Origin of the sequence: Streptomyces sp. D2-8 (assembly GCF_023184515.1) — a bacterium.
Taxonomy (GTDB): domain Bacteria; phylum Actinomycetota; class Actinomycetes; order Streptomycetales; family Streptomycetaceae; genus Streptomyces.
Map to the genome: position 1 here is coordinate 57,672 of NZ_JAAHBP010000007.1, position 55,441 is coordinate 113,112.

The following is a 55,441-nucleotide window of genomic DNA, read 5'->3' on the forward strand; positions in this document are numbered from 1 at the left end:
GGAGGTGTACGCGACGCCGATCGCCGAGGGCTCGCCGTTCGTGGTCACGGACTTCCCGACCTCGGAGCTGGTGAAGACCTCCGCGAACTCCTTCCTCGCCACGAAGATCTCCTTCATCAACGCGATGGCGGAGGTGTGCGAGGCCGCGGGCGGGGACGTCGCCAAGCTGGCGGAGGCCATCGGGTACGACGACCGGATCGGCAAGAAGTTCCTGCGGGCCGGGATCGGCTTCGGCGGCGGCTGTCTGCCGAAGGACATCCGGGCGTTCATGGCGCGCGCCGGTGAGCTGGGCGCGGACCAGGCGCTGACGTTCCTGCGGGAGATCGACTCGATCAACATGCGCCAGCGCGGACAGATGGTGGAGCTGACCCGGCAGGCGCTGGGCGGCGGGCCGTTCCTGGGCAAGCGGGTGGCGGTGCTGGGCGCGACCTTCAAGCCCGACTCGGACGACGTACGGGACTCGCCCGCGCTCAACGTGGCCGGGCAGATCCATCTCCAGGGCGGCCAGGTCACGGTGTACGACCCGAAGGGCATGGACAACGCCCGCGGTGTGTTCCCGACCCTCGGCTACGCCGACTCGGCGCTGGATGCCGTGCGCGGCGCCGACATCGTGCTGCACCTGACGGAGTGGCGGGAGTTCCGCGAGCTGGACGCGGAGGCGCTCGGCGAGGTCGCGGCGGCGCGGGTCATCCTGGACGGCCGCAACGCCCTGGACCCGGAGCGCTGGCGCAAGGCCGGCTGGACGTACCGGGCGATGGGGCGTCCGAAGGCCTGAGCGCGACAAGCGCCCCACAGGTGACGCCGGTTCGGCCGAGGCTCAGTCGGCCGAATCGGCGTCTCCTGCATTCTGCACCACCGGGCCGGAGCGCGTGGTGCCCTGTGCGTCCTTGGCCCGGTACCGGCGCATCTTCGCCCGGGCACCGCAGACCTGCATCGAGCACCAGCGGCCGCGGCCTGCCGGGCTGCGGTCGTAGTAGGCCCAGTGGCAGTCGGCGGCCTCGCAGGCCTTGAGGCGGGTCCAGGTGCCGGCGACCAGGGACTCGGCGACGGCGGCGGCCACGCGCGCGTGGAGGGAACCGGCGTCGGCGGGCGCGAGGGCGGCCGAGCCGTCCGCCGGGTCGACCGTGACGACCAGGGGGGCCGAGGTCAGGAGGTCGCCGAGCGGGGGCACCGCGCGGTGCGGCGGGTGGCCGGCGTGAGCGAGCAGGACCGCGCGCAGGGACTCGCGCAGGGCCCGGGCCTGCTCGGCCTCGTCGTCCCCGGTGATCGCGAACCGCGTCCGGCCCTCCGCCGTGTCCAGCGCGTCCGCGCCCGATTCGATGTCCAGCGTGTTCACCAGGGCCTCGACCAGGGCCAGGCCGCCGGGCGCGGGCGATCTCTCCGTCATGGCTGGACCGTACCTCTCGGATTTCCTCTTGCGAGGTTACCGCCCATGCGGGAGCATGCAGTAACGGTTACTGGTTACTCGCCTTTGCAGGTAACGGTGAAGGCAACCGCGACTTCGAGGAGAAGGTCATGGCTCTCGCAAAACTGGGTGTCGTCGTCCTGGACTGTCCCGACCCGCACGCACTGGCCGCCTTCTACGCCGAGGTGCTCGGCGGCACGCCGACGGTGGAGACCGACGGGGAGGACGTGTGGGTCGATCTGAAGGTGCCGGGCGGCACACCTCTGGCCTTCCAGGCCGCTCCCGGATACGTACCGCCGCAGTGGCCGTCCACCGACCACTCGCAGCAGTTCCACCTCGATCTCGTGGTGGACGACCTGGACGCGGCCGAGAAGGGCGTGCTGGCGCTCGGGGCCAAGCCGCTGGACGCCGAGGACCGGGAACGGACCTTCCGGGTTTACGCCGACCCGGCCGGGCACCCGTTCTGCCTCTGCGCCTGCTGACACCGGGATGCCCCGTGTCCGCCGTGGCACGTTTCCGTTCCGTGGTCGTCGACTGCCCCGACCCCCGCGAGCCGGCCCGCTTCTACGCGCGGGTCGGCGGCGGTACGCCGGAGGACGACGATCCCGACTGGGTGGTGCTGCGCATCCCCGGCGGGCCCCGGCTCGCCTTCCAGCGCTCCCCCGGCCACACCCCGCCGGAGTGGCCGCGGGCCGACCGCAATGCCCAGCAGTTCCACCTGGACTTCGACGCCGGGTCCACCTGGGACGAGATCGACGCGGCCGAGGAACGGGTGCCGGCGCTGGGCGCGCGGGTGCTGGACAAGGAGGACGACGAGAGGAAGGGCTTCCGCGTCTACGCCGACCCGGCGGGACACCCGTTCTGCCTGTGCCGGATCGAACACGCCTGATCCGGTCCGGTCCACGCCGGATCCGGTCCGGTCCACGCCGGATCCGGTCCGGTCCACGCCGGATCCGGTCCGGTCCACGCCGGCTCCAGTCCGGTCCACGCCTGATCCGGTCCGGTCCACGCCGGATCCGGTCCGGTCCACGCCGGATCCGGTCCGGTCCACGCCGGCTCCGGTCCGGTCCACGCCGGCTCCAGTCCGGTCCACGCCGGCTCCAGTCCGGTGCACGCCGGCTCCAGTCCGGTGCACGCCGGCTCCAGTCCGGTGCACGCCGGATCCGGCCGGGTGCTGCCTGATCCGGACCGGCCGGCAGGCCCGCTACCCGTCCAGCTCCGAGATCGTCGCCGTCGACGGCTCGCGGCGTTGCTGGGCGGCGCGGGCCGTGAAGTCGGCGCCGCGCAGGACGCGCTGGACGTTGGCCCAGGTCAGCAGCGCCACATCGGCCTCCTCCCAGCCGCGCCGCAGCAGCTCGGCGATCAGCCGCGGATAGCAGGACGTGTCGCCGAGCTCCTGCGGGTGGGCGGCCCCGGAGTCGTAGGTGCCGGACAGCCCGACGCAGTGCGCTCCGGCCACGGCACGGATGTGGTCGAGGTGGTCGGCGACATCGCGGACGGTCGGGCCGGTCTGCTCGGCGGTCAGCGGCACCAGACACAGCCCCTTGGCCGCGCCCAGCTCCGCCAGCAGGTCGTCGGGGATGTTGGCCGGGTGGGGGCGCAGGCTCCGGGCCGCGGAGCGGCTGCACAGCACCGGTGCCCGGGAGAGGCTCAGGACGCGACGCAGGGTCTGGGTGGAGGCGCCGGAGAGGTCCGCGATCACGCCGAGGCGGTTCATCTCGCGCACGACCTCCTCACCGAACCGGGTCAGCCCCGCCTCGCTCGCCCAGGACACCCCGGTCAGCGTGAGGACGCGCAGGCCGAGCAGGTGCAGCTGACGCAGGATGCCGATCGAGTCGCCCAGGGCCGGGGCGCCGGCGGGGCCGAGGAGCACGGCGACACGGCCGCAGTTGCGGGCGTCCGCGACCTGCCCGGCCGTGCAGGCCGGCCGCAGGCCCTGCTCACAGGTCCGGACGACCGCCTTCGCCAGGTCCAGCTGCTCCAGGGTGGCGCCGACGGCCCGGTCGCCGTCGAGGCCCTCGGGCAGGTGCAACGACCAGAACAGGGCGCCCACATGGCCGCTGCGCAGCCGGGGCACATCCGTGTCGACGGTGCTCTCGCCGTCCTCCAGGTCGTACCAGGACAGGCGCTTGAGCGCCCAGGGCAGTCCGTTGTAGCCGTCGGCGACGGGGTGCGCGGCGAGGATGGCGCGGGCCCGGGTCATGGGCGCGTCGTCCGGGTCGGAGACGGGCTCGTAGGCCTCCGCCGTGACGACGCCCTCGTCGGGGTACGGCTCGGCCAGCTCGTCGAACTCGCCGGCGGCCGCGGCGGTGGTGCGCAGGTCGTCCTGGAGGTCTGCCATGGCGGCTCCGTACGGTCGTTCGTGAGGTACGGTCACCGTCGCACGGAGCGGGGAGCGGTTCCTGATGGGCGGGGCGTTCGGAGTAGGGCGCCGGCCACGCACACAGGTGTCCTCAGGGCAGCCGGGCCGCCCCGATCACCTCGTCCAGGGTGTCCCGGGAGCGGACCAGGTCGGCGGCTGCGGCTCGGGGCGCCCCTGAACGAGATGCGCGACCGGTACTTCATGTATGTGGGCGGGGCGACCGGCTACACCGACTACCCCGCCCTCGGCGATCAGCCGGCGGACGCGTCCAGCGACCCGATCGTGGCGTTGGACGGCGACCGCGTCGCCTGAAGCCCGCGGGCCACGTCCTCCGCCGCGTCCAGGACCCGGACCGCGTTCTTCCAGGTCAGCTTGGTCAGGTCGGCCTTGGACCAGCCGCGCTCCAGTAGTTCCGCGAGGAGGTTCGGGTAGCCGGAGACGTCGGCGAGGCCGTCGGGGGTGAAGGCCGTGCCGTCGTAGTCGCCACCGATGCCGAGGTGGTCGATGCCGGCCGCCTCGCGCATGTGGTCCAGGTGGTCGGCGACCGTCGACACCGTCGCGACCGGGCGCGGGTGCCGCTCCTCGAAGGCGCGGTGGACCTTCATGGCCTCCGCGGTGGTGTCGAGGTGGTGGAAGCCGTGGGCGCGCATGTTCTCGTCGGCCTCCGCCGTCCAGTCCACGGCCGCCTGGAGCACGAACTTCGGCACGAACGTCACCATCGCCATGCCGCCGTTGGCCGGAAGCCGTTCCAGGACGTCGTCGGGGACGTTGCGCGGGTGGTCGCACACGGCCCGTGCGGAGGAGTGGGAGAACATGACCGGGGCCGAGCTCGCGTCGAGCGCGTCCCGCATGGTCGTCGCCGCCACGTGGGAGAGGTCGACGAGCATGCCGAGCCGGTTCATCTCCCGGACGACCTCACGGCCGAACGCGGTCAGGCCACCGGCCTTCGGCTCGTCGGTCGCGGAGTCCGCCCAGTCCACGTTGTCGTTGTGGGTGAGGGTCATGTACCGCACGCCGAGGCCGTACAGGCCGCGCAGGGTGCCCAGGGAGTTGGCGATGGAGTGACCGCCCTCCGCGCCCATGAGCGAGGCGATACGGCCCTCCCCGCGCGCGGCCTCCATGTCGGCGGCGGTGAGCGCGGGACGCAGGTCCTCGGGGTGACGGGCCAGCAACTGCCGTACGCAGTCGATCTGTTCGAGGGTGTCGGCGACCGGCTCCGGCGAGTCCGTGCGGACGTACACCGACCAGTACTGCGCGCCGACACCGCCCGCGCGCAGCCGGGGGATGTCGGTGTGCAGGTGCGCGCTCTGGTCGGCGGCGATGTCCCGGGCGTCGAGGTCGTAGTGGACCTGTGCGCGCAGCGCCCAGGGCAGGTCGTTGTGGCCGTCGACGACCGGGAACTCGCGCAGGAGTTCCCGGGCTGCCTCCAGGGAGGTCATCGTCGTCACTTCCCCGCGCCGAAGCCGAATCCGCCCGAGCCCTCGACCTTGGAGCGCAGCCGCTTGCCCTTCTCGGTGGCCTGGTCGTTCAGCTCCTGCTGGAAGTCGCGCATCCGGCCGCGCAGTTCCTCGTCGTGCGCGGCGAGGATGCGGGCGGCCAGCAGACCGGCGTTGCGGGCACCGGCCACGGAGACCGTGGCGACGGGGACACCGGCCGGCATCTGCACGATCGACAGGAGGCTGTCCATGCCGTCGAGGTACTTCAGCGGCACGGGCACGCCGATGACGGGCAGCGGGGTCACGGAGGCGAGCATGCCGGGCAGGTGGGCGGCGCCGCCCGCCCCGGCGATGATCACCTTGAGCCCGCGGCCGTCGGCCTGCTCGCCGTAGGCGACCATCTCGCGCGGCATGCGGTGCGCGGAGACGACGTCGACCTCGTAGGCGATCTCGAACTCGTCGAGGGCCTTGGCGGCGGCCTCCATGACGGGCCAGTCGCTGTCCGACCCCATGACGATGCCAACAACAGGGCTCATTCGGTGATGGTGCCTCTCAGGTAGCCGGCTGCGTGACGGGCGCGCTCCAGCGCGTCGTCCAGGTCGTCGCCGTAGGTGTTGACGTGACCGACCTTGCGGCCGGGCTTCACGTCCTTGCCGTACATGTGGATCTTGAGCTGGGGGTCGCGGGCCATGCAGTGCAGGTACGCGGAGTACATGTCCGGGTAGTCGCCGCCGAGGACGTTGACCATGACGGTCCACGGGGCGCGCGGGCGCGGGTCGCCGAGGGGCAGGTCCAGGACCGCCCGGACGTGGTTGGCGAACTGGCTGGTGACGGCGCCGTCCATCGACCAGTGGCCGGAGTTGTGCGGGCGCATCGCGAGCTCGTTGACGAGGATGCGGCCGTCGCGGGTCTGGAACAGCTCGACGGCGAGGTGGCCGACGACGCCGAGTTCCTTGGCGATGTTCAGCGCCATCTCGGAGGCCTCCAGGGCGAGGGCCTCGTCGAGGTCGGGCGCCGGGGCGATGACCGTGTCGCAGACGCCGTTCACCTGGCGGGACTCGACGACCGGGTAGGCCACGGCCTGCCCGTGCGGGGAGCGCACGACGTTGGCGGCGAGCTCGCGGACGAAGTCGACCTTCTCCTCGGCGAGCACGGGTACGCCGGCCTTGAAGGGATCGGCGGCCTCCTCGGCGGAGTCGACGACCCACACGCCCTTGCCGTCGTAACCGCCGCGGACGGTCTTGAGGACGACGGGGAATCCTCCCCCACTCTCGGCCGCGAAGGCGGCCACGTCCTGCGGATCGGAAACGATCCTGTGCCGGGGGCAGGGGACGCCGATCGCGTCGAGCCTCGCGCGCATCACCCCCTTGTCCTGGGCGTGCACGAGCGCGTCGGGGCCGGGGCGCACGGGGATGCCGTCCGCCTCCAGAGCCCTGAGGTGCTCGGTGGGTACGTGTTCGTGATCGAAGGTGATCACATCGCACCCACGGGCGAACTCGCGCAGCGTGTCGAGATCGCGATAGTCGCCGACGACGACATCGCTCACGACCTGCGCAGCGGAGTCCTGCGGGGTGTCACTGAGGAGCTTGAACCTGATGCCCAGCGGGATGCCCGCCTCGTGTGTCATACGAGCGAGCTGGCCACCGCCGACCATGCCGACTACCGGAAACGTCACTCCCCCAGGGTATCGGCCGCGCCAGAGTGGCCGGTTTCCCGTCCCTCCCCGGCCCTGCCCGGACCATCTCCGGCCGTCCACCGGCATCCGCAGGAAGATCGCGCGGGAGGGTGGTTAGCATGGCTGGGTTGACGCCGACGAACGGACGGGGGCCTGCACGACCATGGGACATGGTGCCTCTCGGCTCCGACGGGTCGTCCGCGAAGTCGCCAAATTCGGCGCGGTGGGCGGGGCCGGAGTGCTGGTCAACCTCGCCGTCTTCAACCTGGTGCGGCACACCACCGACCTCCAGGTGGTGCGCGCGAGTGTCATCGCGACCGTCGTCGCGATCGTCTTCAACTACGTCGGCTTCCGCTACTTCACGTACCGCGACCGCGACAAGAGCCGCCGTACCCGTGAAATGACCCTGTTCCTGCTGTTCAGCGCCATCGGCCTGGTCATCGAGAACGGCGTCCTGTACGCGGCCACGTACGGCTTCGGCTGGAACACCCCGCTCCAGAACAACGTCTTCAAGTTCCTGGGCATCGGCATCGCGACCCTGTTCCGCTTCTGGTCCTACCGCTCCTGGGTCTTCCGCGCCCTCCCCACGCGGGAACCGGCGGCTCCCCCGTCCCCGGTCCTGCAGACCGGGCCGACCGGACCCGAGAAGGCGAAGCAGCAGGTGCCGTAGCCCTCGCACGCCCGGCGCGGCCCTAGCGGACTGTCGACTCCTCGTCGCCGTCCACGCCCTTGTGCAGGGGGGTACGGGACAGGAACAGGCCGAAGACCGGGGGTTTGGTCTGGAGCATTTCCAGGCGGCCGCCGTCGGCCTCCGCCAGGTCGCGGGCCACCGCCAGGCCGATGCCCGTGGAGTTGCGGCCGCTGATCGCCCGTTCGAAGATGCGGGCGCCGAGATCGGCGGGGATGCCCGGGCCCTCGTCCGTGACCTCGATGACCGCCTGGTTGCCGGTGACGCGGGTGCGCAGGGCCACCGTGCCACCGCCGTGCATGAGGGAGTTCTCGATCAGCGCGGCCAGGACCTGCGCGACCGCGCCGGGTGTGCCCACCGCCCGCAGATGCCGTTTGCCGGAGCTGACGATCGCCCGCCCCGCGCTGCGGTACGCCGGCCGCCACTCGGCGAGCTGCTGCTGGATGACCTCGTCGAGGTCGAAGGAGACGGCGGAGCCGGTGCGCGGATCGCGGGAGTTCGTCAGCAGCCGCTCCACGACGTCCGTGAGCCGCTCGACCTGCGTCAGGGCGATCGTCGCCTCCTCCTTCACCGTGTCCGGGTCGTCCGTGAGGGTGATCTCCTCCAGCCGCATCGACAGCGCCGTGAGCGGCGTGCGCAGCTGGTGGGAGGCGTCCGCGGCCAGCCGGCGTTCGGCGGTCAGCATGCGGGCGATGCGCTCGGCGGAGCCGTCCAGCACATCCGCCACCCGGTCCAGCTCGGGCACCCCGTACCGCTTGTGCCGGGGCCGCGGGTCGCCCGAGCCGAGCCGCTCGGCCGTCTCCGCGAGGTCGGTCAGCGGCGACGCCAACCGGTTCGCCTGGCGGACCGCCAGCAGCACCGCGGCCACCACCGCCAGCAGCGCGACCAGCGCGATGATCAGCAGCGTCCGGCCGACCTCACGGGTCACCGAGGAGCGCGGTTCCTGGACGGTGACCGTCTCGCCCTCCTCACCGGGCGCGGTCGCGCTGATGACGTCCCCGGCGGGTTTCGTGCCGACCTCGATGGGCGACTCCCCGGGGATCCGGATCACCGCGTAGTAGCGGTCCTGCGTGACCTGTTCGCGCAGGACCTCCGCGTCGACCTGCTGGGCGACGAAGAGCCGGCTGTCGACGATGCTGGCCAGCCGGACCGCCTCGGACTCCACCCGCTCCTGGGCGCTGTTGCTGATCGTCCGGGTCTCGACGATGACGAGGGAGACGCCGAAGACGGCGATCACGACGAGCACCACGGCGAGCGTGGACTGGATCAGTCGGCGACGCATGTCCTGTTACCCGAGCCCGCCTCGCGGCTCAGCTCTTCTCGAAACGGAAACCCACACCGCGCACGGTGGCGATGTAGCGGGGATTGGCCGCGTCGTCGCCGAGCTTCTTGCGCAGCCAGGAGATGTGCATGTCGAGGGTCTTGGTCGACGACCACCAGGTCGTGTCCCAGACCTCCCGCATCAGCTGGTCGCGGGTGACGACCCGGCCCGCGTCGCGCACCAGCACCCGCAGCAGGTCGAACTCCTTGGCGGTGAGCTGGAGCTCCTCCTCGCCCATCCAGGCGCGGTGCGACTCGACGTCGATGCGCACGCCGTGCGTGGCGGGCGGCTGCTGCGGCTCGGCGGCGCCGCGCCGGAGCAGGGCCCGTACGCGCGCGAGCAGCTCGGCGAGCCGGAACGGCTTGGTGACGTAGTCGTCGGCGCCCGCGTCGAGCCCGACGACGGTGTCCACCTCATCTGCGCGCGCGGTCAGGATGAGGATCGGGATGGCGTGGCCTTCGCCACGCAGGCGGCGGGCCACCTCCAGACCGTCCATGCCGGGCAGACCGAGGTCGAGCACGACCAGGTCGACGCCGCCTTGCAGTCCGGCGTCGAGAGCGGCGGGTCCGTCCTCGCGGACCTCGACCTCGTAGCCCTCCCGGCGCAGAGCGCGGGCCAGCGGCTCCGAGATGGACGCATCGTCCTCGGCGAGCAGTACACGGGTCATGAGGTGATGGTAGACCTGCGACGCCCTGAGCTGGGGTGTGACCGGAATCCTTGATTCTTACCGTTGGCATACCCGGCTCTTACGTACCGGGGGTAGGTGCTCGGACCTCTGCCTCTGGGGTGCGATCGTGGTAAGGACCTTGGAAACGGCGTGTGCGGTTCCCCCGACACCTGTGATCCGTGTCTCAAGTCCTTCCATATGCGGCGGTGTCCTGCCGTATGGTGAATCAACGCCTGTAGCACCATGGCGACCTTCGGAGGCCGTTTGCCCTGAGGGTCTCTTTTGTGTGCGGGCCGGTTCCCGCCGGCCCCCAACGTGAAACGACCTGTGGCCGGGCCTCGTAGTGCGGCGACGCGCGTAGAGGCGTGGATCCCGGTGGCGACCGCCCACCGCTCCGTGCCCCGGAGCGGACCCCCCGTAGGCGTCGGACGGACGGCCGTACCCACCGGTGCCGGCAGCCCCCCCCACCGGGCGCACCACCGCTGCCGCGGGGCGCGTCCCGAGCAGCAAGGAACGACCATGGCGTCCAGCCTGACGAAGGACTCGGCCCGACCGGGCACCCCCGGTTCCGAGAAGACCTTCTTCGGCCACCCCCGCGGACTGGCCACTCTGTTCATGACCGAGATGTGGGAGCGTTTCTCCTACTACGGCATGAGGGCCCTGCTCCCGCTGTACCTGGTGGCCCCGGGTGGCCTGAACCTGAGCGCGGGCACGGCGACGGCGATCTACTCCGTCTACCTGTCGCTCGTGTACCTGCTCACCCTGCCCGGCGGCTGGTTCGCCGACCGTATGCTCGGCCCCCGCAAGACGGTCGCCGTCGCCGGTGTCGTCATCATGATCGGCCACCTGTGCCTGGCCCTGCCCGCCGCCGCCAGCTTCTACGTCGGCCTGGGCCTCGTCGCCATCGGCTCCGGTCTGCTGAAGGCCAACATCTCCACGATGGTCGGCCACCTCTACGACGGCCCGGCGGACCCGCGCCGCGACGGTGGCTTCACGGTCTTCTACATCGGCATCAACCTCGGCGCCTTCGTCGCCCCGCTGGTCATCGGCACCGTCGGTGAGAGCGTCAACTGGCACCTGGGCTTCGCGCTGGCCGCTCTCGGCATGGCGCTGGGTCTCGTCCAGTTCCTGCTCGGCAGCCGCCACCTGGACGCCAAGAGCAGCGAGGTCCCGACTCCGCTGTCGCCCGCCGAGAAGGCCGCCACCCTGCGCAAGGGCCTGATCTGGCTGGCCATCGCCGTGGTCTTCTACGCCCTGGTCGGCGGCACCGGCCACTTCACCCTGAACTGGGCGCTGATCCCGCTCACGCTGCTCGGCCTGGTCGTTCCGATCCTGGTCATCTCCCGCATACTGCGCGACAAGGACCTGGACTCCGGCGAGCGCTCGAAGGTGTCCGCGTACATCTGGTTCTTCGTCGCCGCCGCCGTCTTCTGGATGATCTACGACCAGGGTGGTTCGACCCTGTCGCTCTTCGCCAGCGAGAAGGCCGACAACACCGTCTTCGGCTGGGAGTTCCCGGTCTCCTGGTACCAGTCGGTCAACCCGGTCCTGATCATGGCGCTGGCGCCGGTCTTCGCCTGGCTGTGGCTGTGGCTGAACCGGCGCGGCAAGGAGCCGAGCACCATCGTGAAGTTCGCCTCCGGTCTGGTGCTGGTGGGTGCGTCCTTCTTCCTCTTCCTCGCCCCGCTGTCGATCGCCGAGGGCGGTCACAAGGCCGCGGCGATGTGGCTGGTCGCGATCTACTTCGTGCAGACCGTCGGTGAGCTGACGCTGTCGCCGGTGGGTCTGTCCGTGACGACGAAGATGGCGCCCGCGAAGTACGCCTCGCAGATGATGGGCGTCTGGTTCCTCGCGGTCACCGCGGGCGACTCCGTCACCGCGCTGCTGTCCAACCCGGCCGTCGGCGGGGTCAACCTCGACCGCGCGGGCTTCGTGGCGCTGGAGGCGGGGCTCGCCGTCGTCGCCGGCTTCGCGGTGTACATGTACCGCAAGAAGGTCAAGGCCATGATGGGCGACGTCCGCTGATCACCGGCGCCTGACCCTGCGAGAAGGGCCGTCGCACCTCCGGGGTGCGGCGGCCCTTCCTCATGTCCTGGTCGACCTCGGAGGGTCGGCGTCCGGGGCGAACCAGGGCGGGGCCGCGGCCCGGCGGGGGGCGGGCAGCCGCAGGCGGCGGGCCGGACGGGCCGCGTGGCCCGGGCGGCGCGGCCGTACGTGGTCGATCACGGCCAGTCCCGCGCGGAAGAGCGCCGCCGGTACGACCAGGAGGACGAGGACCCAGAACAGGGTCACGCCCCAGGGCCGGCCCACGCCCCAGGGGTGCTCGGCGAGCACCTTGCCGCCGTACTTCAGCGACACGGTGTAGTCGCCGTGCGCCCCGGCCCCGAGCTCCACGGGCAGCTCGATGCGGGCCTTGCCGCCGGGCCGGATCGTGCCCCGCCAGCGCTGGTCCTGCCACTCGGGGGCGAACACGCCGTGCGAGGTGCCGACCTGGAAGACCGGGTTCTTCACGGGGGAGGTGCCGACGTTGCCGACGGTGATCACGAGGGTCCGGGAGGGCGGGGAGCCGAACCAGGTGAGCAGACCGCCGGAACCCCGCAGCCGGGTGTCCGCGAGCAGGGACAGCCGTCCGCCGGCCGCTTCCGCGGGCAGCGGCTCGACGGCGTGCCCGGCGACCCGGAGGGCCGCGTCGGCCTCGGCCCCGGCTCCCGTCACGGTCGCCGCGTGCACCACGCACGGGCACGGCACCGGCGGCTCCGCGACGGGCAGTTCGCGGCGGAAGCGCCCGTCGGCGTCGGTGGTGACGGCCCGGCCGTCGGCGTTGGCACAGGAGTTGGTGCCGCCGGTCACGCCCCGCTTCGGCTCGGCCTGCCCGCACACGAGCAGCGTCAGCAGTGCCCGGGGTCGCCAGCCGCTGCCGCTGACGGTGATCGAACCGCCCGCCCCCGCCTGGGACTTGGACAACTCGACGACGGGCCGGTCCGCCGCCCCGACGGGCCCGGCCCCGGCCAGGACCAGCAGCAGCGCCAGCAGAACCGGCAGCGACACATACGGAAGACGGACGGCGGGCGGCATCGGCGGCTCCAGCGGTCGTACGGTGCGGGCGTACGGCATCGGCGCCCGGGCGGCCGGACCGGGCGGCGTGCCCTCTCGCGCTCGGCCGCGTCGGTGCGGCCCGGGGCGTCGGCACCTGCCGGGTGGGCCGCCCGGTCAACGGCCCGTTCGCGCTCCCTGGTGACGTCGTGTCAGCCACAGGGCACCTGCCGCTCCGGCGAGCAGGACCGTGCCGCCGAGGGTGCCGAGGGCGACGGCCGAGTCCTCGGGCCCGGTCTGCGGAAGCCCGGCGCCGGTGTCGGGGCCGGAGCCGCCGCCCTGGGCGGAGCCGGTGGTGCCGCCGCCGCTCGCGTCCGTGACGTCGAGGGTGAGGGACGGGCCCGGGTCGTTCGTCGGGGTGCACGTGGTCGTCGTGCCGAGCGCCTTGATGGTGAGCACACCGGCCGTGAAGGTGACCTCGCCGCTCTTCTTCGGCGTGTACGTGCCGCTCAGGTCGCTGATCTTGATGGGCGTGTTGGCCGGGATCGCGGCCTCGTTGGCGGGGCCGGTCACCGACAGGGTGCCGCTGTCGGCGCCGCCCAGGGCGATGGTGGCGCTGGGCGTCATCGCGCCCTTGCCCAGTTCGACCGGGCTGGAGGAGACGCCCTTCTGCCAGGACATGGTGATCCGGTAGCCGCTGCCGCTCTTGACGCCCTTGATGTCGATGGGCGAGACGGCACTCTTGTCGCCGATCGGCGTCTTGCACTGGTAGTTGACGTCGACGACCTCGGCCCGGGCGACGGGGGCGGCCATCCACACCGCCGAACCGGCCAGGGCCGTGGCGGACGCGAGCACGGCGGTTCGTTTCCGGTACGACACGGTGCGGCTCCCCTTCCTGTTCCTGACGGTGTATCAGACAGGGCCGTCAAGGTACGCCCGGGGCCTTGAGGAAGGAAGACACAGTGCGCGCCGGATCTGTGGCGATCCGGCGTGCGGTGAGTGACGTATGAGGGGATGCGCGGCGGAGATCCCGTGAGGGGGCGGTCACCCGTTCGGACGCACCCCCGGGCGCCCGCACGAGCCGGGTAACCAGGCGGGTAAGCCCGGATCAGGCCAATACACCCTGATCGGGCGGGTACACCCTGATCAGGCGGGTACGCCCTCGACCGAGCAGGGGGACCCGGAGTCGGGCAGGTGTTCCGGTGGATCAGGCAGGTGCGCCCAGTTCCGCCCACACCGTCTTGCCGGAGAGCCCCGGCGTACGGACGACGCCCCAGTCCAGGCACAGGCGCTGGACGATGAACATGCCATGACCGCCCGGGCGCCCCGCGCGGTGCGGGGTGCGGGGGGCCGGCTGACCGGTGCCCCGGTCAGCGACCTCGACGCGGATCACCTTGTTGTCGCAGGTGATCCGCAACTGGTCCGGCCCCTCGGCGTGCAGGCAGGCGTTGGTGACCAGCTCGGAGACGACCAGCAGCACATCCTCGGCGGCGGCCCGCCGGTCGGCGGAGGCGGCGGGCAGCCAGCCCCACGCGTACAGCGCCTGGCGCGTGAAGTCGCGGGCCAGCGGCACCACGCCGCTCTCGTCGCCGAAGCTCAGCCGGCGCACCTGCCGACCCCCCGGCGGCGCCGCGGCTCCGGACGGCGCGTCCACGCCCTCGCCGGACGCACCGGCCGCCGCTACGCCACCCTCGGACGCCCCGGAAGCGCCGCTGGGCTCCGGCCCGCGGTCGCCCGGCGGGTAAGGCCGGGTGGTGCTCATCAGCGCTTCACCTCACCGATTCACCAGTTCACGATTCAAAAAATTCACTACACAGTCAGTCACGCAGCGCGCGGCACGTCGGTTTCGCGGCGCCCCCGCCACACTGGTGACCGACGGGTTCAGGATGTCTCCTGCCCTGCCGGACCGACTGAACACCCATGTATTCGGCACGAAAGACGTGACAGGGCTGGGACGCCGGTCACAGGGGGATGGCCGAGGCACCGCGCACCGACGCACCGCCGGTCAGCCCGACTCGTCGGCCAGGGCCGCCTCGAGCGAGTCATGGACGCTGAAGACCGCATCCGCACCCGTGATCTCGAACACGCGTGCCACCACCGGCTGCATACCGGCGAGCGAGACGCCGCCACCGGCGGCCTCCGCCTTCAGCCGCGCCCCGAGGAGCACGTTGAGCCCCGTGGAGTCGCAGAACTCCAGGCGCGCGCAATCGATGACCAGGCGCTTGAATCCCTTGGCGAGGCAGTCTTCGAGCGGCTCACGCAACAGATCGGCGGTGTGGTGATCCAACTCACCCGCCGGGGTCACGACGGCACTAGAGCCCTCTTCCCGCACCTCCACCAGAAGCCGGCCAGACTGTGCGCTGCCGACCGTCCCGCGGTCCATGCCGTCTCTCTCTCCCGACGTCGAGGTGATTGCTGACGCCCTCGAACACTACGCCTTCCCAGCACGCTTCGACACCCGAACAACTACACACAAACGGACATATGCCCACAGAACGCACTTGCGGTGGGCTCAGGAAAGCGGGTAGGCCTAGTAAGGACACGTAACCGACCACGGCCGGCTTTGGAGGCGCCGCACACCGCAGTGCACCTAACGGCTCCGGCAGCCATATGCCGAGAACGATGGAGGACATCATGTCACCCCGGCTCGACGCATCGCGTACCCAGAAAGCGACGTCGACACCCCTTCCGGAACATCTGGATCCCATCGAGCAGGTCGAGATGCTCGTCACACAGGACGGCCTTCTCGCCGGACTTCCGGAGATCCCCCCGTACGAGGAAGTCGACGCGGTCGACGCCCGGGCCCTGTCGAAGACCCTCTTCGAGCGTCTGGAGACGCTGGAGGAAGGGACCCACGAGTACTCGTACGTCCGCAACACGCTCGTCGAACTGAACCTCGCGCTGGTCAAGTTCGCCGCCTCCCGGTTCCGCTCCCGCAGCGAGCCCATGGAGGACATCATCCAGGTCGGCACCATCGGCCTGATCAAGGCGATCGACCGCTTCGAGCTGTCCCGCGGTGTGGAGTTCCCCACGTTCGCGATGCCGACCATCGTCGGTGAGATCAAGCGCTTCTTCCGCGACACCTCGTGGTCCGTGCGCGTTCCGCGGCGGCTGCAGGAGCTGCGGCTCGACCTGGCCAAGGCCGGTGACGAGCTGGCCCAGAAGCTGGACCGCGCCCCGACGGTGGCCGAGCTGGCCGAGCGCCTCGGCCTCTCCAACGACGAGGTCGTCGAGGGCATGGCCGCGTCGAACGCCTACACCGCCTCCTCGCTGGACGCCCAGCCGGAGGAGGACGACTCCGAGGGCGCGCTCGCGGACCGCATCGGCTACGAGGACCACGGGCTCGAAGGCATCGAGTACGTCGAGTCGTTGAAGCCGCTGATAGCGGAACTCCCGCCGCGCGACCGGAAGATCCTGTCCCTGCGTTTCGTCGCGGGCATGACCCAGTCGGAGATCGGCGAAGAACTCGGCATCTCGCAGATGCACGTCTCGCGTCTGCTGTCGCGGACGCTGGTGCGGCTGCGCAAGGGGCTGACCGTCGAGGAGTGATCCTCGACCCGGGTGAACGTGTCCTTCGGGGGCGGGCCGCACGGCCCGCCCCCAGGCGCGTGCCAAGGGTGGTCCCCGGGAGGCTGCCGCGGCCCCTCAGGAGTTGAGGACCAGCGCGGCCGTCGGGAGCAGCGAGGCCGCCAGGCTCAGCAGCCAGTAGGTGTGCGGAGCGAGTGCCGTACTGCGCCGGAGCGGCATGTTGGCGAGCCACCAGATCAGGCCGTACAGCGTGACGACGGGGACGACGATCACCAGCCAGAGGGCCATGCCGTCGTTCTCGGTCGGCTCCCGCACGGTCCAGCCGAGCTCGGCGAGCGGCCCGTTCACCGCGAGGTACCACAGCAGCCAGAACGGCACCACACCCGGGATCCCGAGCAGCACGTTCACCACGAGTGGTGCCGACCAGTGCTTCGCCATCCGCCCCCGCCCTCCGGTGATGCCGGTCGTCCGCCGGCCCGGCATCGCATTGTCGCGGGCCGGTGATCACACCACACGCTCTCCGCGCCGCCACACCCCGCTGACCAGCGGGACGCCGGGGCGGTAGGCCAGGTGCACATGGCTCGGGGCGTCGAGGAGCGTCAGGTCGGCGTACGCGCCCGGTGTGAGGCGGCCGACGTCGGTGCGCCGCAGGGCCGCGGCGCCGCCCGCCGTCGCCGACCACACGGCCTCGTCCGGGGTCATCCCCATGTCCCGTACCGCCAGCGCGACGCAGAACGGGACGGACGAGGTGAAGGACGAGCCGGGGTTGCAGTCCGTGGACAGCGCGACCGTGACACCCGCGTCCAGCAGCCGCCGTGCGTCCGGCCACGCGGCCCGTGTGGAGAACTCGGCGCCGGGCAGCAGGGTGGCGACGGTACGGCCGTCGGCCAGGGCGTCGACGTCCGCGTCCGTGAGGTGGGTGCAGTGGTCGGCGCTGGCCGCGTCGAGCTCGACCGCGAGCTGCACGCCGGGGCCGTACGAGAGCTGGTTGGCGTGGATCCGGGGGTGCAGGCCCCTGGCCTTGCCGGCGGTGAGGATCGCGCGGGCCTGGTCGCCGTCGAAGGCGCCCTTCTCGCAGAAGACGTCGATCCAGCGGGCGTACGGGGCGCAGGCGTCGAGCATCTCGCCGGTGACGAGGGCGACGTAGGCCGCCGGGTCCTCGGCGAGGTCCGGCGGGACGATGTGGGCGCCGAGGTAGGTGACCTCGTCGGTGTGGGCGGCGGCGATGCGCAGGGCCCGGGCCTCGTCCTCGACGGTCAGGCCGTAGCCGGACTTGGTCTCGAAGGTGGTGGTGCCCTGGCGGAGGGCCTCGCGGAGGTATCGGGTGAGGTTGGCCTCGAGTTCCTCGTCGCTCGCCGCCCGCGTGGCCGCGACGGTGGTGCGGATGCCGCCCGCGCTGTACGGCCGCCCGGACATGCGGGCGTTGAACTCCTGCGTCCGGTCGCCCGCGAAGACGAGGTGGGAGTGGGAGTCCACGAAGCCGGGGATGACCGCCCGGCCGCCGGCGTCGACCCGATTGTCAGTGGCGGGTGCTTTGCTTTGATCACCGGTCCACACGACGCGGTCGCCCTCGATGACGACGGCCGCGTCCTGGACCAGTCCGAGGGGGGATTTGTCACCGAGGGAGGGGTCGTTGGTGACCAGGCTGGCGATGTTGGTGATGAGCGTGCTTGCGGTGCTCGCGGAGTGGGCGGGGCTGACGGTCGTCGCGTTGCTCATGGCGTCCTTGGTGGCCTGGTCGGCGGTGGGGTCGGGTTCGGGGGCGGAGGCGGGCCGCGCGGGCGGGCGGCCCGGGGTCATCCGCGCAGGGCTTCGACGGCGTCCGCGAGGGCTCGCGGCACATCCGGTACGAGGCGGTGGACCCCGTCCCGTACGACGTGCCGCCCTCCCGCGACCGTATGCGACACGTCCGCTGCCGACGCGGCGAATACGGCCGTCTCGGCCCCGAGTCGCGGAAGCGGCCCTGCCGTCCTGACCGAGTCGAGCGCGAGGGTGGTGAAGTCGGCGAGCGCGCCGGTCTCCAGGGCGCCCGCCTCGTCCCAGCCGAGGGCCGCGTGGCCGTCGGCCGAGGCCGCCCGCAGGAGGGCCGCCGCCGTCCAGTGACCTCGGGTACGGGTGCGCAGCCGCTCGTTCAGCTCCATGGCCCGTGCCTCTTCGAGCAGGTCGATCACGGCGTGGCTGTCGGAGCCGAGACTGAGCGGTGAGCCGGCCTGCTGGAGGGCGACGGCGGGGCCGATGCCGTCGGCCAGGTCCCGTTCGGTGGTCGGGCACATGCAGGTGCCGGTGCCGCTGCCGCCGAGGAGGGAGATGTCCTCGGCGGTCAGGTGGGTGTTGTGGACGCCGGTGGTGCGCGGGCCGAGCACACCGTGGTCGGCGAGCAGCCGGGCCGGAGTGCGGCCGTAGGCCTCCCGGCAGGCGTCGTTCTCGGCGGTCTGCTCCGACAGGTGCACATGCAGCGGGGCCCGCCGCTCCTCGGCCCACCGCGCGACGGTCGCCAACTGCTCGGCGGGCACGGCCCGTACGGAGTGGATCGCCGCTCCGATCCGCGCGTGATCCCGTTCCTTGAGAACTGAACAGCGTTCGGCCCAGGCGTCCGCCGTGCCGTCGGAGAAGCGGAGCTGGGGATCGGTGGGCGGCTGTCCGAAGCCGGAGGAGAGGTAGGCGGTGTCGAGGAGGGTGATGCGGATCCCGGCTTCGGCGGCGGCCGCGATGAGGGCCTCGCCCATCGCGTTGGGGTCGGCGTAGGGGGTGCCGCCGGGGGCGTGGTGGACGTAGTGGAACTCACCGACGGCCGTGATGCCGGCCAGGGCCATCTCGGCGTACACGGCGCGGGCGAGGGCGTGGTAGCTGTCCGGGGTGAGCCGGGCGGCCGTGGCGTACATGGCCTCGCGCCAGGTCCAGAAGGTGCCGGAGCCGACCTGGACGGTGCCGCGCAGAGCGCGGTGGAAGGCGTGGCTGTGGGCGTTGGCCAGGCCGGGGAGGGTGAGCCCGCGCAGGACCTCGGCGCCGGGGGGCGGGGCGGGGGTGCCGGTGCGGACGGCGGCGATCCGGCCGTCCCGGACGTCGAGGGCCACGCCGGACTCGACGTGGGTGCCGAGCCAGGCGTGCTCCAGCCAGTACGTCCGCGGGGCTGCTGTCGTCACCTGCACGCCAGTCCTTCCAGTACGTCGGCGAGTGCGAGTACCCCGGCCACGCAGTCGTCCTCGCTCGCGGACTCGGCCGGGGAGTGGGAGACGCCGGTGGGGTTGCGCACGAACAGCATGGCGGTCGGGATGCTCCCCGACAGGATCCCGGCGTCGTGTCCCGCGCCGGTGCCGAGGACGGGGACCGTGAGGTCGGTGTCCGTGCCGAGGATGCGGGCGAGTTCGTCGCGCAGGGCGTGGTCGAACTCGACTACGGGGGTGAAGGACTCGCGGACGATGTCGAGGTCGATGCCGTGCGCGTCCGCGTACTGCCGGGCCGCCTTCTCGATGCCGCCGACCACGGTGTCGAGGCTCATCTGGTCCTCGGCACGGGAGTCGAGCCAGCCGCGCACCAGGGAGGGGATGGCGTTGACGCCGTTGGGCTCCACGGCGATCTTGCCGAAGGTGGCGACGGCTCCGGCGAGTTCGGCCTCGCGCCGGGCGGCGAGGACGGTCTCGGCGTAGGACAGCATGGGGTCGTGCCGGTCGGCGAGCCGGGTGGTGCCGGCGTGGTTGGCCTCGCCCCGGAAGTCGAACCGCCACCGGCCGTGCGGCCAGATCGCGCTGGCGATGCCGACCCGGTCGCCGGACAGGTCGAGGGCCCGGCCCTGCTCGACGTGCAGTTCGACGAAGGCGCCGATGCGGGCGAGTCGTTCGGGGTCGGCTCCGATGGTGTCGGGGTCGTATCCGGCGGCTTCCATGGCGCGCGGCAGTGTCACACCGTCGCCGTCGGTGAGCCGGTGCGCCTGCTCGCGGGTGAGCTGCCCGGCGGTGAGCCGGGACCCGACGCAGGCGAGCCCGAAGCGGGCGCCCTCCTCGTCACCGAAGTTCACGATGCCGAGGGGCCGGATGAAGCGGGCGTCCCGGCCGCGCAGTTCGTCCAGGGCGGCGAAGGCGGACACGACTCCGAGGGGGCCGTCGAAGGCGCCGCCGTCCGGCACGGAGTCGAGGTGGGACCCGGTGACGACGGCGTTCCCCTCGGCGGGGTCCCCGAGCCAGGCCCACTGGTTGCCGTTCCGGTCGGCCTCGTAGCGCAGCCCGCGGGCGGTGGCCTGCGCCTCGAACCAGGCCCGGCAGTCACCGTCGACGCCGCTCCAGGCGAACCGCCGGTAGCCGCCGGAGACGGGGTGCCGCCCGAGGGGGAGCAGCTCGCGCCACATGTGGTGGAAGGAGCTGCCGCTGTCCTGGGTCACGCCGGGTCACCTTCGCGCATCGGAACGCGGACGCCCCGCTCCCCCGCCACCGACTCCGCGATGTCGTACCCGGCGTCGACATGCCGGATGACGCCCATGCCGGGGTCGTTCGTGAGCACCCGGCGGATCTTCTCGCCCGCGAGCGCCGTGCCGTCGGCCACCGTCACCTGCCCCGCGTGGATCGACCGGCCCATCCCGACGCCGCCACCGTGGTGGATCGACACCCAGGACGCCCCGGACGCCACGTTCACCATGGCGTTCAGCAGCGGCCAGTCGGCGATCGCGTCGGACCCGTCGAGCATGGCCTCGGTCTCCCGGTAGGGGGACGCGACGGAACCGCAGTCGAGATGGTCGCGGCCGATGACGACCGGCGCGGCCAGCTCCCCGCTCGCGACCATGTCGTTGAACCGCTCACCGGCCTTGTCGCGCTCGCCGTAGCCGAGCCAGCAGATCCGGGCGGGCAGGCCCTGGAAGTGGACGCGTTCGCCGGCCAGCTTGATCCAGCGGGCGAGGGACTCGTTCTCCGGGAAGAGGTCGAGGATCGCCTTGTCGGTCTTGGCGATGTCGGAGGCCTCGCCGGACAGGGCGGCCCAGCGGAACGGGCCCTTGCCCTCGCAGAACAGCGGGCGGATGTAGGCGGGGACGAAGCCGGGGAAGGCGAAGGCCCGGTCGTATCCGGCGAGTTGGGCCTCGCCGCGGATGGAGTTGCCGTAGTCGAAGACCTCGGCGCCGGCGTCCATGAAGCCGACCATGGCCTCCACGTGCCGGGCCATGGACTCGCGGGCCCGGGTGGTGAAGCCGGCCGGGTCCTTGGCGGCGGCGTCGGCCATGTCCTCGAAGGCGGTGCCGAGGGGCAGGTAGGCCAGCGGGTCGTGGGCCGAGGTCTGGTCGGTCACGATGTCGATGGGGGCGCCCATGGCGAGGAGTTGCGGGAGCAGCTCGGCCGCGTTGCCGAGGACGCCGATGGAGAGGGGGCGGCGGGCGTCGCGCGCCTCGGTCGCCAGCTTCAGGGCGTGGTCGAGGCTGTCGGCCTTCACATCGAGGTACCGGTGCTCGATGCGCCGCTCGATCGCACGCGGGTCGCAGTCGATGCAGATCGCCACACCGTCGTTCATCGTCACGGCGAGCGGCTGGGCACCGCCCATGCCGCCGAGACCGGCGGTCAGGGTGATGGTGCCCGCCAGCGTCCCGCCGAACTTCTTCGCGGCGACGGCGGCGAAGGTCTCGTAGGTGCCCTGGAGAATGCCCTGCGTGCCGATGTAGATCCACGAGCCGGCGGTCATCTGCCCGTACATGGTCAGGCCCAGGTGTTCGAGGCGGCGGAACTCCTCCCAGTTGGCCCAGTCGCCGACGAGGTTGGAGTTGGCGATGAGGACGCGCGGGGCCCACTCGTGGGTCTGCATGACACCGACGGGCCGCCCGGACTGGACCAGCATGGTCTCGTCCTGCTTCAGCCCCTGGAGCGTCCGCACCATCGCGTCGAAGGAGCGCCAGTCGCGCGCCGCCTTGCCGGTGCCGCCGTAGACGACGAGCTTGTCGGGGTGCTCGGCGACCTCCGGGTCGAGGTTGTTCTGCAGCATCCGCAGGGCGGCTTCCTGCTGCCATCCCAGGGCGCTCGGTTCCGTGCCGCGCGGCGCTCGGACAGGACCAGGGGGCGGCCCGGAGGGCCTCGTTTGAGGGTGGTGGAGGGAGACGGGCGGGCGGGGTCCTGACATGGTCTGCCTCCTGGTGGGTGCTCCCGGCGGAATGTTGCTGCTTCTATTCACATCCTTACCTCATGAATAGAGCTAGTCAATACGCCGGGGCGTCGGCGCGGCGCTGCCGTGGATGTTTGGCTGGATGCATGGGCGCACAGATCGAGGCGGAAGAGGCGGGCGACACCGGGGCCCGGCGGGCCGCGCGACGGGACGAGGCGGTGCGGGCCGCCGTGGAACAAGGGCTGCTCGGGCCCGACAGCCCCATCGTGGGGCTGCTGGACGTCACCGGCATCCGGGAGTCTGCGGCGGAGCTGCGGGCGGCGTTCGAGGCGGTCGTGGCGCCGGGCACGCCCGTGCTGCACGCCTTCGCGGTGAAGGCGACCCCGCTGGTGCCGGTACTGCGGCTGCTGCGGGAGGAGGGCCTCGGCGCGGAGGTCGCGAGCCCGGGTGAGCTGGCCCTGGCCCGGGCAGCGGGCATGCCGCCGGAGATGACGGTGCTCGACTCGCCCGCGAAAACGCCGGACGAGCTGCGCGAGGCACTGTCCCTGGGTATCGCCGTCAACGCGGACAACCCGCAGGAGCTGGCGCGTCTCGACGCCCTGGTGCGGGCGCAGGACAGCCGCTCCCCACTCGGGATCCGGGTGAACCCTCAGGTCGGCGGGGGCTCCATCGAGGCGCTGTCCACGGCGACGGCCACCTCGAAGTTCGGGGTGGCGCTGCGCGACGAAGGGGCCCGGGAGTGGGTGGTCCAGGCGTATCTGGACCGGCCGTGGCTGACCCGGCTGCACGCGCACACCGGGTCCCAGGGCATCCCGCTGGCCCTGATGGCACGGGGCGTGGCGGAGACGTACGCGCTGGCGGAGGAGATCAACCGGCGGACCGGGCGACGGCAGGTCGACACGCTGGACATCGGCGGCGGCCTGCCGGTGAACTTCGCCTCGGACGCGACGAGCCCGACGTACGCGCGCTACGCGCGGCTGCTGGCCGAGGAGGTGCCGGGCCTGCTCGACGGGAGGTACGGGCTGGTCACCGAGTTCGGGCGGTCACTGCTGGCGAAGCACGGGACGGTGGTGGCGCGGGTCGAGTACGCGAAGGCCTCCGGCGGGCGGGCGGTGGCGGTGACGCACGCCGGGGTCCAGGTGGCCGCGCGGACGGTGTACGCGCCGGGGAGCTGGCCGTTGCGGATCGCCGCGTACGACGCGAAGGGACGGCCGAAGGAAGGGCCGACGGTGGTGCAGGACGTGGCCGGGCCGGCCTGCTTCGCGGGGGATCTGCTGGCGGAGGGCCGGTCCATGCCGCTGCTGGAGCAGGGGGACTACGCGGCGGCGCTGGACACCGGGGCGTACTACTTCGCGCATCACTACGGGTACAACTCGCTGGTGCGGCCCGGGGTGTACGGGTTCGGGCCGGGTGGGCGCTTCGCGGTGGTGCGGCGGGCTCAGACCGTGGGGGAGGTCGTCGCCGAGTCGGGTGGGGCGCAGGTGGATGCGTTGACGCAAGCGCGGTGGGAGGTTCCGTAGGATTCCGGCCGCGGGTGCGGTGTGGCTTGTCGCGCCCACGCGGCGGAGCCGCACATCGATACGGCCCCGCGCCCCTAGGCCAGGGGGCCGCACCCTGTCGGATCACACCAGTGCCGGCGATTTCTTTCGCGCGCCTCCCGGCGCGGCGTCCCCCGCCGCGATGCCCGTGGTGCGGTACGCCCTGACCTGCTTGCCGGCCGGGCGGGCCGCTCCCCCGCGCAGCCAGTCCACGCGGACCCACAGCAACGCCTCGTCGGCCTGCTCCCGCCGCCCCAGCCAGGCCGACTTCAGCCACAGGCCCGCGCCGCAGCCGGCCAGGAGCATGCCCCCGGCCGCCGGGGCCGCGAAGGCGCTGCCCAGGGCGGCGAGGAAGGCGAGGAGGAGCCACCAGCGGTGGCCCCGGCGCCAGTTGCGTACCGTGACGGCGCGGTCCTGGAGCACGTCGTTCTTGCCGGCGCGGGACGCGGCGGCGGCCAGGGCCGCGTAGCGCCTGCGGCGTCCGCAGGCGACCGCCGCCGTCGCCAGGACGAACAGCGCCGCCCCGGCCAGGACGCCGATCCGGCGTCCGGTCAGACCCGGTGCGAGCAGGCCGATGCCCGCCGCCGCCACGCCCAGCCACCACAACGGGGGCGCTCCCGCCCGTACGACGACGGCCACCCGGGCCAGTCCCTGTCCTCCACGCGTCACGTCCAGCCTCCGTCCGGTCTCCGAAGCCTCTGGGAGACGTACGGTAGCGCCGCAACGTGAGACGAGTCTGAGAAGCTCCGCGCGTGCCGTCAGTCGACGAACAGGCCCCGCGCCGCCGCCTTCGTGTCGAACTCCTCCAGGCGGGACTGGGCCTGGGGCAGGTCGTCGCACATGGCCTCCAGCAGGACCCGGCCGAGCAGCATCGGCGCACAGGCCGTGTCGAAGGCGAGACCGGTGCCGACGGCGGCGGGGAGCAGCAGGTCGGACACCTTGGCGACGGGTGCGAAGGCGGAGTCGGCGACCGTGACGACGGTCAGCCCGGCCTCCTTGGCGTAGCCGAGGGTGTCGACGACCTCGCGGGGGTGCCGGGGCAGCGCGAAACAGAGCAGTGCGCTCGCGCCGGCCCGGACGGCGGCGTCGATGCGGTCCTGGAGCATCGTGCCGCCCTCACCGAGCAGCCGTACGTCGGGGTGGACCTTGGCGGCGAAGTAGGCGAAGCCGTGCGCCTGGGCGGCAGCCGCCCGCAGGCCGAGGACGAGCAGCGGGCGGGAGGCCGCGAGGAGGCGCCCGGCGCGCTGGACGGGAGCGGGGTCGGCCAGGGCCTCCGCCAGGTGCCGGAGGTTCTCGATCTCGGCCTCGACGGCCTGCTGGTACTCGGTGCAGGACCGGGCCTCCGCAGCGGGCTCGGCGGGGGCGACCTCGCGCAGGTGGCGGCGCAGGGCGGGGTAGCCGTCGAAGCCGAGGGCGACGGCGAAGCGGGTCACGGACGGCTGGCTGACCCCGGCCAGCTCGGCGAGCTCCACACTCGACAGGAACGGCACGTCGGCGGCGCGCCGCACCATGCTGTGCGCGATGCGCCGCTGGGTCGGCGTCAGCCGGTGGCCCTCGAAGAGAGCCTGCAGCCGCGCGGCAGGGCTGTCGGTCACGCTCATGACGTGCTCCCCCTCGCCTATTCAGTAGCTGAGGATTCTGCATGAGCATATGCAGAGCGGCAAGCCGGACCGGGGGACGGCGGCAGCTGGTGAAGGCGACGGACCAAAATGAGAGCGTGGCGTGTCGTACGGACCACCGGACTCCTTCGGCGCTCTCGGCTTGAGCTGGTGAGCCGGCCGGTCACGGCCCGCGGCGTACGTATCCGGGCTATCCGGGCTCTTCCCCTGCCGTTGCAGGCGGCTGACGGCACTGCTCACCGGGTCCGACGCCACCCTAGACGTCGGTGGTTCGCACCCTGAGCCGCGGATGCCGACCAAGAAGTTCCGCCAAGCCCTGGCGGGACGCGGCGAGGACCACGCGGTCCTCGGGGCGCAGGACGTAGCCGGAGTGGAGGTCCCACACCAGTCCGCCGGGGCGGTGTACGCCCTCGTCCGTCGGTGTGGCGGCGAGGTCGGGCAGGCGCTCCCCCGGTTCCGCCGTGTCGAGTGCCAGGACGCGCCAGGCCCCTGGGCGGAAGGACTCGGCGATGGTGCGTCCCTCCAGGTGCGGGTGCCCGGCGACGTTGAGGGCGGCGAAGAGCAGCACGCGGCGTTCGACGGGTATGGCGCCCAGGACCTGCCGGCCCATCATGGCGCCGGCGAAGGCGGGCGCTGCGAGGCTGGAGACGCTGCGGCTGCGGGTGAGGGCTCGCGGATGAGCGGTGCGCAGGGTGCGGTGGACGACGGTGGCGAAGTCGTCGTCGTACAGCCGCAGCGCCACCCGCAGGTCCGGTTTGACGGAACGTGCGTACAGGGCGGCTTCCAGGTTCGTCGTGTCGCTGCTGGTCAGGGAGAGCAGGGAGTGCGCGCGGTGGATCTTGGCGGCTTCGAGCACGCCTTCCTGGGTGGCGTCCCCGAGGACGGTGGGCACGCGCAGGCGGCGTGCGAGCGGGATGCCGCGCGCTTCGGGATCCTCCTCCACGCACACCACGGGGATGTCGAGTTCTCGGAGCCGGGCCAGCACACGGGTGCCGACCTTGCCGAGGCCGAGCAGGACGACGTGGCCGGACAGGCCACGCGGCGGTCGGCGCAGCGCGGAGGCGGTACGGAAGGTGCCGAGTGCCTCCAGGACGGCCGCGAGCAGCACCGGCATCAGCAGCATGCCGGCCAGGCCGGCGAGGAGTTGGAGTATCTGACGTGCCTTGGGCTCCTCCAGCGCCGGGTCGCCGATCGCGAAGAGGTCGAGCAACGTCAGGTAGGAGGCGTGCAGCAGGCCGGTCGAGCCGGCGCGATCGCCGGCGGTCAGCCAGGTTGCGACGGCCACGCCGAGGACACTGGCGACGAGCCCGATCAGGGACCAGCGCAGCCGGCGTGAGAAGAGGGAACCCAGCGGCAGCCCGCGCCCTGCCAGCCGTCGCGCTGGGGAGCCGGAGGGAGTGTGTGTGACGGTTTCGAGGACGACCGTGCCGCGTCCGGTGGCGGCGGCGACCGTGTCGTCGTCGGGCAGGAGGACGGGGGCTTCCCGGCCGCTGGTGTCCGAACCCTCCGCTCCGGCCGGATCGTTGGTGGTCGAGGACAGCAGGGCGAGAGTGCACAGACCGGGATCGGCGACCCGGCCGTGCCCGGGCGGGGTGCGCTCCACGGCGCGCAGCAGCAGGCCGTCGGCCTGGACGACCTTGCTGGTGCCCGCTACGGCGGTGGCCGCGAGGGCGGGGGCCACGGTGTCGGCGTCCGACAGGACGGTGGTGGAGGTGTCCAGAGCTTCGGGGTCGAGGCCGGGGACGGCGACCGTGGCGGCCTGATCGAGCAGGTCCTCCAGGTGCTGGCCGAGCTTGCGGTTGTACAGCCGGATGACCAGGCGCAGCCGGGGGTTGAGGCGGCGGGCGGCCAGCGCGGCGCGGATGTTGGTCTCGTCGTCGTCATGGATCAGCGCCATCGCCGCGGCCTCGCGTGCGCCCGCCTCGGCAAGGGCGGCTTCGTCGAGTTCCGCGGCCTCGACGACGTGCGCCGTGGCCGTGTCGCCGGGGACGGCCGGGTCCGCGGCGCGGTTCATCGCGGCCTGCACCCGGCCGAGCAGGGCAGCGGCGCGTGTCCGGCCGGTTCCGGAGCCGGGCCGCCGTGAGGGCGGCACGACGAGGGTGACCTGCTCGCGGTAGACGGTGGCGAGCTCGGCAGCCAGTCGTTCGGCGAGGGCATCGTCACCGCACACGATCATGTGCTCCGGGCGTGGCACACCGCGTGCGGGCTGAGGGAATGTGATCACGCCGAACGGCTCCTCCGGGTCGAGCGGTTGATGCGGCGCAGCCCTGCTCCGCCTTCTGCAGTGAAGATCGCCGACCAGACTTCCCGGCACACCGCTGGGCACGTTACAGGGCACCTGACACGGCGTCATGGCGCGTCGGCCCGGCGACCAGGACGAAGAGGCCCTCAACGCCCTCGACCTGGCGGGCCGCCTGGACCTCGACGAGCCCGTGCTGCGTTCGGCCGACCTGCTCGTCCACCCGGTCCTCACCCGCGATCGGCAGGCCATGGCCGAGCTCGTACGCAGCGTCCTCGGCCCGCTCCAGGCGGCACGGGGTGGTGCCCAGCTCCTCCTCGACACCCTCAACGCGTACTTCGACTCCGGATGCGTCGCCGCCGAGGCGGCCCGCCGACTGCGCCTGAGCGTGCGGGCCCTCACCTACCGCCTGGAGCGCGTCCACAAGCTCACCGGCACCAATCCGGCCGACCCCGTCCACCGCTACACCCTGCAGACCGCCGTCGTCGGCGCCCGGTTGCTCGGCTGGCCCGACAACGAACTCTGACCCGGGCCAGACCCGGGGCCCTGTGGGTTTGTGGTGACGCCGGGATTGATACCGGCGTCGGGTGTCTCTGTGGGAGGAATCCATGACTGCGTGGGCCGAACTCGGGTGGGGTCTCGTATGTGGTGCCGCCATGTTGGCCGTGGCGTCCAACTACCGCGATATCGCGTGGCGAATCCACGGCTTCATGTCGAACACGGTGGGGGTCAATCGGCTTCTGACACCCGCCGTGATCAGGGTCGTGTGCGGTGTTCTGGCCACCGCTTCACTGGTGAGCGTCGCGGTTGGTCTCGCTCGGTCTCCCTCTTGAGACGCGCCCCCATGGGCGGCGGACGGACGCCCGCCCTCGCCGCCGACCTCGACCAGGACGACGGCTCCGCTGACGCATTGGCGGCGAGCCGCGGAAGAGCCGCCGGCTCAGGCAGGGCCAACGAGCCCGTGCTCACCCAGGCGCGAGGTGTGCGCTGGACGCCACCGACCACCTCGACGCCGGCCGCAGAGCGTGACTCGGCCGGTCCTTGGTCTCGCCGCTCGCCGACAGGCGACCAGGGCGTGGGTCAGCTGAGTTCGGCGAAGCTCTCCACCGCGCGGGTCCTGCCGGTGACGACGATGACGTCGCCCTTCTGCACGACGGTCTCGGCGGTCGCGTAGGTGAAGCCCTCGCCCGGCCGCTTGATGCCCACCACCGTGACGCCGTACCGGCTGCGGACCTGGCTCTGCCCGAGCGGCACCCCGGTGGCGATGTCCGGGGCGACGGTCTTCACCAGGGCGTAGTCGTCGTCGAACTCGATGAAGTCCAGCATCCGGCCGGTGACCAGATGGGCGACCCGCTCTCCCATCTCGTGCTCGGGGAGAACGACGTGGTGGACGCCGAGACGCTGGAGAATCTGGCCGTGCTGGCGGCTGATGGCCTTGGCCCAGATGTTGGGCACCTCGGCCTCCAGCAGGTTGGAGCTGACCAGGATGCTCGCCTCGATGTCGGTGCCGATGGAGACGACCGCGCTGGTGAACTCGTGGACGCCGAGCTGCCGAAGGGTCTCGGCATCCGTGCAGTCGGCGACGGCGGCGTGGGTGAGCCCGTCGCTGTACTTCTGGACCAGGCGGGCGTTGGTGTCGATACCGAGGACGTCCCAGCCGCGCCTCATCAGCTCATTGGCCAAGGAGGAGCCGAAGCGGCCGAGCCCGATCACGGCGACCCGCTGGTCACGCCCGTGGGCGTCGGTTTCCGTGGAACGCTTGCGATGCCGACGGCGCAGAAAGGGCAGCTTGCTAGCCAATGACGGGTCGCTCCTCTGGCAGGTCGTAACGGCGGGTGCGCTCGCGCAGGGCGAGAGCCGAGACGAGCGTGATGGGGCCGAGGCGGCCCACGAACATCAAGACGATCAGCAGCAGCTGCCCGGCCGTCGGCAGGTCGGCCGTGATCCCGGTGGAGAGACCGACCGTGGCGAAGGCCGACACCGTCTCGAACAGCACCGCGTCCAGGGGCTCATCGGTGAGTGCGAGCAGGACCAGCGTCGATCCCATGACGAGCCCGACTCCGAGCAGCGCCACCGTCAGGGCCTGACGCAGCGCGTGCGGGGCCAGACGGCGGCCCAGAACCGTGGAGGTGGGCTCGCCCCGCACCTCGGCGAGGATCGCGGCGAGCAACACGGCGAAGGTGGTGACCTTGATGCCGCCCGCGGTCCCGGCGCTGCCGCCGCCGATGAACATCAGGACACAGGTCATCAGCAGTGTCGAGGCGTGCAGCGCGCCGACGTCGACCGCGTTGAAGCCGGCCGTGCGGCTCATGGCGGAGTGGAAGAAGCCGTCGAGGACCTTTCCCGCTGCGCTGTGCGGTCCGAGTGTGCCGGGGTTGGTCCACTCCAGCAGGCAGGTCAGCACCGTGCCGGCGACGAGCAGGACCGCGGTACTGATCAGGGTGAGTTTGGTGTGCAGACTCCAGGTCCGGCGCCCCGTCGTGCGACGCCTTCGGCGGTGTCGCACGACTTCCAGCAATACGGGGAAGCCCATGCCGCCCAGAATCACGGCGGCGGCGATCGGGAGGGTGACCCAGGGGTCCTGGGCGTAGCGGGTGAGGCTGTCGGCGTGCAGCCCGAAGCCGGCGTTGTTGAACGCGGACACGGCGTGGAAGGAGCCGAGGTACACCGCGCTGCCGATGCTGTCGCCGTAGCCGTACCTGAAGCGCAGCGCCAGCACCGCGCCCACCGCAAGCTCGACGATCAGTGTGGTCCCGGCGACGCCGAGCAGAACACGCCGTACGTCGCCGATGCCGAGGCTCTTGGTCTCGGCCTGCGCGGTCAGCTGCATGCGCAGCCGCAGCCGGCCCGAGATCAGCACCGCGAGCAGCGACGCCATCGTCATGATGCCGAAGCCGCCGATCTGGATCAGGGCCAGGATCACGCCCTCGCCGAAGCCGCTCCAGTACGTTCCGGTGTCCACCACCGCCAAGCCGGTGACGCACACCGCCGAGGTGGCCGTGAACAGCGCGGTCACGAAATCGGGCGAGGCCCCCCGCTCCGTGGCGAAGGGCAGCGACAGCACCGCCGCGCCGAGCAGCACCACCATGGCGAAGGCCACGACGACCGCGCGGGCGGGGTGGGCGGTGAGCAGCGACGACCGTGACCACAGCCGCGTCGCCAGTCCTGCCATCGCCGTCCCTGCCCCGTGTGCCCGACGACCGCTGTCCCGGCCGGCGGAGTCGTGTGCTCGTCAAGATCCCGGCCGCACACCCTACCCGCGACTCCGGGCGGCATGACATGGTCCGGGCGGTGTCGGCATGCCGCTCTGTCTATTCGCGGAGACGCCGTCGTGAGCTCCGCCTCATCAAAGCCTTTCGTGAGAAATGGGTTGTCGCGACTACCACCCGATCATGGGGAACTTGCTACGCGTGTCGTTGATCTGAGGCACGGGCCGGTCGAGTACCGCTTGGGCAACGCCTCCCAACCGCATCCACGCATCACGACGACGCCGGGACTGGTCGACAACCTTGGTCGTTGCCGTCACGGCTCAGTGGCCGCCGTGGTCGTGGGCGTAGGCAGTCAGGATCTGCCGCCGGTCCGCTCCCGTGTGCAGGAAGCGGTCGTCAAGGACGGCGGCGAGGTCGTCGAGCGCCACGCCGAGCACGGATCCCGCGAGCCGCATACCCGCGTGCTGTGCCCCCTGCGCCTGCTCGGCCAGCTCTGCGGCGTAGCCGATGGCCCGGGCGAGCGAGGCGTCACCGGGGCCGTCGTGGAAGTAGTAGGACTCCGGATACTGCGTGAAGTCCACACAGACACGGGCGATCTCTCCGGCGAGTCCGTCCAGCACCGCCGCCCCCGAATCGGAGTCCAGCCGCTGCGGTGTCAGACCGGCACGGCGCAGATGGCGGAGTCGCAGCGCCAGCGCCCGGCGCCGGGCGAGCGCGGGATAGATGCCGAGGACCCAGGAGACGGTGGCGGTCAGCAGGGCGAAGCCCACCAGGGCTTCCAGGGGTGCGACGACGCGCAGCCAGCCCTCCGCCGGCGCGATGTCCCCCAGGCCGAGCGTGGCGACGATCACCAGCGAGATGTAGAGGGCGTCCACCGGCCCCGAGTGCGCGGCCGGATCCAGCGCACTGGAAAAGGCGAACCCCTCGGGCAGATGCGGCCAGTAGACCAAGGCCCAACCCACCGCCACCCCGCCGGCCCACATCACCACCACACCGACCATGCCGAGCGGCCCGACCAGTCCGGCCGCCCCACGTACAGCACGGCCAGGGGACAGCAACCGCCACAGCCCTGTCATGACGATCCGGCTGAGGCCGCCGTGGCGGGTCGGATGCCACAGCGTGTGGAACAGGTCCCGCAGGATGATCAACACCATGGCGGCGCCGGTCAGTGTGACCAGCCACTCCATACGTCCTCCTCGTGCGGCCGCACGGGCCCCGTCCCTGTCACCTGAGCCTCAGGGAGGCACCTCGATCGTGCTGCCGCCTGTGCGGAAAGGGTGGCGCGATCGTAGACGGTGCCCAGAACGATCGCGAGGAGAGGGAGAACCAGGGCGCTGCACGAGCAGGCGGTGACCAGAGCGTCGGGCGCCCAGGCGAGCCGCGGCACGGCGGTCGTGAGCACGCTGCCGAATGCCGCCGCTAGGTTTGCAGCTCGGTGCAACAACTGGGCAGTGAGCACGCCGACGAGAATCGCGCCGAGATCGTCGTGGTGGACAACGACCTACCGCAGGACCTACGTCTGCTCGTCGAAGATCTACTGGGGATACTTACCGTCCCCGCTGCCCGGCCCCGACAGGGCCGGGCAGCCGTCAGACCCTGTTGGAGCCGCCCTGGTTAGGAGACTCGTGTGTCCAAGTCCTCCACCGGCGTCGCACTGATGTCGGCCGGCGCTGCGGCGACGGTGGCCGGAGCTCTCATGTACGTCCTTCCGGGCCCTGGCCTTCCTGTCCTGGTTCTGGGGCTGGTGCTCATGGGCATAGGCGCGACCGTACGGATCCTCGGCAGAAGGTGAGGGCGCCCGCGTCGGCACCGGCGCGCGAGGGCGCCTTCGCCCACTGACAAGGCCCGCCCCGGGACATACCCGGGGGCGGGCCGAGTCGTTTCGCTGATGCGGCTGGGCTCATCCGCCCTCGGCCGGGCCCCGACGCCCGGCCACGACCGCATCCGCCTTCCGGGAGCCCTCTAATACCGCGTCGCCCTCGGGCTCGGCCCGTCCGCAGCCCGGGTCTGTGGGAGGCCTCCCGCAGGCGGATGGCCTCCCAGGGCTCCTGCGATCAGAAGCGGCCGACCATCCCAGGGATGCCCGGGGGTGTCGGGAGCGGCAGCCGGTCGGGGGCGTTGCGTTCGTCCGCGGCCGGAGCGGCCTTGCAGGTCAGGTCCTTCGTGGGGAACGTGCCGGTGGTCAGGTAGCTGGTGGCCGTCTTGTCGGCGCACGACTTGGTGCCGTAGATGCCGTGTCCGACACCTCCTGCGACCGTGACCATCTTCGAGCCCTTCATGGCGCGGCGCAGGCCCTGGCCGCTGGTCAGCGGCGTCTGGGAATCCCACTCGTTCTGGAGGATCAGCGCGCGCACCTTGTTGCCGATCCTGGTGGCGGGCTCGCTGCCGTTCTTCTTCCAGAAGGCGCACGGCTTGATGTGGGAGGCGAAGTCGCCGTACAGCGGGTACCTGGCCTTGTCCCGGATCGCGTCCTTGCGGTACTGCTCGGGATCGCGCGGCCAGGCGCGGGTGTCGGCGCAGACGACGGCCCAGAAGCCGGCGTCGCCGTTGTCCTCGGGCACGGTCCGGCCGAAGGACGGCGGAACGGGCTCGGGCGTCTTGAGCTCACGGTCGGCGGACGGGGGAGCTCCGGCGGCGGCCTTCTTCAACTCGGCGACCGCTTCGGCGGCGTCGCGCGTGCCGAAGAACATGCCCCGCAGGCCGTGGCGGATGTCGTCGCCGGTGAGCAGCGTGCCGTCGAGGTCGATCGGCTTGCGGTCGGCCTGAGCGACCAGGCCGTAGAAGGTCTTGCGGACCGCCTCGGGGGTCCGGCCCAGCTTGTAGGTGGGATGCCGCGCGGCGGTCCACTCGGTCCATCGGGTGAAGGCGGGCTCGGCGCCCTCCGCCCAGACCTGGATCATCCCGCGCCAGATGCGGGCCGGGTTGACGGCGCTGTCCAGCACGAAGCGGTCGGTGCGCTTCGGGAACATCTGCGTGTAGACGGCGCCGAGGTAGGTGCCGTAGGAGTATCCGAGGTAGGAGATCTTCTTCTCGCCGAGCACGGCGCGGATGACGTCCATGTCCCGGGCGGTGTTGCGGGTGGTGATGTGGCGCAGCCTGTCGCCCTGCCGCTTGTCGCATTTCTCGGCGACGGTCCGGGCCCACTTCACGTCCTTGGTGAACGTCTCGGCCTTGTAGGGCCGTTCCCAGTTCCGCTCGCCGGACGTCAGGCCACAGCTGACGGGGGAACTTTGGCCGATGCCCCGCGGGTCGAAGCCGACGAGGTCGTACTTGTCCTTCACGGCCTTCGGCAACTCGTCGGCCATGTACTGCGGCATGTCGACGCCCGGCCCGCCCGGGCCACCCGGGTTGAGCAGAAGCACACCGCGCCGTTGCTTCTTGGTGCTCGTCTTCATCCTGGATATCGCGAGGTCGAGCTTTTTGGCGCCCGGTCTGCCGTAGTCGAGCGGCACTTTGATCGTGGCGCACTGAAGGGAGGCGGGCAGGGCCGTGTCGCAGCGGTGCCAGGCCGGTTTCTGCTGGAGGTAGGGGCGCAGGGGGTTCTCCGCGGCGGATGCCGTGGCGGGGGTCAGCGCGGGGACCAGCGTGGTGGCGGTGCTGACCGCCAGGAAGAGGGCTATTCGACTGTTGCGCACGCGCGTTGGGTCCTTGGGTCGATGCGTACGGGACGCACCCACCCTGCCGCGCGCGGAATGCGGATTGATCCCTCCACGGGGCAGTGTTTCTCCCACCGTGGACGGATGGGGAGTTGGGGCGGATAGTGCTGGAGTCTGACAACCACGACCGGCTCTTTGCCCTCTACCTCACATGGCGTGCCGACATAAAGTTGAGTCGTGTACGATCTCAAGTGATCCGTATTTCAAGGAATTTCCTCGCTCTCTTGCGATGCCAGATGTGATTCCACCGGCGTCTTCGACAAGAGGCCTGATCCAAGCGGGACGTTCCGGTCGGAAGTCGTGATCCTTTTCACGCGCCACTCTTTGTGCCGGACCTCCCGCGGGATGTCAGAGTCTCGTCCGTGATCACCTCCATGACCTGGAGATGAAGACCACGGAACCGTCTCCCTGACCTGGAGACGGAAGAACGACTACCGGGGAATCCACCATGCGCAAGACCACCACCCGCCGCGTCTCTCTGGCCGGCATAGCCGCCGTCACCAGTGCCGCCCTGCTCGCCACCGCGGCTCCCAGCGCCACGGCCGCCGACGACAGCCGGGGAACGGATCGCGCCGCGGCGGCCTCATCCGCGACGCAGACTCCTGAACTGACCGCGGAGCAGCGCCAGTTCATCGAGCAGGAGATGGGACCGGAGGCGCTGACCGAGATCGAGAAGGCCATGAGCCGGTCCGGTGGCTTCGCCTTCCCGATCGCCGCGGCGGCCATCGGTGCCGCGGCATGGTGCGCGAAGGGGGCGCTGGCCAGCATTCCCACCTCGGTGCTCAGCGACATCGCGGCGGGCAAGGCGTCCGGCAAGAAGACCTACGTCAGGAATGCCGTCATCGGCTGCCTCGGGGGCGAGATCGGAGGCGTCGTCTGGAAGTTCCTGCCGGGCTGGGTCAAGAACAAGGCCGTCAACATGGTCATCGCCTTCATCATCAAGTACATCCGCTGAAGTAGCTCGGCACCGCGCGAACCCTGGGGCATCCATGGCCTATATCTTCATCTTCGGTTGTTTCCTCCTGCTGGGCGTGGCCAGTTCGCTGGCCGCACGCACCGGGTACCGGGGCACGGTCTGTGACCGGTCCGACGGGTACGAGGTCCCCGCGGAGGTGAAGTCCGACCCGGGGCTGAGGAAACGGGCGAACGACCTGGTGGCCTTCTGGTGCACCGGGGCCGCGGTGCTCAGCTTCGCTCCGTTGGTGCCGATCGGCACGGTCATCGTGAGCGGCGGTGGCCGGACGGTCGGCACCTGGGGACTTGGGGTTTTCGCCCTCTACGGTCTGGCCGTGGTGATCGTGGGCGCCTACCCCTTCGAGAAGATCAAGAGCCTGGGCCGGGGCGGCCGGCGGACCTGACCCGTCGCGAGAGCCGGTGGGCCGCCACGACGTCATGAGGGCGGAGCAGACCTGTCCGCGGTGTACGGGAGCCCCCCTGCGGAGCAGGGGGGCTAACCCCAGTGCGGTCCTCGGCGGCGCTTTCTACCGTGGACGGCATGACGGGAATGGACGCGCGGGACACCGACCTGAAGAAGGAACTCGACGCCACCCTGCACGCACGCAGGGATCTGGGCGAGGAGTACGAGTCGGCGCTGGTCGACTCGTTCATGGAGAAAGTCGACCAGCGGATCGACGGCGCGGTGGAGCGCCGGGTGCGCCGGCAGCTCGCCGAGCAGCAGATGCAGACGACCCGGGACTCCCGGTCGCCGCGGGTCACGGACTCCTGGGGCGAGCGGTTCGGCTTCGGGATCGTCTCCCTGGTCCTCGCGGTGCCGCTGTCCGCGATCGGCGGGGGCGTGGCCCGTCTGCCCGGTCTGCTCGTCGCCTGGGCGGGCATCGTCGGCGTCAACATCGTCCAGGCGGCCCGCAACAACCCGAACCTGTTCGGCCGCCGCCGCACGTCCTCCCAGGACAGTGACTGGGAGGACTGAGCAGCCGGTCTCAGACCTGCCGGGTCGGCAGGGCGACGATCTGCCGCAGATTGACCCGGCGGGGCCGGCTCGTCACGTAGGCCACCAGGTCGGCGAGTTCCTCGGCGGACAGCGCGCCCACCTGCTCGAGCATGCCCTCGACCTGCCGGGACAGTTCCGCGTCGGAGATATGGGTGCGCAGCTCGCTCTCCACGAACCCGGGCTCGATGTTGGTGACCCGGACGTCCCGGGGCCCGAACTCCCCGCGCAGGGCTTCCGACAGATAGGTGACGGCCGCCTTGGTCGCGCCGTACACCGCGTAGTTCGGGAAGCTGACGTGCGCGGCGATGGACGAGATGTTCACGATGTCGGCCGTACGGCCGTCCGCGGCGGCGCTCACCAGGTCGCCGGTGAAGGCGCCGGTCATCCGCAGCACCCCGGCGACGTTGGTGTCGAGCATCCGCTGCCACTCGTCGGCGCGCCGGGCGTCGACGGGGTGGGGCAGCATGACGCCGGCGCAGTTCACGATCAGGTCGACGGTCCCGTACTCCGCGTGGATGCGGTCGACGGCGTCCGCCACGGTGGTGTCGTCGGTGACGTCCGCGACGACGGCCAGGGCCTGCCCGCCGTCGGCCCGGACCTTCCCGGCGATCGCCGTCAGCCGTTCCGCACGCCGGGCCACCAGGGCCACCCGGGCCCCTGCGCGGCCAGAGTCACGGCGACGGCCTCGCCGATCCCGCTCGCGGCTCCGGTGACGACGGCGGTACGGCCGGCCAGGCTGTCGTACGACATGGGATACCCCCTCGGTCCCGGCCGGGGCGTCTCCCCGGCCTCGGACACCACCCTCGGCGGCCCGGGCCGCGCTACCCAGGGCTGCGCTCTTCCTGGGTCTGCCAGTACCAGGTTCGCCGGGCCCGGGCGGCCTAGGCTCGGACGCATGGACGGAGAACTGGGAGACTTCCTGCGCTCGCGCCGCGCCCGGATCCAGCCGGAGGAAGTGGGGCTGCCGTCGTACGGCCGCCGCCGCGTCCCGGGTCTGCGCCGTGAGGAGGTGGCGCAGCTGGCCGGGGTGAGCGTCGACTACTACGTCCGCCTCGAGCAGGGCAGGGGACCCGGGGACCCCTCCCGGACCAAGTCCGGAGGAGTCTCGGACGCCGTGCTGGACGCGATCGCACGGGTGCTGCGGCTGGACGAGGCCGAGCACGAGTACCTGCGGGCGGTCGCCCGGCCGCGCCGGCAGGACGGGCCCGGGCCGGCCGCGCCCTGGGTGCGCCCGGGTGTGCGGCTGCTCCTGGACGGCATGGACCGCAACCCCGCCTACGTCCTGGACCACCGCATGGACGTCCTCGCCTGGAACGCCCTCGCCGACGCGGTGCTCGGCTTCAGCGGCCCGGGCGACCTCAGCCTGCCGCGCCGACTCTTCCTCGACCCCGCCTCGCGGGAGCTGTATCCGGACCGGGCCGCGATCGCCGCCCAGACGGTCGCACACCTGCGTCTGCAGGCGGGCCACCATCCCTCAGACCCCGCCACGGGAGAACTCGTCGCCGAACTCGCCCGGGCCAGCGAGGAGTTCCGTCGGCTGTGGGCCGACCACCTGGTCAAGCCCTGCGACCACGGCGTGAAGCTGCTCCGGCACCCGGTCGCGGGCCTGCTGACCCTCCCCTACGAGACCCTCACGATCCCGGCGGCCCCGGACCAGACGATCGTGGTGTACGCGCCCGAGCCCGGTTCCGAGACGGCCGAAAGGCTTCTGTTGCTGGGCAGCTGGAAGGCGGAGACGGTCTCCTAGGCGCAGAAAAACGCGCGGGGACCGCCGCACCCCCGTGAACGGGGGGCGGGACGACGGCGGTCCCCGCGAAGGACGCGGGCCCGGTCAGGGCCGGGCTTGCGCGTCCATGGCGTCCGTGGAGGTCCGGGAGCCGCTCCGGAGGTCCTTGACGCCGTTCGGCGCCGGCCCGGGCGGGGAGCCGCTCCCGCCCTGCCGACACCCACCAATGTGCAGGACGTGTGTTAAGCGGGTGCTGCGCGAACGTGACACCCGCGTACCACTTCCGCGAAGTCCGCGAAGATCACGGACGCCGCAAGTTCACCCGGTTCACGGGCAGTTCACCGGAGGTTGGCCGTCACTTCCCCGTACGGGCCAGGAAGGACAGCAGGTCCTGCCGGCTGACCACACCGGTCGGCTTGCCCTCGACGAGGACGATCGCCGCGTCCGCCTTGCCCAGCACGGCCATCAGGTCGGCGACCGGCTCGCCGGAGCCGACCTGGGGCAGCGGGTCGGACATGTGCTTCTCCAGCGGGTCGTCGAGCGAGGCGTTCTTGCTGAACAGGGCGTCCAGCAGCTCGCGTTCCACGACCGAGCCGACGACCTCGGCCGCCATCACGTCGGGGTGGCCGGCGCCCGGCTTGACGACCGGCATCTGCGAGACGCCGTACTCGCGCAGCACGTCGATGGCCTGACCGACCGTCTCCTCCGGGTGCATGTGGACGAGGGAGGGCATGCGGTCGCCCTCCTTGTCGTTCAGGACGTCGCCGACGCGGGCGCTGGGGCCCGCGTCCTCCAGGAAGCCGTAGTCGGCCATCCACTCGTCGTTGAAGATCTTGCTCAGGTAGCCGCGGCCGCTGTCCGGCAGCAGGACCACCACGACGTCGTCCGGCCCGAGCCGCCCGGCGACCTCCAGCGCGGCCACCACGGCCATGCCGCAGGAGCCGCCGACGAGCAGGCCCTCCTCCTTGGCGAGGCGGCGGGTCATCTGGAAGGAGTCCTTGTCGGACACGGCGACGATCTCGTCCGCGACGGTCCGGTCGTAGGCGGTCGGCCAGAAGTCCTCACCGACGCCCTCGACGAGGTAGGGCCGGCCGGAGCCGCCGGAGTAGACGGAGCCCTCGGGGTCCGCGCCGATGACCTTGACCTTGCCGTCGCTGATCTCCTTCAGATAGCGCCCGGTCCCGGAGATGGTGCCGCCGGTGCCCACGCCCGCCACGAAGTGGGTGATCCTCCCCTCCGTCTGCTCCCACAGCTCGGGGCCGGTCGAGTGGTAGTGGGAGAGCGGGTTGTGGGGGTTGGAGTACTGGTCGGGCTTCCAGGCTCCGGGCGTCTCACGGACCAGCCGGTCGGAGACGTTGTAGTACGAGTCCGGGTGCTCCGGGTCGACGGCCGTCGGGCACACCACGACCTCGGCGCCGTAGGCGCGCAGCACGTTGATCTTGTCCGTGCTCACCTTGTCGGGGCACACGAAGATGCACTTGTACCCCTTCTGCTGGGCGACGATGGCGAGCCCGACCCCGGTGTTGCCGCTGGTCGGCTCGACGATCGTGCCGCCGGGCTTGAGCGCGCCGCTCTCCTCCGCCGCCTCGATCATGCGCAGGGCGATGCGGTCCTTCACCGAGCCGCCGGGGTTGAAGTACTCCACCTTGGCCAGGACGGTCGCCCTGATGCCCTTGGTCACGCTGTTGAGCCGCACCAGCGGGGTGTTGCCGACGAGGCTGATCATCGAGTCGTGGAATTGCACCGTTGTCTCCGGATGCCGCAAAAGAAGTGTCCTGTGGTGCCGCCAGCCTATGACCTCGGCGTGGTCCGTGACGGTCGTTCACTCCCCGTTGAGATTGGGCGACGGGCTGTACGGGGCAAGCACTGGGTGTACGGGTTCGAGGAGGTGGCAGCGACACATGACGAGCATGTCGAGGGCGAGGGTGGCCCGGCGGATCGCGGCCGGCGCGGCGTACGGCGGCGGCGGGGTCGGTCTGGCCGGGGCGGCCGCAGTGGGGCTGGTGCTGGCCGAGGTGCAACTGGCGCGACGCCGGGTGGGCAACGGCACATCTCCTCATGTGCCGCACGCGGACGGGCTGTACGGCCGCATGTACGCCGGTCCGGCCGACGCACCGCTGCGGCTGACGATGCTGGGTGACTCCACGGCCGCGGGCCAGGGCGTGCACCGGGGCGGGCAGACGCCGGGGGCACTGCTGGCGTCGGGGCTCGCGGCGCTGGCGGAGCGGCCGGTGGCGCTGCGCACGGTGGCGACCCCCGGGGCCTGTTCGGACGACCTGGACCGCCAGGTGGCCCTGGTGCTGGCCGATCCCGGCCCCGTGCCCGACATCTGCGTGATCATGGTCGGCGCGAACGACGTCACCCACCGCATGTCCCCGACCCGCTCGGTCCGTTACCTGTCCTCGGCGGTGCGCCGGCTGCGCACGGCCGGTACGGAGGTCGTGGTCGGCACCTGCCCCGACCTCGGCACGATCGAGCCGGTCCGGCAGCCCTTGCGCTGGCTGGCCCGGCGGGCCTCACGCCAGCTGGCGGCCGCCCAGACGATCGGAGTCGTCGAACAGGGCGGCCGTACCGTGTCGCTGGGCGACCTGCTGGGCCCCGAGTTCGCCGAGAACCCGCGCGAGCTGTTCGGCCCGGACAGCTACCACCCCTCGGCCGAGGGCTACGCGACGGCGGCGATGGCGGTCCTGCCGACCGTGTGCGCCTGCCTGGGCCTGTGGCCCGCCGAGGAGGAGCGCCCGGACGCCTCCCGCCGCGAGGGCTTCCTGCCGGTGGCGCGGGCGGCGGCGGAGGCCGCCTCGGAGGCCGGCACGGAGGTCGCGGCGGCCATGCCGAGCGGGCCGCGCGGCCCGTGGGCCCTGCTGAAGCGCCGACGGCGCCGGCGGGTCCCCGAGCAGGAACCGGCCCCCGCGACCCCCGCGACCCCTTCGAGCTGAGGAGCACCGAAAAGCAAGCGCTTGGAAACTGCGGTCAGGGTCACACCGCGACACCCGTGACCCAGCCCATACGTACGGGTAACTTCCCAGTCAGCCCTGCCAGACCACCCGGTACGTCAATGGAGCCGTGATGCCCGAAGCCGTGATCGTCTCAGCCGCCCGCTCCCCCATCGGCCGCGCCGTCAAGGGCTCCCTCAAGGACCTCCGCCCGGACGACCTGACCGCCACGATCGTCCAGGCCGCCCTGGCCAAGGTCCCCGAGCTGGACCCCAAGGACATCGACGACCTGATGCTCGGCTGCGGCCTGCCCGGCGGCGAGCAGGGCCACAACCTCGGCCGGATCGTCGCCGTACAGATGGGGATGGACCACCTGCCGGGCTGCACCGTCACCCGGTACTGCTCCTCCTCCCTGCAGACCTCCCGCATGGCCCTGCACGCCATCAAGGCCGGCGAGGGAGACGTCTTCATCTCCGCGGGCGTGGAGACGGTCTCCCGCTACGCGAAGGGCAGCTCCGACGGCCTGCCCGACACGCACAACCCGCTCTTCGCCGACGCCGAGGCCCGGACCGTCGCCACCGCCCAGTCCGAGGGCTCGACCTGGCACGACCCGCGCGAGGACGGCCTGCTGCCCGACCCGTACATCGCGATGGGCCAGACCGCCGAGAACCTGGCCCGCGCCAAGGGCGTCACCCGCCAGGACATGGACGAGTTCGGCGTCCGCTCGCAGAACCTCGCCGAAGAGGCCGTCAAGAACGGCTTCTGGGAGCGCGAGATCACCCCGGTCACCCTCCCCGACGGCACGGTCGTCTCCAAGGACGACGGCCCCCGCGCCGGCGTCACCCTGGAGGGCGTGCAGGGCCTCAAGCCGGTCTTCCGCCCCGACGGCATGGTCACCGCCGCCAACTGCTGCCCGCTGAACGACGGCGCCGCGGCCCTCGTGATCATGTCCGACACCAAGGCCCGCGAGCTCGGCCTCACCCCGCTCGCCCGGATCGTGTCGACCGGCGTCTCCGGCCTCTCGCCCGAGATCATGGGCCTCGGCCCGGTCGAGGCGAGCAAGCAGGCGCTGCGCCGTGCAGGCCTGTCGATCGACGACATCGACCTGGTCGAGATCAACGAGGCGTTCGCCGCCCAGGTGATCCCCTCCTACCGCGACCTGGGCATCCCGCTGGAGAAGCTGAACGTCAACGGCGGTGCCATCGCCGTCGGCCACCCCTTCGGCATGACCGGCGCCCGCATCACCACCACGCTCATCAACTCCCTCCAGTTCCACGACAAGCAGTTCGGTCTGGAGACGATGTGCGTCGGCGGCGGCCAGGGCATGGCCATGGTCATCGAGCGCCTCAGCTGAGCGGCACACCGTAGCCGCCATAGCACCCGCTGTGAGCCTTCGGCCCAGAACCCTGGAAACTCCAGGGTTCTGGGCTGTTTTGTGATCCAATCTCCCCCAGGATGTGACCTATCTCCCTCCGCCAGGGGAGAACCGCAGGTCACAGCAGCCACACCCCCTCCCCCGACACCGCAGCCCTGTCCGTTTCGTGACGTTACGCACTGACAGCTGGTTAGTCCGCCCTTCAAGCTGATGTAGGAAGTCGGGGGTCGACTTTGAACCGGGAGTACGTCAGTGAGCGCCATGCCGATCGCGTTGCTGGTCACCACGGCCGCCACGGGCGCCGTGGGCGTCGCCGTCCTGCGCACCGTCCTGCAGCTGCGCCGACAGGTCGCGGCCCTGCACACGGCGCTGGCCGAGAGCCGCGCCGCCACCACCCGTGCGCTGCTGCCCGCCGCTCGTACCACTGCCGACACCGATGAGATACGTGCCGCCGTGGCGGCGGCACTCGCCGAGGAGCGGGAGCGGGAGCTCGCCGAGGCGCGGGCGTTCTGGGCCGCCCAGGAGGCCCGTGACGCCTCCGACGCGCCCTCACTGCTGGGCCTGCCCGAGACCGATCTGTTCCTGCCCCGCCAGGCCGATTTCGCGGGTCTGGAGCCGGTGTCCGAGCCCGCGGCGGACGCCGAGGAGCCGGCCGGTGAGTCCCCGGAGCTGGCCGCGGCCCGCCGCCGCCACCCCTCCCACCCGGACTTCGTGCCGACGCAGTCGCCGGTCGTGAACGACCACGAGCGCACCGTCGCCACCCTGGAGGAGCTGGCCTCCTCCCGTATCGAGCTGACGGACGTCCGCCCCGGACCCCTGGGCACCCTGGACGTCTACGTCTTCGCCGACGGCACGACCCTGTGCATGACCCCGGGCCACCGCGAGACCGCGGAGCGCCTCGCCACCGCCCTGCGCACCGGCGTGGCTCCGACCCTCCTGGGCGGCTCCGGCGTCTCCGGCGCGTACACGCTGACGTTCGAGTGCGGCGAGGAGAACGTCTACATCCTGGCCGACCGGGTCATCGCGTCCCTCTAGGGGCGCGGGGCTGTATCGATGTGCGGCTCCGCCGCGCGGGCGCGAGCGACCACACACAGCCGGCACACGCGAACGGCGCTCACACCCCCGCCCGCTTCTGCGCCTCCTCCACCACCCTCACCGCGTCATCGACATCGGCATCACTGGGAATCACCACCGCCAGATCATGCCCGGCCACGGTGATCTGATCTGCCGCTGCAAACATCCCCGCATCCGGCATCTCCCGAGGCTCCACACCCTCGAGGACCTGCGCCCTCCGGGCCAACTCCCTGGCCAGCTCCAGAGCCTCAGCGGCAGCTCCGCGCTGCAACCGGCTCTGGGGCGCGGCCCTCAATCGATCGGCGAAGTGCTCCACCGCACGGGTCAGAGGCGTCGTATCAACCACGCCGCGAGCGTACGCGTCGCACCGGGACTGTTGCCAACGGGCGAACACTCAGGCACGGTGACCTGAAGGACCGGCTTACATCCCAGCGTCCGGAGGCGCCGATGTCCCAAGTCTTCTCCGAAGAGACCCATCGCAACATGCTCGCCCGCATCCCGCACTGCACCGGTCGTGAGATCTCCGACTGGTTGCGCACCGTCGAAGAAGGCCCGGCACTCTTCCGTTTCGAGGAAAAGGTCAGCTGGCTCCGGCACGAACACAATCTCGCGTACGGCCACGCCAAGGCGATCGTCCACGAGTACGACCTGAGGAGGGCCGCGCGCAAACTGCTCTAGGCGCGCACACCGTTCCTTGGACGACGAAGGGCCCCGGCCGGAGCCGGGGCCCTTCGCGCTACGACCGTCGAGGACTAGTCGCTGCTGTTGAGGATCGAGATGAGCCTCAGGAACTCCAGGTAGATCCACACCAGCGTCAGCGTGAGGCCGAAGGCCGCGAGCCAGGCCTCTTCGCGCGGGGCGCCGTAGGCGACGCCGTCCTCGACCTGCTTGAAGTCCAGGGCGAGGAAGCACGCGCCGAGGATGATGCCGATGACGCCGAAGATCACACCGAGGGCACCGCTGCGGAAGCCGAGGCCGTCACCGCCGCCGAACACCGCGAACAGCAGGTTCACGGCCATCAGCAGGATGAAGCCGAGCGCGGCCGCCATCACGAAGCCGTAGAAGCGGCGGTTGACGCGGATCCAGCCGGCCTTGTAGGCGATCAGCACACCGGCGAAGACCGCCATGGTGCCGATCACCGCCTGCATGGCCGCACCGTCGGCGATGCGGTTGTCGACGATGTTGGAGATGACGCCGAGGAACACACCCTCGAACGCGGCGTACGTCAGGATCAGCGCGGGCGAGGCCTTGCGCTTGAAGGACTGCACGAGCGCCAGGACCATGCCGATCAGCGCGGCGCCGATACCGATGCCGTAGGCACGGCTGATGTTGGCGTCGTCGACCGGCAGCAGGGCCCAGGAGAGCGCCGCGGTGACGATGAGCACGCCGAGCGTGCTCGCGGTGCGCAGGACGACGTCGTCGATGGTCATCCGGCCGGTGGTGGCCGGGGCCTGCGGCGGCGCGCCGTACTGCAGGTCCTGCTGGGCGTAAGGGTTCTGCGCGTACGGGTTCTGGGCGTACTGGTCGCCCGTCGGCTGCGCGTACGGGTTGCCCTGGGTGGCGACAGCGGGACCCCCGGCCTGCGGCGCGGTGTTGAAGCCCGCGTAGCCGTTGTCGCGGCTGAACCCCCGTCGCGAGAAGACCGGGTTTCTGCTCCTCATTTCACTCCTCCATGGCCAACACTGCGTGACCTTGGGCTCAAGAGTAATAGGTAGGCAAAGGAATGACCCTACTGCTTGGGGAGGATCTTTCCCTCGTCGTGCTGCGCAACACGCTACGTGGCTTCGTGATTCCCCACACCGGAGGGGGTCACTCCCGGCTCACCCGAACGGGAAGCCCGTGTACGCCTCCGCCAGGTCCGTCTCGGCGGCGCGGGAGGAGGCGATCCGCTCCAGCCGGGCGAGCTGGAGCCGGTCCTCGAAGGGCGTGGCGTCGGGCGCGCGGTGCAGCAGGGTCGTCATGTCGTAGGAGAACCGCTCGGCCTGCCAGACCCGGCGCAGGCAGGTCTGCGAGTAGGCGTCGAGCAGGTCCGGCGATCCGGTCTCCTGCCGATGGGTCAGGGCCCGCGCGAACGTCACGACATCACCGACGGCGAGGTTCAGCCCCTTGGCTCCGGTCGGGGGAACGATGTGAGCCGCGTCACCCGCGAGGAAGAGGCGTCCGTGGCGCATGGGCTCGTGGACGTAGGAGCGCATGGGCGTGACCGACTTCTGGGTGATCGGGCCGCGTTCGAGGCGCCAGTCGTCGGCGGTCTCGAACCGGCACTCCAGCTCGTCCCAGATCTCCTCGTCGCTCCACGCCCCGGCGTCGGTGCCGTCGGGCACCTGGAGGTAGAGGCGGGAGACGGCCGGCGAGCGCATGGAGAGCAGGGCGAAGCCGCGGTCGTGGCGGGCGTAGACGAGTTCGTCGTGCGAGGGCGGCACGTCGGCGAGGATGCCGAGCCAGCCGAAGGGGTACGTCCGTTCGAAGACTTGGGTGAGGGGGGCGGGGATCGCCTTGCGGGCGACGCCCCAGAAGCCGTCACAGCCGACGACGTAGGCGCACTCCAGGACGTCCTCGCGGCCCTCGTGCCGGAAGCGGATCCGCGGGGCGTCGGTGTCCGCGTCCTCCACGGCCAGCGCCTCCGCCTCGAAGAGCAGGGGCCCGCCCTCCCGGAGCTGGAGGGCGATGAGGTCCTTGCAGACCTCGGTCTGGGCGTAGACCATCACCGACCGGCCGCCGGTGAGGGCGGGGAAGTCGACGCGGTGGCGGCTGCGGTCGAAGCGCAGCTCGATGCCGTCGTGGCGCAGCCCCTCGCGGTCCATGCGCTCCCCGGCGCCGGCCGCGCGCAGCACGTCCGCCGTGCCCTGCTCCAGGATCCCGGCGCGCTGCCGTCGTTCGACGTAGGCGCGGTCGCGGCTCTCCAGGACGACCGAGTCGATGCCCGCGTCGTGAAGCAGCCGGGCGAGGAGGAGGCCGGCAGGGCCCGCTCCGATGATGCCGACGGTGGTGCGCATCGGACGACCTCTTCTCATCCACGTTCGTCAGGTGAAATTTCTTTCACCATGTGCATGTGAGTCTCCGACGGCATGCGCCCGCTGTCAACGGGCACGCCGTGAACTCTTCAATGGACCACGCAGGGATCGGAAGGTGCCCGGAGCCGGACTCGAACCGGCACGCCCGCGAAGGGGCAGCGAGGTTTAAGCTCGCCGTGTCTGCATTCCACCATCCGGGCAGGCCGTGGGCTCCGCATCGAGGTTCCGAGACTATCCGGACGGGTCCCCCGAACAGCGGAAGCGTGGACCGATGTTGTCTTATTTTATTGACGTCTGAGGGTGCGTCAGCACACGGAACACGCCATCCGCACTTGCCAATAGCCTTGCGTGCGGCGGTCGGCCGCGTATGCGGAATGACGGAATTTCACCGCCCGAACGAGGGCACTCCACCTGTTCTCGACACCTTGGGCGCATCGGTTCCCGACACCCGGGCCCCTCAGGGGCGTTCGTCATCCCCAGGTATGACACGACCCCGCGCGGTCAGACTGCAGTCGGCCTTCGGAACCAGAACAACGGGTGACTACACGGCGCCGTGGGACCCGGACGATGGAACACGTCCTTCCCCGTAGTCAGCCGTCCGACAGGAGAGCCATCCCGTGACCACCGCTTCCCTCACCGACCGGGCCACCACCGCGGCCGCGCGCGCCACGGATCTGTCGAAGATCTATGGACAGGGTGAGACCCAGGTGGTCGCCCTGGACCGCGTCTCCGTCGACTTCCGGCAGGCCGAGTTCACCGCGATCATGGGTCCTTCCGGCTCCGGCAAGTCCACCCTGATGCACTGCGTGGCCGGTCTCGACTCCTTCTCCTCCGGGTCGGTGCGCATCGGCGACACCGAGCTCGGCTCGCTGAAGGACAAGCAGCTGACCAAGCTGCGCCGGGACAAGATCGGCTTCATCTTCCAGGCGTTCAACCTGCTGCCGACCCTGACCGCCCTGGAGAACATCACCCTTCCGATGGACATCGCGGGGCGCAAGCCGGACAAGGAGTGGCTGGACTCCGTCATCCGGATGGTCGGCCTGGCGGACCGGCTCGGCCACCGGCCGTCCCAGCTGTCCGGCGGTCAGCAGCAGCGCGTCGCCGTGGCCCGGGCGCTGGCCTCCCGGCCCGAGATCATCTTCGGTGACGAGCCCACCGGAAACCTCGACTCGCGCTCCGGCGCCGAGGTGCTGGGCTTCCTGCGCAACTCCGTGCGGGAGCTGGGCCAGACGGTGGTGATGGTGACGCACGACCCGGTGGCCGCGGCCTACGCGGACCGGGTGATCTTCCTCGCGGACGGCCGGATCGTCGACGAGATGCACGGGCCGACGGCCGACTCCGTGCTCGACCGCATGAAGGCGTTCGACGCCAAGGGCCGCACGAGCTGACGCCCCCTCACCGACGCACCGGCCCGAACCGACTGGACTGAGAAAACCCATGTTCCGAACCGCCTTGCGCAACGTGCTCGCGCACAAGGCCCGGCTCCTGATGACCGTACTCGCCGTGATGCTCGGCGTGGCCTTCGTGTCGGGGACCCTGGTCTTCACCAACACCATCTCCGACGCCTACCAGAAGAGTTCGGCGAAGGGCTTCGACCAGGTCGACGTCGCCATGACGGCGGACTACGAGGAGGCCGAGGGCGACCGCGTCGGCAAACTCCACGAGCTGGACCAGGCCGTGCTCGACAAGAGCGAGCGGGTGCCCGGGGCCGCGTCCGCCATCGGTGTCGTGCAGAACTTCACCGCCATCGCCGACAAGGACGGCAACCTGATCGGCGAGGGCTTCCAGTCGCAGGGCGGCAACTACTGGGGCACCAAGGACCCCCGATACCCGCTGGTCAGCGGGCACGCCCCCAAGGGCCGGGGCGAGATCCTCATCGACTCCGCCACGGCGAAGCGCGCCGGCTACGAGGTCGGCGACACCGTGCGGATGTCCGTCGACGGGCCGGTCCTGACCCCGAAGATCACCGGCATCTTCACCACCGACGACGGCAACGTCGCGGCCGGCGGCAGCCTCACCCTGTTCGACACGGCGACCGCCCAGAAGCTGCTGGGCAAGCCGGGCGTGTACGACCAGATCGACGTCAAGGCGAAGCCGGGCGTCACGCAGGCCGCGCTGAAGGCGGAGCTGGACAAGGCGCTGCCGAAGGGCACCGTCTCGACCACCACCGGCAAGCAGCTCGCCGACGACCAGGCCGACGCGATCTCCCGGTCGATGAGCGGCATGCAGACGGCCCTGCTGGTCTTCGCCGGCATCGCCCTGTTCGTCGGCACCTTCATCATCGCCAACACCTTCACCATGCTGGTCGCCCAGCGCACCAAGGAGCTGGCGCTGATGCGGGCGGTCGGCGCCTCGCGCCGGCAGGTGACGCGCTCGGTGCTCATCGAGGCGTTCGTGGTCGGCGCGGTCGCCGCCGTGACCGGGCTGGTCGCGGGCATCGGCATCGGGGCCGGACTGCGCTCCCTCATGGGCACGTTCGACGCGACCGTGCCCGACGGGCCGCTGGTCATCACGCCCGGCACGATCGTCGCCGCGCTCGCGGTCGGCATCCTGGTGACCATGCTGGCGGCGTGGCTGCCGGGACGCCGGGCCGCGAAGATCCCGCCGGTGGCGGCCATGAGCAGCGTGCACGCCAAGGCCACGACCAAGTCGCTGGTGCTGCGCAACACGCTGGGCGCCCTGGTCTCGGCCGCGGGTATCGCGGTGGTCCTGGTGGCCACGACCATGGACGGTTCGGACGGCCAGATGCCGATGGGCTTCGGCGCGGTGCTGCTGATCATCGGCGTGTTCATCCTGACCCCGCTGCTGTCCCGCCCGCTGATCGCCGCCGCCGCGCCGGTGCTGCGTGCCTTCGGCGTCTCCGGCAAGCTGGCCCGGCAGAACTCGGTGCGCAACCCGCGCCGCACGGCCGCCACCGCCTCCGCGCTGATGATCGGCCTGACCCTGATCACCGGCATGACGGTGATGGCGGGCAGCCTTCAGCAGGCCATCGAGAAGATGGCGTCGGCGTCGATCAAGGCCGACTACGTGGTGTCCATGGCGAACGGCAACCCGCTGTCGCCAGACGTCGAGAAGAAGCTGAAGCAGGCGGGCGACGTCACCGCCACCAGCCCGATGCTCAACGCCGAATCCCGGATCGACGGCCAGAGCGAGTACCTGACCGGCGTCAACGGCGCCGCGATCGGCGACCTGGTCGACCCGAAGGTCGACGAGGGCACCTTCAAGGTCGGCGGCAGCAACGTCGTCGTGGACAGCGAGACCGCCAAGTCCTACGGCTGGAAGGCCGGTTCCGCCTTCACCGTCTCCTACGGGGACGGCAAGAAGCAGAAGCTCACGGTCGCCGGGACGTACGAGAGCAACGACTTCCTGCGCGGCATCCTGCTCGACGAGAAGACGCTCGCCCCGCACGAGCCGGACCCGTACACCATGAACGTCATGGTGAAGACCGCCGACGGCACGTCCGGCGCGGTGCAGGACAAGCTGGAGAAGGCTCTCGGCACCAACCCTGCGATCAAGGTCCAGTCCAAGGCGGACATCTCCAACGAGATCGCGCGGATGTTCACGCTGATGCTGAACATGGTCTACGGCCTGCTCGCGATGGCGGTGATCGTGGCGGTCCTCGGCGTCATCAACACCCTGGCCATGTCGGTCTTCGAGCGCTCCCAGGAGATCGGCATGCTCCGCGCGATCGGCCTGGACCGCAAGAACATCAAGCGGATGGTCCGCCTGGAGTCCCTGGTGATCTCCCTGTTCGGCGCGGTGCTGGGCATCGGCCTGGGCGTCTTCTTCGGCTGGGCGGCCGGTGAGCTGCTGGCCTCGAAGATGGCGACGTACGAGCTGGTCCTGCCGTGGGCGCGGATCGGTGTCTTCCTGCTGCTGGCCGCGACGGTGGGCGTCCTCGCGGCGCTGTGGCCGGCCCGGCGTGCGGCACGGCTGAACATGCTGGAGGCCATCAAGGCCGAGTAGCGGACGCGCGAAGGGCCCCTTTCCCGCGGGTGGGAAAGGGGCCCTTCGCCGTTCTCAGTTCCAGGTGCGGGTGCGCAGCGGCAGGTCCGACGCCCCGGACAGGGGGGTGCGCACGGCCAGGACCTGGTTGACGCCGATGCGGTTGCGTTCGAAGGCCAGGGCGGAGGCCGCCATGTACAGGCGCCAGATGCGGGCCCGGCCGGGGCTGGTCAGCTGGACGGCACGCTGCCAGTCGGCCTCCAGGCGGGCGACCCACTGACGCAGGGTGAGGGCGTAGTGCTCGCGGATCGCCTCGACGTCGCGTACCTCGAACCCGGCGCGCTCCAGCCGGTCCACGGTGCTGCCGATCGGCTGGAGCTCGCCGTCGGGGAAGACGTAGGAGTCGATGAAGGCGTCGACGCTGTACGTCATCTCGTCCCGCTGCGGGCGGCGGGCGATCTGGTGGTTCAGGAGCCGTCCGCCGGGCTTGAGCAGGTTGTACAGGTCGGCCGCGTACTCCAGGTACCGCTCGCCGCCGACGTGTTCGGCCATGCCGATGGAGGAGATCGCGTCGTAGGGCCCGTCGCGGACGTCGCGGTAGTCCTGGACGCGGATCTCGACCTTGTCGGTGAGGCCCTCGTCGGCGACGCGCTTGCGGGCGTAGGCGGCCTGCTCCTGGGAGAGGGTGACGCCGACGACGCTCACGCCGTGCTCGCGGGCGGCGTGGATGGCCATGGAGCCCCAGCCGCAGCCGACGTCGAGCAGCCTTCGGCCGGGGCTCAGTCCGAGCTTGCGGCAGACGAGTTCGAGCTTGTCCCGCTGGGCCTGTTCGAGGGTGCTGTCCGGGGTGGGCCAGTAGGCGCAGGAGTACACCATGGACGGGCCGAGGACGATCTCGTAGAAGTCGTTGCCGACGTCGTAGTGGTGGCTGATGGCGCGTCTGTCGGTGCGCTTGGTGTGCAGGTGGCGGCGGGGGCTGCGGGCCTCTTCGCGGGGCGGGGCGGGCGGCAGCGGGGGGCCGGCGAGTCTGACCAGTCCGCGGACGGCGGCGCGGACCTCGGGGTCGCGCAGGGCCTGGGCGAGGGTGCGGGCGTCCTCACCGCGCTCCCAGATCAGACCGGCCAGCAGGTCGAGGGTGGCGTAGAGGTCGCCCTCGATGTCGAGGTCCCCCGCCACCCAGGCGCGGGCCAGACCCAGTTCACCCGGCTTCCACAGCAGGCGGCGCAGCGCGCGGCGGTTGCGTACGACCAGGGTCGGCGCGCCCGGCGGGCCGGCCTGCGAACCGTCCCAGGCGCGGATGCGCACCGGGAGCGGTGCTCCCAACAACTGTGTGAAGAGGCCCTGCAGCCGCGTCGCGGCGTCTGCCATGGTGTACACCTCCGTGACGGCGAATCCCGGAATGTCCGACACCACGTAAACACCTGCGGGGCTCCGGCGCAGTCCCCGGCACGCGTCATGTCTGGGCAAAACCGCCTCTTCGCCCGCCCGGACGCGGCTCCCTGGCATGGCGAACACCTTCGGAACGCCGAAGGGCCTCCCGCACCACGGATGGCGGGAGGCCCTTCGTCAGGCGGATGACCGACCGGAGGTCAGGAGGCCTTGGCCTTCTCCTCGGTCTTCTCCTTCGGCGCGGCGGCGACCGGGGCCGGCTTGGCGGCCTCGTAGAACTCCTCGCGCGGCGTCTCGATGGCGCCGAGCGAGACGACCTCGCGCTTGAGGAACATGCCGAGGGTCCAGTCGGCGAAGACGCGGATCTTGCGGTTCCAGGTCGGCATCGCCAGGCCGTGGTAGCCACGGTGCATGTACCAGGCGAGACGGCCCTTGAGCTTGATCTTCATCTTGCCCATGACGATCATCGCGACGCCCTTGTGGAGGCCGAGACCGGCCACCGCGCCCTTGTTGGCGTGCGCGTAGTCCTTCTGCGGGAAGCCCCGCATGCCGGACACCACGTTGTCGCCGAGGACCCGGGCCTGACGCAGCGCGTGCTGGGCGTTCGGCGGGCACCAGGCGTTCTCGTTGCCCGCCTTGCGGCCGACGAGGTCCGGGACCTGGGCGTTGTCGCCGGCGGCCCAGATGTAGTCGGTGCCCTTGACCTGGAGGGTCGGCTCGCAGTCGACGTGACCGCGGGGGCCGAGGGGCAGGCCGTAGCGGGCCAGGGCCGGGTTGGGCTTGACGCCGGCGGTCCACACGATGGTGTTGGAGTCGACCTCGAGGCCGTTCTTCAGCACCACGTGGCCGTCGACGCAGGAGTCCATGGAGGTGGACAGGTAGACCTCGACGCCGCGGCCCTCGAGGTGCTCCTTGCCGTACTTGCCGAGCTTGGGGCCGACCTCGGGGAGGATCTTGTCGGCGGCGTCGACCAGGATGAAGCGCATGTCCTCACGGGACACGTTCTTGTAGTACTTCGCGGCGTCCCGGGCCATGTCCTCGACCTCGCCGATGGTCTCCGCACCGGCGAAACCGCCGCCCACGAAGACGAAGGTGAGCGCCTTGCGGCGGATCTCCTCGTCGGTGGTGGAGTCGGCCTTGTCGAGCTGCTCGAGGACGTGGTTGCGCAGGCCGATGGCCTCCTCGACGCCCTTCATGCCGATGCCCTGCTCGGCGAGGCCGGGGATCGGGAAGGTGCGGGAGACCGCGCCGAGCGCGATCACCAGGTAGTCGAAGGGCAGCTCGTAGGCCTCGCCGACCAGCGGGGAGACCGTGGCGACCTTGCGGTCCTGGTCGATGGTGGTGACCCGGCCGGTGAGAACCTCCGCCTTGGGCAGCACACGTCGCAGCGGGACGACGACGTGGCGCGGGGAGATGTTGCCGGCGGCGGCTTCGGGGAGGAAGGGCTGGTAGGTCATGTACGACCGGGGGTCGACGACCGTGACGGTCGCCTCGCCGTAGCGCATCTTCTTCTGGATGCGCCGAGCTGCGTACAGGCCTACGTACCCACCGCCTACTACGAGGATCCTGGGACGCTCCGTGGTGCTCATGCCATCGAGTATCCACCCGTCTCAGGGGGGTGGCTCGTGCGCCCCTTCACAAGCTCGGGTGGGGGGTGTGTTATCCTCCGCCGCTCACGTGATCCACGTCATGGTGACAACCGGGCTCCTTTGTGCACCCCGGAGCGTTGTCAATGCCGCGTGAGCTGCCTCTCTGCGCCAGAAGGGCCTCCGTGAGGCGCCCCTCGGGTGCCGCTCCGAGTGCCTTCCCGGACCGTTCCATACCATGCTTCTGAACATGTTCAAAGGCCTGTTCAGCCCCCGGACGGGTCAACGGGACCCCTCTCATCGCCCGGGAGGGCCGAATTCCTTGTGAAGAACTTCACGAACTTTTCCGACGGGCCGTCGCCGGGGGGTCCGTCCGAGCCCCCCGGGCACGCTCATTCGTGATCCATGCCTGCTCAGAAGCGGGCTGGGCGACCGACCACGCGATGCCGTCGAGGATTTCCGATGAACACGTCTCCCGTACGCGGCGACGTCCCCACCTGGCCGGTGTACACGGAAATGCGTACACTGCTGTCATGGCCGATAACACCGTGACCGTCAGGGAAGCACGCGCACACCTCGCTGAACACATCAACCGCGCCGAGGAGGGCACTCCGACCGTTATAACGCGCAACGGCGCCCCAGTAGCCGCGGTCGTACCGATCACCGACTTCGAAGCGCTGGAGGAGGCGGCCGACGTGATGCTGGCCCGGGAGGCGGAAGCAGTTCTGGCCGACGGCGGGCCCACCGTTTCCATGGCCGAGCTGCTGGCGGACCTGTTCAGCGAGCGCGGTGAAGGCGCCGCGTGAAGTACGCCTTCCGGTTCACTACCGCTGCACAGCGGCAGCTTCGGACCATCAGCCGGCACGATGCCATGCGCATCCTGACCGCGTTGACCGCGCTCGGCGACGATCCGTACCGCGAGGACGCCGATGTCAAGAAGCTCACCGGCCCGTCCGGGCTGTACCGGCTCAGGGTCGGCAGCTACAGGGTCGCCTACCAGATCAACGATGGTGAGCTCGTCATCCTCGTCGTCAAGGTAGGCGACCGGCGGGACGTGTACCGCAACCTGTAGGCGGTCAGGCCAAAGACCAGCCGATGCCGTCGAGGATGTCGTGCTCGCTCACGACGACCTCCTGCGCGCCGATCCGCTCCATGATCGACAGGAGCACCAGGGCGCCCGCCCCGATCACGTCGACCCGGCCGGGGTGCATGGAGGGCACGGCCGCGCGCTCGGCGTGGGTGGAGCGCAGCAGCCACTCGGTGATCTCGCGGACCCGGTCGTGGGAGACGCGGGAGTGGTGGATGGCCTCGGAGTCGTACTCGGGCAACTCCTGCGCGATCGCCGACACGGTCGTCACCGAGCCGGCCAGACCGACCAGCGTGCGCGCCTCGCGCAGCGGAACCGTCTGCTCGGCGAGGTCGAGCGCGGCCTCGATGTCGGCCCGCATCGCAGCGATCTGCTCCTCGGACGGCGGGTCGCTCACCGCCCCGTCCCGGACCAGGTGACGCTCGGTCATCCGGACGCAGCCGATGTCCACCGAGCGCGCCGCGCGCACATGGTCGTCGCCCACGACGAACTCGGTCGAACCGCCGCCGATGTCCACGACCAGGTAGGGCTTCGGGAGGTGGTCGCCGCCGGCGAGCTCCTTGGTGGCGCCGGTGAAGGAGAACTCGGCCTCCTGGTCCCCGGAGATCACCTCGGGCTCGACGCCCAGGATGTCCAGCACACCGCGCACGAACTCGTCCCGGTTCTCGGCGTCCCGGGAGGCGGACGTCGCCACGAACCGCAGCCGCTCCGCCCCGTGCTCCTTGATGATCCCGGCGTACTCGCGGCACGCCGCGAAGGTCCGCCGCAGCGCCTCGGGGGCGAGCCGGCCGGTGCGGTCGACACCCTGCCCGAGCCGCACGATCGTCATCCGGCGGTCCAGGTCGGCCAGCTCTCCGGTGGCGGGATCGGCGTCGGCGACCAGGAGCCGGATGGAGTTCGTACCGCAGTCCAC

50 protein-coding genes, 1 tRNA gene and 3 pseudogenes (2 of these 54 only partly in view) are annotated in these 55,441 nt (G+C 71.1%); 22 read left to right on the forward strand and 32 right to left on the reverse strand.

Translation table 11 applies throughout. The annotated features are described in order from the left end of the window. Positions 1-775: the 3' portion of a UDP-glucose/GDP-mannose dehydrogenase family protein gene (locus G3I77_RS13900; RefSeq protein ID WP_248503573.1), read on the forward strand. Its footprint begins 569 nt before the window's first position; 775 of the gene's 1,344 nt are visible here — the last part of the coding sequence; its start codon lies beyond the left edge, outside the window; its stop codon occupies positions 773-775. Between the two features lie 42 nt (positions 776-817). Here G3I77_RS13900 and G3I77_RS13905 read toward each other — a convergent pair whose 3' ends face one another. Further along, on the reverse strand, positions 818-1,387 hold the full coding sequence (locus tag G3I77_RS13905; RefSeq protein ID WP_248503574.1) for a CGNR zinc finger domain-containing protein: 570 nt from the start codon (positions 1,385-1,387) through the stop codon (positions 818-820). A gap of 128 nt (positions 1,388-1,515) precedes the next feature. On the opposite strand from G3I77_RS13905, the gene G3I77_RS13910 reads away from it, so the two are divergent. Together G3I77_RS13910 and G3I77_RS13915 are read left to right on the forward strand one after the other, a co-directional pair. After that, positions 1,516-1,887 (forward strand): VOC family protein, encoded by a 372-nt coding sequence (locus tag G3I77_RS13910; protein WP_248503575.1) that lies wholly within the window; start codon positions 1,516-1,518, stop codon positions 1,885-1,887. A gap of 14 nt (positions 1,888-1,901) precedes the next feature. Beyond that, entirely contained in the window at positions 1,902-2,294 is a 393-nt protein-coding gene (locus G3I77_RS13915) for a VOC family protein (RefSeq protein WP_248503576.1), read from the forward strand. Positions 2,295-2,609: 315 nt separating this feature from the next. Here G3I77_RS13915 and G3I77_RS13920 read toward each other — a convergent pair whose 3' ends face one another. Then, positions 2,610-3,746: a dipeptidase gene (locus G3I77_RS13920; protein WP_248503577.1), complete on the reverse strand. Its 1,137-nt coding sequence runs from the start codon at positions 3,744-3,746 to the stop codon at positions 2,610-2,612. A 174-nt stretch (positions 3,747-3,920) separates the two neighbouring features. On the opposite strand from G3I77_RS13920, the pseudogene G3I77_RS13925 reads away from it, so the two are divergent. After that, a pseudogene (locus tag G3I77_RS13925) lies at positions 3,921-4,079 on the forward strand (alkene reductase); the annotation flags it as partial. On the opposite strand, the gene G3I77_RS13930 reads toward G3I77_RS13925, so the two are convergent. Genes G3I77_RS13930 through G3I77_RS13940 form a run of 3 tightly spaced genes read right to left on the reverse strand, consistent with a single transcriptional unit; the run spans position 4,019 to position 6,878 of the window. Next, positions 4,019-5,206 carry a dipeptidase gene (locus tag G3I77_RS13930; protein WP_248503578.1) on the reverse strand — a complete coding sequence of 396 codons (1,188 nt, stop codon included), beginning with the start codon at positions 5,204-5,206 and terminating at the stop codon, positions 4,019-4,021. The pseudogene G3I77_RS13925 and the gene G3I77_RS13930 sit on opposite strands and share 61 nt — an antisense overlap. A gap of 5 nt (positions 5,207-5,211) precedes the next feature. Beyond that, entirely contained in the window at positions 5,212-5,739 is a 528-nt protein-coding gene (gene purE, locus G3I77_RS13935) for a 5-(carboxyamino)imidazole ribonucleotide mutase (protein WP_078885255.1), read from the reverse strand. Beyond that, the gene (locus tag G3I77_RS13940) at positions 5,736-6,878 is read right to left on the reverse strand and encodes a 5-(carboxyamino)imidazole ribonucleotide synthase (protein WP_248503579.1); all 1,143 of its coding nucleotides are present in this window, start codon (positions 6,876-6,878) and stop codon (positions 5,736-5,738) included. Before G3I77_RS13940 ends, purE begins: the two co-directional genes overlap by 4 nt. 163 nt (positions 6,879-7,041) lie before the next feature. Between G3I77_RS13940 and G3I77_RS13945 the strand changes: the two genes are divergently transcribed. Further along, positions 7,042-7,548 (forward strand): GtrA family protein, encoded by a 507-nt coding sequence (locus G3I77_RS13945; protein WP_248503580.1) that lies wholly within the window; start codon positions 7,042-7,044, stop codon positions 7,546-7,548. 22 nt (positions 7,549-7,570) lie between these two features. Here the strand turns inward: G3I77_RS13945 and G3I77_RS13950 are convergent, their stop codons facing one another. Continuing rightward, positions 7,571-8,848, reverse strand: a complete 1,278-nt coding sequence (locus G3I77_RS13950; RefSeq protein ID WP_248503582.1) for an ATP-binding protein — start codon at positions 8,846-8,848, stop codon at positions 7,571-7,573. A gap of 28 nt (positions 8,849-8,876) precedes the next feature. Continuing rightward, complete coding sequence (locus tag G3I77_RS13955; protein ID WP_248503584.1) at positions 8,877-9,554, reverse strand: response regulator transcription factor; 678 nt, start codon at positions 9,552-9,554, stop codon at positions 8,877-8,879. A gap of 519 nt (positions 9,555-10,073) precedes the next feature. Here G3I77_RS13955 and G3I77_RS13960 point away from each other — a divergent pair. Then, a complete protein-coding gene (locus G3I77_RS13960) occupies positions 10,074-11,579 on the forward strand; it encodes an oligopeptide:H+ symporter (protein ID WP_248503586.1) in 1,506 nt (501 codons plus the stop codon). Positions 11,580-11,639: 60 nt separating this feature from the next. Here the strand turns inward: G3I77_RS13960 and G3I77_RS13965 are convergent, their stop codons facing one another. The 4 genes from G3I77_RS13965 to G3I77_RS13980 form a co-directional block, all read right to left on the reverse strand. After that, positions 11,640-12,629 carry a hypothetical protein gene (locus G3I77_RS13965; RefSeq protein ID WP_248503589.1) on the reverse strand — a complete coding sequence of 330 codons (990 nt, stop codon included), beginning with the start codon at positions 12,627-12,629 and terminating at the stop codon, positions 11,640-11,642. A 135-nt stretch (positions 12,630-12,764) separates the two neighbouring features. Next, positions 12,765-13,466: an LPXTG cell wall anchor domain-containing protein gene (locus G3I77_RS13970; protein ID WP_248503591.1), complete on the reverse strand. Its 702-nt coding sequence runs from the start codon at positions 13,464-13,466 to the stop codon at positions 12,765-12,767. Positions 13,467-13,794: 328 nt separating this feature from the next. Continuing rightward, positions 13,795-14,349: an ATP-binding protein gene (locus G3I77_RS13975; protein WP_248503592.1), complete on the reverse strand. Its 555-nt coding sequence runs from the start codon at positions 14,347-14,349 to the stop codon at positions 13,795-13,797. A gap of 243 nt (positions 14,350-14,592) precedes the next feature. Beyond that, positions 14,593-14,970, reverse strand: a complete 378-nt coding sequence (locus tag G3I77_RS13980) for an STAS domain-containing protein (protein WP_031102780.1) — start codon at positions 14,968-14,970, stop codon at positions 14,593-14,595. A 251-nt stretch (positions 14,971-15,221) separates the two neighbouring features. Here G3I77_RS13980 and G3I77_RS13985 point away from each other — a divergent pair, with 251 nt between their 5' ends. Then, positions 15,222-16,136 carry an RNA polymerase sigma factor SigF gene (locus tag G3I77_RS13985; RefSeq protein WP_374385390.1) on the forward strand — a complete coding sequence of 305 codons (915 nt, stop codon included), beginning with the start codon at positions 15,222-15,224 and terminating at the stop codon, positions 16,134-16,136. 96 nt (positions 16,137-16,232) lie between these two features. Here the strand turns inward: G3I77_RS13985 and G3I77_RS13990 are convergent, their stop codons facing one another. The 5 genes from G3I77_RS13990 to hutU all read right to left on the reverse strand — a co-directional run bounded on the left by G3I77_RS13990 (position 16,233) and on the right by hutU (position 22,205). Then, a complete protein-coding gene (locus G3I77_RS13990; protein WP_248503594.1) occupies positions 16,233-16,553 on the reverse strand; it encodes a hypothetical protein in 321 nt (106 codons plus the stop codon). A 66-nt stretch (positions 16,554-16,619) separates the two neighbouring features. Continuing rightward, complete coding sequence (gene hutI / locus G3I77_RS13995; RefSeq protein ID WP_248503595.1) at positions 16,620-17,915, reverse strand: imidazolonepropionase; 1,296 nt, start codon at positions 17,913-17,915, stop codon at positions 16,620-16,622. Continuing rightward, positions 17,912-19,264, reverse strand: a complete 1,353-nt coding sequence (locus G3I77_RS14000; protein ID WP_248503596.1) for a formimidoylglutamate deiminase — start codon at positions 19,262-19,264, stop codon at positions 17,912-17,914. The genes hutI and G3I77_RS14000 overlap by 4 nt, the downstream gene beginning before the upstream one ends. Beyond that, on the reverse strand, positions 19,255-20,457 hold the full coding sequence (locus tag G3I77_RS14005) for an allantoate amidohydrolase (protein ID WP_248504241.1): 1,203 nt from the start codon (positions 20,455-20,457) through the stop codon (positions 19,255-19,257). Before G3I77_RS14005 ends, G3I77_RS14000 begins: the two co-directional genes overlap by 10 nt. A gap of 29 nt (positions 20,458-20,486) precedes the next feature. Next, positions 20,487-22,205, reverse strand: a complete 1,719-nt coding sequence (gene hutU, locus G3I77_RS14010) for a urocanate hydratase (protein WP_248503598.1) — start codon at positions 22,203-22,205, stop codon at positions 20,487-20,489. Positions 22,206-22,333: 128 nt separating this feature from the next. Between hutU and G3I77_RS14015 the strand changes: the two genes are divergently transcribed. Then, positions 22,334-23,707 carry a diaminopimelate decarboxylase gene (locus tag G3I77_RS14015; protein ID WP_248503601.1) on the forward strand — a complete coding sequence of 458 codons (1,374 nt, stop codon included), beginning with the start codon at positions 22,334-22,336 and terminating at the stop codon, positions 23,705-23,707. A 102-nt stretch (positions 23,708-23,809) separates the two neighbouring features. On the opposite strand, the gene G3I77_RS14020 is transcribed toward G3I77_RS14015, so the two are convergent. From G3I77_RS14020 to G3I77_RS14030, 3 genes are all read right to left on the reverse strand, one after another. After that, complete coding sequence (locus tag G3I77_RS14020; RefSeq protein ID WP_248503603.1) at positions 23,810-24,394, reverse strand: hypothetical protein; 585 nt, start codon at positions 24,392-24,394, stop codon at positions 23,810-23,812. Between the two features lie 89 nt (positions 24,395-24,483). Continuing rightward, the gene (locus G3I77_RS14025) at positions 24,484-25,326 is read right to left on the reverse strand and encodes a MurR/RpiR family transcriptional regulator (RefSeq protein WP_248503606.1); all 843 of its coding nucleotides are present in this window, start codon (positions 25,324-25,326) and stop codon (positions 24,484-24,486) included. A gap of 274 nt (positions 25,327-25,600) precedes the next feature. Next, complete coding sequence (locus G3I77_RS14030) at positions 25,601-27,520, reverse strand: TrkA family potassium uptake protein (RefSeq protein WP_248504242.1); 1,920 nt, start codon at positions 27,518-27,520, stop codon at positions 25,601-25,603. Positions 27,521-27,722: 202 nt separating this feature from the next. Between G3I77_RS14030 and G3I77_RS14035 the strand changes: the two are divergent. Next, positions 27,723-28,109, forward strand: a pseudogene (locus tag G3I77_RS14035) (PucR family transcriptional regulator); the annotation flags it as partial. Positions 28,110-28,663: 554 nt separating this feature from the next. On the opposite strand, the gene G3I77_RS14040 reads toward G3I77_RS14035, so the two are convergent. The 3 genes from G3I77_RS14040 to G3I77_RS14050 form a co-directional block, all read right to left on the reverse strand. Beyond that, positions 28,664-29,383 (reverse strand): TrkA family potassium uptake protein, encoded by a 720-nt coding sequence (locus G3I77_RS14040; protein WP_248503608.1) that lies wholly within the window; start codon positions 29,381-29,383, stop codon positions 28,664-28,666. Then, a complete protein-coding gene (locus G3I77_RS14045) occupies positions 29,376-30,755 on the reverse strand; it encodes a TrkH family potassium uptake protein (protein WP_248503610.1) in 1,380 nt (459 codons plus the stop codon). Before G3I77_RS14045 ends, G3I77_RS14040 begins: the two co-directional genes overlap by 8 nt. 357 nt (positions 30,756-31,112) lie before the next feature. Continuing rightward, complete coding sequence (locus G3I77_RS14050) at positions 31,113-31,979, reverse strand: potassium channel family protein (RefSeq protein WP_248503611.1); 867 nt, start codon at positions 31,977-31,979, stop codon at positions 31,113-31,115. Between the two features lie 440 nt (positions 31,980-32,419). Between G3I77_RS14050 and G3I77_RS14055 the strand changes: the two genes are divergently transcribed. After that, on the forward strand, positions 32,420-32,584 hold the full coding sequence (locus G3I77_RS14055; RefSeq protein ID WP_248503613.1) for a hypothetical protein: 165 nt from the start codon (positions 32,420-32,422) through the stop codon (positions 32,582-32,584). A gap of 262 nt (positions 32,585-32,846) precedes the next feature. Here the strand turns inward: G3I77_RS14055 and G3I77_RS14060 are convergent, their stop codons facing one another. Beyond that, positions 32,847-34,427, reverse strand: coding sequence for an alpha/beta fold hydrolase (locus G3I77_RS14060; protein ID WP_248503615.1), 1,581 nt, complete (start codon positions 34,425-34,427; stop codon positions 32,847-32,849). A 469-nt stretch (positions 34,428-34,896) separates the two neighbouring features. Between G3I77_RS14060 and G3I77_RS14065 the strand changes: the two genes are divergently transcribed. The 3 genes from G3I77_RS14065 to G3I77_RS14075 all read left to right on the forward strand — a co-directional run bounded on the left by G3I77_RS14065 (position 34,897) and on the right by G3I77_RS14075 (position 36,378). Beyond that, complete coding sequence (locus tag G3I77_RS14065) at positions 34,897-35,403, forward strand: hypothetical protein (RefSeq protein ID WP_248503616.1); 507 nt, start codon at positions 34,897-34,899, stop codon at positions 35,401-35,403. 34 nt (positions 35,404-35,437) lie between these two features. Next, entirely contained in the window at positions 35,438-35,806 is a 369-nt protein-coding gene (locus G3I77_RS14070) for a hypothetical protein (protein WP_248503617.1), read from the forward strand. Positions 35,807-35,952: 146 nt separating this feature from the next. Continuing rightward, complete coding sequence (locus tag G3I77_RS14075) at positions 35,953-36,378, forward strand: hypothetical protein (RefSeq protein ID WP_248504243.1); 426 nt, start codon at positions 35,953-35,955, stop codon at positions 36,376-36,378. Between the two features lie 10 nt (positions 36,379-36,388). Here G3I77_RS14075 and G3I77_RS14080 read toward each other — a convergent pair. Next, positions 36,389-37,149, reverse strand: a pseudogene (locus G3I77_RS14080) (SDR family oxidoreductase). A 145-nt stretch (positions 37,150-37,294) separates the two neighbouring features. Here G3I77_RS14080 and G3I77_RS14085 point away from each other — a divergent pair. Then, positions 37,295-38,146 carry a helix-turn-helix transcriptional regulator gene (locus G3I77_RS14085; protein ID WP_248503618.1) on the forward strand — a complete coding sequence of 284 codons (852 nt, stop codon included), beginning with the start codon at positions 37,295-37,297 and terminating at the stop codon, positions 38,144-38,146. A gap of 334 nt (positions 38,147-38,480) precedes the next feature. Here G3I77_RS14085 and G3I77_RS14090 read toward each other — a convergent pair whose 3' ends face one another. Further along, complete coding sequence (locus G3I77_RS14090) at positions 38,481-39,869, reverse strand: cystathionine beta-synthase (RefSeq protein ID WP_248503619.1); 1,389 nt, start codon at positions 39,867-39,869, stop codon at positions 38,481-38,483. A gap of 157 nt (positions 39,870-40,026) precedes the next feature. Between G3I77_RS14090 and G3I77_RS14095 the strand changes: the two genes are divergently transcribed. The 3 genes from G3I77_RS14095 (at position 40,027) to G3I77_RS14105 (ending at position 43,468) form a co-directional block, all read left to right on the forward strand. Further along, positions 40,027-41,061: an SGNH/GDSL hydrolase family protein gene (locus G3I77_RS14095; protein ID WP_248503620.1), complete on the forward strand. Its 1,035-nt coding sequence runs from the start codon at positions 40,027-40,029 to the stop codon at positions 41,059-41,061. A 130-nt stretch (positions 41,062-41,191) separates the two neighbouring features. After that, a complete protein-coding gene (locus G3I77_RS14100) occupies positions 41,192-42,412 on the forward strand; it encodes an acetyl-CoA C-acetyltransferase (RefSeq protein ID WP_248503621.1) in 1,221 nt (406 codons plus the stop codon). 273 nt (positions 42,413-42,685) lie between these two features. Then, positions 42,686-43,468, forward strand: a complete 783-nt coding sequence (locus G3I77_RS14105) for a hypothetical protein (RefSeq protein WP_248503622.1) — start codon at positions 42,686-42,688, stop codon at positions 43,466-43,468. Positions 43,469-43,547: 79 nt separating this feature from the next. Here G3I77_RS14105 and G3I77_RS14110 read toward each other — a convergent pair whose 3' ends face one another. After that, positions 43,548-43,853, reverse strand: a complete 306-nt coding sequence (locus G3I77_RS14110) for a hypothetical protein (RefSeq protein WP_248503624.1) — start codon at positions 43,851-43,853, stop codon at positions 43,548-43,550. 101 nt (positions 43,854-43,954) lie between these two features. Here G3I77_RS14110 and G3I77_RS14115 point away from each other — a divergent pair, with 101 nt between their 5' ends. Then, a complete protein-coding gene (locus tag G3I77_RS14115) occupies positions 43,955-44,185 on the forward strand; it encodes a DUF4287 domain-containing protein (RefSeq protein WP_010034472.1) in 231 nt (76 codons plus the stop codon). Between the two features lie 74 nt (positions 44,186-44,259). On the opposite strand, the gene G3I77_RS14120 is transcribed toward G3I77_RS14115, so the two are convergent. The 3 genes from G3I77_RS14120 to G3I77_RS14130 all read right to left on the reverse strand — a co-directional run bounded on the left by G3I77_RS14120 (position 44,260) and on the right by G3I77_RS14130 (position 46,721). After that, positions 44,260-45,168 (reverse strand): Bax inhibitor-1/YccA family protein, encoded by a 909-nt coding sequence (locus tag G3I77_RS14120; RefSeq protein WP_248503626.1) that lies wholly within the window; start codon positions 45,166-45,168, stop codon positions 44,260-44,262. Between the two features lie 159 nt (positions 45,169-45,327). Further along, positions 45,328-46,503: a 4-hydroxybenzoate 3-monooxygenase gene (locus tag G3I77_RS14125; RefSeq protein ID WP_248503629.1), complete on the reverse strand. Its 1,176-nt coding sequence runs from the start codon at positions 46,501-46,503 to the stop codon at positions 45,328-45,330. Between the two features lie 134 nt (positions 46,504-46,637). Then, positions 46,638-46,721: transfer RNA gene (locus G3I77_RS14130), tRNA-Leu, on the reverse strand. A 417-nt stretch (positions 46,722-47,138) separates the two neighbouring features. Between G3I77_RS14130 and G3I77_RS14135 the strand changes: the two genes are divergently transcribed. Then, positions 47,139-47,909: an ABC transporter ATP-binding protein gene (locus G3I77_RS14135; protein ID WP_248503631.1), complete on the forward strand. Its 771-nt coding sequence runs from the start codon at positions 47,139-47,141 to the stop codon at positions 47,907-47,909. A 49-nt stretch (positions 47,910-47,958) separates the two neighbouring features. Next, positions 47,959-50,487 carry an ABC transporter permease gene (locus G3I77_RS14140; protein WP_248503632.1) on the forward strand — a complete coding sequence of 843 codons (2,529 nt, stop codon included), beginning with the start codon at positions 47,959-47,961 and terminating at the stop codon, positions 50,485-50,487. Positions 50,488-50,541: 54 nt separating this feature from the next. Here G3I77_RS14140 and G3I77_RS14145 read toward each other — a convergent pair whose 3' ends face one another. Beyond that, positions 50,542-51,834 (reverse strand): cyclopropane-fatty-acyl-phospholipid synthase family protein, encoded by a 1,293-nt coding sequence (locus tag G3I77_RS14145; RefSeq protein ID WP_248503633.1) that lies wholly within the window; start codon positions 51,832-51,834, stop codon positions 50,542-50,544. Between the two features lie 221 nt (positions 51,835-52,055). Further along, entirely contained in the window at positions 52,056-53,444 is a 1,389-nt protein-coding gene (locus G3I77_RS14150; RefSeq protein WP_078956314.1) for an NAD(P)/FAD-dependent oxidoreductase, read from the reverse strand. Positions 53,445-53,974: 530 nt separating this feature from the next. On the opposite strand from G3I77_RS14150, the gene G3I77_RS14155 reads away from it, so the two are divergent. Further along, positions 53,975-54,247, forward strand: a complete 273-nt coding sequence (locus tag G3I77_RS14155) for a type II toxin-antitoxin system Phd/YefM family antitoxin (RefSeq protein WP_055571325.1) — start codon at positions 53,975-53,977, stop codon at positions 54,245-54,247. Further along, complete coding sequence (locus G3I77_RS14160; RefSeq protein WP_248503634.1) at positions 54,244-54,513, forward strand: type II toxin-antitoxin system RelE/ParE family toxin; 270 nt, start codon at positions 54,244-54,246, stop codon at positions 54,511-54,513. The genes G3I77_RS14155 and G3I77_RS14160 overlap by 4 nt, the downstream gene beginning before the upstream one ends. A gap of 4 nt (positions 54,514-54,517) precedes the next feature. Here G3I77_RS14160 and G3I77_RS14165 read toward each other — a convergent pair whose 3' ends face one another. Continuing rightward, positions 54,518-55,441 carry the 3' portion of a Ppx/GppA phosphatase family protein gene (locus G3I77_RS14165; protein ID WP_248503635.1) on the reverse strand. Its footprint extends 18 nt past the window's final position, so 924 of the gene's 942 nt are visible here — the last part of the coding sequence; its start codon lies off the right edge, out of view; the stop codon is at positions 54,518-54,520.

What these genes read in the sequence shown, in the direction of transcription:
- G3I77_RS13905 (WP_248503574.1), bottom strand. Translation starts at nt 1,387, where the DNA reads ATGACGGAGAGATCGCCCGCGCCCGGCGGCCTGGCCCTGGTCGAGGCC.
- G3I77_RS13910 (WP_248503575.1), top strand. Translation starts at nt 1,516, where the DNA reads ATGGCTCTCGCAAAACTGGGTGTCGTCGTCCTGGACTGTCCCGACCCG.
- G3I77_RS13920 (WP_248503577.1), bottom strand. Translation starts at nt 3,746, where the DNA reads ATGGCAGACCTCCAGGACGACCTGCGCACCACCGCCGCGGCCGCCGGC.
- G3I77_RS13930 (WP_248503578.1), bottom strand. Translation starts at nt 5,206, where the DNA reads ATGACCTCCCTGGAGGCAGCCCGGGAACTCCTGCGCGAGTTCCCGGTC.
- purE (WP_078885255.1), bottom strand. Translation starts at nt 5,739, where the DNA reads ATGAGCCCTGTTGTTGGCATCGTCATGGGGTCGGACAGCGACTGGCCC.
- G3I77_RS13945 (WP_248503580.1), top strand. Translation starts at nt 7,042, where the DNA reads ATGGGACATGGTGCCTCTCGGCTCCGACGGGTCGTCCGCGAAGTCGCC.
- G3I77_RS13950 (WP_248503582.1), bottom strand. Translation starts at nt 8,848, where the DNA reads ATGCGTCGCCGACTGATCCAGTCCACGCTCGCCGTGGTGCTCGTCGTG.
- G3I77_RS13955 (WP_248503584.1), bottom strand. Translation starts at nt 9,554, where the DNA reads ATGACCCGTGTACTGCTCGCCGAGGACGATGCGTCCATCTCGGAGCCG.
- G3I77_RS13960 (WP_248503586.1), top strand. Translation starts at nt 10,074, where the DNA reads ATGGCGTCCAGCCTGACGAAGGACTCGGCCCGACCGGGCACCCCCGGT.
- G3I77_RS13965 (WP_248503589.1), bottom strand. Translation starts at nt 12,629, where the DNA reads ATGCCGCCCGCCGTCCGTCTTCCGTATGTGTCGCTGCCGGTTCTGCTG.
- G3I77_RS13975 (WP_248503592.1), bottom strand. Translation starts at nt 14,349, where the DNA reads ATGAGCACCACCCGGCCTTACCCGCCGGGCGACCGCGGGCCGGAGCCC.
- G3I77_RS13980 (WP_031102780.1), bottom strand. Translation starts at nt 14,970, where the DNA reads ATGGACCGCGGGACGGTCGGCAGCGCACAGTCTGGCCGGCTTCTGGTG.
- G3I77_RS13985 (WP_374385390.1), top strand. Translation starts at nt 15,222, where the DNA reads ATGTCACCCCGGCTCGACGCATCGCGTACCCAGAAAGCGACGTCGACA.
- G3I77_RS13990 (WP_248503594.1), bottom strand. Translation starts at nt 16,553, where the DNA reads ATGGCGAAGCACTGGTCGGCACCACTCGTGGTGAACGTGCTGCTCGGG.
- hutI (WP_248503595.1), bottom strand. Translation starts at nt 17,915, where the DNA reads ATGACCCCGGGCCGCCCGCCCGCGCGGCCCGCCTCCGCCCCCGAACCC.
- G3I77_RS14005 (WP_248504241.1), bottom strand. Translation starts at nt 20,457, where the DNA reads ATGTGGCGCGAGCTGCTCCCCCTCGGGCGGCACCCCGTCTCCGGCGGC.
- hutU (WP_248503598.1), bottom strand. Translation starts at nt 22,205, where the DNA reads ATGTCAGGACCCCGCCCGCCCGTCTCCCTCCACCACCCTCAAACGAGG.
- G3I77_RS14015 (WP_248503601.1), top strand. Translation starts at nt 22,334, where the DNA reads ATGGGCGCACAGATCGAGGCGGAAGAGGCGGGCGACACCGGGGCCCGG.
- G3I77_RS14025 (WP_248503606.1), bottom strand. Translation starts at nt 25,326, where the DNA reads ATGAGCGTGACCGACAGCCCTGCCGCGCGGCTGCAGGCTCTCTTCGAG.
- G3I77_RS14030 (WP_248504242.1), bottom strand. Translation starts at nt 27,520, where the DNA reads ATGATCGTGTGCGGTGACGATGCCCTCGCCGAACGACTGGCTGCCGAG.
- G3I77_RS14045 (WP_248503610.1), bottom strand. Translation starts at nt 30,755, where the DNA reads ATGGCAGGACTGGCGACGCGGCTGTGGTCACGGTCGTCGCTGCTCACC.
- G3I77_RS14050 (WP_248503611.1), bottom strand. Translation starts at nt 31,979, where the DNA reads ATGGAGTGGCTGGTCACACTGACCGGCGCCGCCATGGTGTTGATCATC.
- G3I77_RS14065 (WP_248503616.1), top strand. Translation starts at nt 34,897, where the DNA reads ATGCGCAAGACCACCACCCGCCGCGTCTCTCTGGCCGGCATAGCCGCC.
- G3I77_RS14070 (WP_248503617.1), top strand. Translation starts at nt 35,438, where the DNA reads ATGGCCTATATCTTCATCTTCGGTTGTTTCCTCCTGCTGGGCGTGGCC.
- G3I77_RS14075 (WP_248504243.1), top strand. Translation starts at nt 35,953, where the DNA reads ATGGACGCGCGGGACACCGACCTGAAGAAGGAACTCGACGCCACCCTG.
- G3I77_RS14085 (WP_248503618.1), top strand. Translation starts at nt 37,295, where the DNA reads ATGGACGGAGAACTGGGAGACTTCCTGCGCTCGCGCCGCGCCCGGATC.
- G3I77_RS14095 (WP_248503620.1), top strand. Translation starts at nt 40,027, where the DNA reads ATGACGAGCATGTCGAGGGCGAGGGTGGCCCGGCGGATCGCGGCCGGC.
- G3I77_RS14100 (WP_248503621.1), top strand. Translation starts at nt 41,192, where the DNA reads ATGCCCGAAGCCGTGATCGTCTCAGCCGCCCGCTCCCCCATCGGCCGC.
- G3I77_RS14115 (WP_010034472.1), top strand. Translation starts at nt 43,955, where the DNA reads ATGTCCCAAGTCTTCTCCGAAGAGACCCATCGCAACATGCTCGCCCGC.
- G3I77_RS14120 (WP_248503626.1), bottom strand. Translation starts at nt 45,168, where the DNA reads ATGAGGAGCAGAAACCCGGTCTTCTCGCGACGGGGGTTCAGCCGCGAC.
- G3I77_RS14125 (WP_248503629.1), bottom strand. Translation starts at nt 46,503, where the DNA reads ATGCGCACCACCGTCGGCATCATCGGAGCGGGCCCTGCCGGCCTCCTC.
- G3I77_RS14140 (WP_248503632.1), top strand. Translation starts at nt 47,959, where the DNA reads ATGTTCCGAACCGCCTTGCGCAACGTGCTCGCGCACAAGGCCCGGCTC.
- G3I77_RS14145 (WP_248503633.1), bottom strand. Translation starts at nt 51,834, where the DNA reads ATGGCAGACGCCGCGACGCGGCTGCAGGGCCTCTTCACACAGTTGTTG.
- G3I77_RS14150 (WP_078956314.1), bottom strand. Translation starts at nt 53,444, where the DNA reads ATGAGCACCACGGAGCGTCCCAGGATCCTCGTAGTAGGCGGTGGGTAC.
- G3I77_RS14155 (WP_055571325.1), top strand. Translation starts at nt 53,975, where the DNA reads ATGGCCGATAACACCGTGACCGTCAGGGAAGCACGCGCACACCTCGCT.